Consider the following 47,947-nt stretch of genomic DNA (forward strand, 5'->3'; position numbering starts at 1 on the left):
CGGCCTGCCCGGGATGGCCGCGTGCTGCATCCAGTGCCTCGCGCGCGGCCGCTTCGCTGTGGCCCTGCTGCTGCAGCCAGGCCAGCGCTTCCTCGCGCGGCGGCAGCCTGAATTCCAGGCGCTGGCAGCGGCTGCGCACGGTCTGCGGCAGGCGCGCCGGGTCGCTGCTGATCAACCACAGGTAACGCCCGGGCTGCGGTTCTTCCAGGGTCTTCAGCAGCGCATTGGCGGCCGAACGGTTGATGGCATCGGCCGGGTCGACGATCACCACCTGCGCCACGCCGTACTGCGGGGTCAGCGCCAGCTTGTTGCTGATCTCGCGCACCTGCTCGATCACGATCTCGGTGCGCAGCTTGTCGCCGCTCTTGTTGGGAATGAAGCTGATCAGCTGCAGGTCGGGATGCGTGCCGGCGGCAATCAGCTGCCGGGTGCGGGTGGCATGCGTGGCATCCCCGCGTGCCAGCACGTGGTCGGCCAGCGCCAGGGCCACCTCCCGCTTGCCCAGCCCGGCCGGGCCACAGATCAGCAGGCCATGGCCCAGCCGATCTGCATCCAGTGCAGCCACGGTCTGGTCGAACGCGCGCTGCTGCCAGGGCGAGAACGTACTCATGCGCCCTCCCCTTGCTGCAGCCAGCGCTCGACACGCGCAACCACATCGGCGGCCACGCGCTCCTGCACCTGGCCTGCATCAACCAGCGCGAAACGCTGCGGGTCCTGCTGCGCACGGCTGCGGAACACTTCGCGCACGCGCTGGAAGAAATCGTCCTGCTCGCTTTCGATGCGGTCCGGCCACAGGTCGCGGCCATTGGCACGCGCACGGCCGACGGCCACGTCCACATCCAGCAGCAGGGTCAGGCCGGGCAGCAGGCCCACAGCGCGACGCTCCAGGTCGGCGATCCACTGCGGGTCCAGGCCGCGACCGCCGCCCTGGTAGGCATAGCTGGAATCGGTGAAACGATCGCTGAGCACATAGGCGCCGCGCTGCAGCGCCGGCTGGATCACCTGGCGCACATGCTGCGCGCGTGCGGCAAACACCAGCAGCAGCTCAGCCTCGGCACTGAGCGGCTCGGCGGCGATCTCGGCATCGGGCTTCAGCACCAGGCCGCGGATGCGCTCGGCCAGCGGCGTGCCACCGGGCTCGCGGGTCAACACGACCTCATGGCCGTGGCGGCGCACGCACTCGCGGATGGCGTTGATGGCGGTGGTCTTGCCCGCGCCCTCGCCGCCTTCCAGGCTGACGAAACGGGGATGGCGAAGCAGCGCGGAACTCATTGCGCCGGAGTCTCCTGGGTGCGTTGCTGGCGCAGCTGCTGCAGGTAGCGGGCTACGGCGGCGTTGTGTTTGTCCAGGCTGGGCGAGAACACGTGTGCGCCGCTGCCATCGCCTACGGCGACGAAGTACAGCGCATCGCCCGGTGCCGGTTGTGCAGCAGCCATCAGCGCATCGCGGCTGGGCATGGCGATCGGGGTCGGGGTCAGGCCGGCACGGGTATACGTGTTGTAAGGCGTATCGGTAGTCAGGTCGCGACGGCGGATGTTGCCGTCGTATGCCGCACCAAGGCCGTAGATCACGGTCGGGTCGGTCTGCAGGCGCATGCCGATTTTCAGGCGGCGCATGAACACCCCGGCGATCTGCGGTCGCTCGCTGGCCAGCGCGGTTTCCTTTTCGATGATCGAGGCCAGCGTCAGCAGTTCGTAGGGCGTGTTGATCGGCAGGTCCGGGGCGCGGCTTTCCCAGGCTTCGTCCAGCGCCTTCTCCATCGCGCCGTGGGCACGCTTGAGCACGTCCAGGTCGCTGTCGCCGCGCTGGTAGACGTAGGTCTCCGGCAGGAAGCGGCCTTCCGGATGCTGGCCGGCGAAACCGAGGCGATCCATCAGCGCTGCGTCATCGAGGGTGTCGGTGGTGTGCAGCAGCGGATCGGCGCGTTTAAGCGCGGCGCGCAGCTGGCGGATGTTCCAGCCTTCGATGATGGTGACGCGGTGCTGCAGCACCTTGCCCGCGCGCATGCGCAGCAGCAGCTCGCGCGGGGTCAGGTCCTTGCTCAGTGCGTACTCGCCCACCTTCAGCTTGCCGGCAGCGTCCAGCTGGCGCGCCAGCAGCTGCCACTGGGTGTCCTGCCCTTCATCCACGCCGGCCTCGCGCAGCTTGCGCAGCACGCTGTTCATGCCATCGCCGCGGGCGATGACCACGCTGTCCGCACTGGGGGTCAACGGCACGTCGGCAAACTGGCTCTGCTTGTAGAAGAACCACGCGCCCGCGCCGGCCACGATGGCGGCCAGCACCAGCAGCAGCGTTACCACCAACAGACACCCGCGCTTGGCTCCCGCCATGGACTACCTCTGAACTCGATTCCGTCGTGCAGGATACCGTGCCCGGTGGGGCGGGGTCATGACCGGGGCCACGCGTCCGTGCCGACCAACGGTCGGCACCCACCCGCCATCTCCAGTAGATCCACGCCATGCGTGGATGAACGGCCATGGGGGCATCCGTGCCGACCAACGGTCGGCACCCACAAGCCATGCCCGGCGGCGGCAATCGATCAGCCCTGCTGCCCCAGCGCCCGCAGCAGGCCGCGCGCCTTGGCCCGGGTTTCGTCCAGTTCCTTGTCCGGGTCCGAGTCGACCACGATGCCGGCTCCGGTGCGGAAGCAGACCTCGCTGCCGTCCACTTCGGCGGTGCGGATCAGGATGTTCAGGTCCAGGTCGCCATCGCGGTTCAGCCAGCCGAACGCACCGGTGTACGCGCCGCGTGGCACCTGCTCCAGTTCGCTGATGATCTGCATGCAGCGCACCTTCGGGCAGCCGGTGATGGTGCCGCCGGGGAAGGTCGCGGCGATCACCTCGCCCGGGGTGACGTCCGCGCGCAGCTGGCCGCTGACGTTGCTGACGATGTGGTGCACGTGGGCGTAGCTTTCCACGGTCATCAACTCGTCCACCACGACCGTGCCGGGCAGGCAGATGCGGCCCAGATCGTTGCGCTCCAGGTCGATCAGCATCACGTGCTCGGCGCGCTCCTTGGGATGGCCGACCAGTTCCTGGATGCGCGCGGCATCGTCGTCGCCCTCGAAGCGCGGGCGGGTGCCGGCGATCGGGCGGGTCTGCGCGTGGCCGCCATGCACCGACACCAGCCGTTCCGGCGACGAGCTGACCACATGCCGGCCGTGCGCACTGAACAGGCCGGCAAACGGCGCCGGATTGGCCCGCCGCAGCTGCGCGTAAAGCGCCTGCGGGCTGACCGGTGCTGCAAAGTGCGCGCTCCAGCGCCGCGACAGGTTCACCTGGAACACATCGCCAGCGCGCAGGTACTCGATCACCCGGCGCACGCCCTCGGTGAAGCGTTGTGGCTCGTCTTCGCTGACCGACTGCGGCGGCTGCCAGCCCTGCCCGGCCGGCGGCAGTCCGCCCGCGACCAGCCCGACCAGCGAGTCCAGCAGCGCCTGCTCGCCCGCCTCGGCAACGAGGAAGCTGGTGTCGGCCTGGTGGTCATGCAGCACGGCGGCCGGGCAGCGCAGGGCAAGTGCGGTCGGTCGGCCGTCATCGCGCGCGCGCGCCGGCAGCACCGGTTCGACCTGGCTGGCCACTTCGTAATCGAGCATCAGCGCCCAGCCACCGCGGAACGGTAGCGCGTGGCCGCCGTCGTGCGGCAACCGCTGTGCCTGCCACGCGCGGTCCAGCGCCTGCAGGAAGCTGCCGGGCTGCACCGCGCCGTGCTGGTCGCGCACCTGGCCATCGGCGTCCAGCTGCAGGGTGTCGCCCTGCGCGGCCAGCAGCAGGCTCCAGCGGCCCTGCGCAGTGCCCGAGGCGGTGGACTCCATCAGCAGCGGGAAACGCGCCGGGTCACGCTGCTGCAGGGCCAGCAGGTCGATCGGGTGCGGCAGCGGGTGGATCAACGGGGCGTGAGTCATGGCAGCCAGTTCGGGAGACGGATACACGGAAGCCGCCTTGCGGCGGCCTCGTGGTTGGCCGAGCCGAGCATGGCTCGACCCTACCGGTGCGATCAGACGCGCTTGAAGATCAGCGTGCCGTTGGTGCCGCCGAAGCCAAAACCATTCGACATCACCACGTCGACCTTGGCCTGGCGTGCTTCGTTGGGCACGTAGTCCAGGTCGCAGCCTTCGCCCGGCTGCTGCAGGTTGATGGTCGGCGGAATGACGTTGTCGCGCATTGCCAGCACCGAGAAGATCGCTTCCACGCCGCCGGCAGCGCCGAGCAGGTGGCCGGTCATCGACTTGGTGGAGCTGACCATCATCTTGTAGGCGTGGTCGCCGAAGGCGGTCTTCATCGCCATGGTCTCACCGAGGTCGCCCAGCGGGGTCGAGGTGCCATGTGCGTTGAGGTAGCCGACCTGTTCCGGGCTGACACCGGCGTCCTTCATGGCCATGGTCATGCAGCGCGCAGCGCCTTCGCCGTTCTCGCTCGGCGCGGTCATGTGGTACGCATCGGAGCTGGCGCCGAAACCGGCCAGCTCGCAATAGATCTTCGCGCCACGCGCCTTGGCGTGCTCGTACTCTTCCAGGATCAGGATGCCGGCGCCGTCGCCCAGCACGAAGCCGTCACGGTCCTTGTCCCACGGGCGCGAGGCCTGTTCCGGAGCATCGTTGCGGGTGCTCATCGCCTTCATCGCGCAGAAGCCGCCCAGCGCCGTCGGCGAGGAGCCGCGCTCTGCACCACCGGCCACCATCACGTCCGCATCGCCGTACTGGATCATGCGCATGGCGGTGCCGATGGAATGGTTGGAGGTGGCGCACGCCGAGACCGCCGAGAACGACGGGCCCTTCAGGCCGCTGATGATGCTCAGCTGGCCCGGCAGCATGTTGATGATGGTCTTGGGCACGTAGAAGGGAGAGATCTTCTTCCCCTCGTGGAACTCGATGGTCTGCTCTTCGATGCCGAGCAGGCCGCCGATGCCGGCGCCAACGATTGCGCCGATGCGGTCGGCGTTGGCGTCGGTGATCTCCAGGCCCGAATCATGCAGGGCCATGAAGGCGGCACCGAGGCCGTAATGGATGAAGGGGTCCATCTTCTTGGCATCCTTGCCGCTGACCCGGTACTTGCCGAACAGTTCGTTGTCGGCGGTGATGTCAAAGCCTTTGACCTCACCTGCAATCTTGGTGGTGAACCGGTCCAGGTAGGCATCAGAAACGTTGGTCAGCGGACCGATGCCCGAACGACCGTGGGTGATGCCTTCCCAGCTGCTGGCCAGATCATTGCCCAACGGCGAGACCATACCCAGGCCGGTTACGACGACGCGACGCTTCATTGCTGATTCTCCTGACCCGAACGTTCTTTGCGGGTAACGCGGTTTACTTCGGTGTGGTGCGCAAACACACGGGGCCGCAAACAGCGGCCCCATGGGGTGTCGTGCGCGCCGGACGCAACGCCCGCACGCGCACTGACGTCCTGCATCAGGCCTTGACGTGGGCCGTGATGTAGGTGATCGCAGCCTGCACGGTGCTGATCTTCTCGGCTTCTTCGTCCGGGATCTCGCACTCGAATTCTTCTTCCAGCGCCATCACCAGCTCGACGGTGTCCAGCGAGTCAGCGCCCAGGTCATCGACGAACGATGCGCTGTTGGTGACTTCTTCTTCCTTGACGCCAAGCTGTTCGATGACGATTTTCTTGACGCGTTCTTCGATGGTGCTCATGGGATATCGCTCCAGATGGAGTAGTGGTTCAAAAGTGGTCGCCATCAAAGGCGATGGCCGTGGGATAGTGTAGTGGAAACCGGCGTGACCTTGCATTGCAGCAAAAATCCTCGCAGATCAACCACTTGCGGCGCGATCCCTGCGCCCCTTGCTTACGGCATGTACATGCCGCCGTTCACATGGAGAGTTTCGCCGGTGATGTAGCCGGCAGCCGGGCTGGCCAAGAAGGCCACCGCATGGGCGATGTCCTCCGGCGAACCCAGGCGTTCGAGGGCGATGTCGCCGATCAGCGCGGTACGCGCTTCTTCCGGCAGCGCCTTGGTCATGTCGGTGTCGATGAAGCCCGGCGCGACCACGTTGACGGTGACCCCGCGCGAGCCGATTTCCTTGGCCAGCGACTTGGAGAAACCGATGATGCCGGCCTTGGCGGCGGCATAGTTGGCCTGGCCGGCGTTGCCGGTCACCCCCACCACCGAGGCGATGTTGATGATGCGGCCCTTGCGCGCCTTCATCATGCCGCGCATGACGGCCTTGCTGGTGCGGAACACGCTGGTCAGGTTGGTGTCGATGATCGACGCCCAATCATCTTCCTTCATGCGCATCAGCAGGTTGTCGCGGGTGATGCCGGCGTTGTTGACCAGGATCGAGATCGGGCCGAATTCCTTGGCGATACCGTCAAGCACGGCATCGAGCGCAGCGGCGTCGGTGACGTTCAGCGCGCGGCCGTGACCGCCGTGGGCAGCCAGACGCTCGCCGATCGCGGCGGCGCCGGAATCGGTGGTGGCGGTACCGATGACAGTGGCGCCCTGGGCGGCCAGCAGATCGGCGATGGCGGCACCAATGCCACGGCTGGCACCGGTAACCAGTGCGATTTCACCCTGCAGGGGCTTGCTCATGATGTTTTCCTCAGGCTGGGGCGGCCGCCGCACCCGCGCCGCTTGCAGCGGCCACCGGCACGGTCGGCAGGAACAGGGGCAATCAGGCCGACCACGTCTCGCGGGCGGTTTCGAAGTCGCCCGGGGTGGCCAGGGAACGGCCGTCGATGGCCTTGTCGATGCGCTTGACCAGACCGGTCAGCACCTTGCCCGGGCCGCACTCGGCGATCCGGGTGACGCCACGGGCGGCCAGCGCCTGCACGCAGCCGGTCCACTGCACGGGCTGGTACAGCTGCTGCACCAGCGCGGCGCGGATCGCGTCCACGCCGTCGTGCACCTTGGCGTCGACGTTCTGCACCACCGGCAGCTGCGGCAGCTGCCAGGACAGGCCGGCCATCACTTCGGCCAAGCGGTTGGCGGCTTCGCGCATCAGCGGGGTGTGCGAGGGCACGCTGACGGCCAGCTTGACCGCCTTGCGCACGCCCTTCTCGGCCAGCAGCGCCAGCGCGCGGTCGACCGCAGCGGCGTCGCCGCCGATCACGATCTGGCCTGGCGAATTGAAGTTGGCCGGAACGACCACCTGGCTGCCGGCAGCTTCCGCGCAGACGTCCAGCACCAGCTGGTCTTCAGCGCCGAGCACGGCGGCCATGGCGCCCACACCCGCCGGTGCGGCGTCCTGCATCAGCTGGCCGCGCAGGCGCACCAGGTGCGCACCGTCGTGCAGGCTCAGGGCGCCAGCGGCGACCAGGGCGGTGTACTCACCCAGGCTGTGGCCCGCCAGAACCGACGGACGCGGACCGCCCACGGCGTTCCAGGCGCGCCACGCGCCGATGCTGGCGGCCAGCAGGGCCGGCTGGGTGTATTCGGTACGGTTGAGCATTTCCTCCGGGCCGCCCTGGGACAACGCCCACAGGTCGACGCCGGCACCATCGGATGCCTCGGTGAAGGCCTCACGCACCTGCGGGTACAGTTCGGCCAGCTCGGCCAGCATGCCCACAGACTGCGAGCCCTGACCGGGGAAGACAAAAGCGAGGGTGGATACGGTCACGCGGTCATCCGCTTGTTGCAATCGAAGCGGTCCATGATAAGGGGGAACATGCCGTGTCGTCTGTACGTGCGCGTATGCACGGCGTATGGACAGTGCCGCGATCAGCAGAGCAGCTGCAGGATGTCCAGCTCGCCGTCGGCGAACCAGTCCATGCACAGGCCGACCACCATCAGCAGGCCCAGCGTGGTGGCGCCATGGGTGATGAAGATGGAGTGGGCCAGCGCACGCGCCGAGCGCCCCAGCTTCATGCACACCCGCGCCAGGCGCTGCAGGCGGCCGCTGACGGCGTGCACATGCGCGCGCACCGGTGCCTGCACCCCGTTCATCGCCTCGGCCATCATCGCCTGCAGGCTTTCGGGGCGGTCAGCGTAGTACTTGGCCACGCCGTAGCCGAACATCAGCCAGTCACGCGCCTGCGCTTCGGCCAGGTCCATGACTTCCAGCGGATCTTCTTCGAAGTCGATGAAACCGACGTTCTGGCCATCCCAGGTGAGGTTGCGCGGTAACGGCTGGCCGAAATAGGCGCCACGTGCGTGCGCTTCGGCAATGGCCTGCATTGCCGCAGCCACGAGGCGATCGCGGCCGGCATCATCGGCTTCGCGCAGGCAGGTATTGAACGAGCTGCCGTTGTCGCCGATCACCAGCGCGGCATGGCCGCTGCCGATCACCGGGGGCACGTTCACGCCCTGCGCCTGCAGTTCCGCCAGCCGGCGGGCCTCGGTTTCGCGCGCGGCGTCGCCACCGCGGTGCGGCGGCGGGCGCAGGGCATCGAGATGGAACCGGCGGGCAACAAAATTGAGCAGGCCCAGGGCCACTGCTCGGCTTCCTTCGCCGTACTGCTTCAGCCAGGCGCGCTGCCCTTCGATGACGATGGGCTCAACCATGACAGTCTCCTTTAACGCATTACGGCCCCAGAGGGGCCGTAACGACGGTTTCACGTTGTCGTAACTGGCACTATCAATAGCGCAGCAGTGCCGAACCCCACGTGAAGCCACCGCCGAACGCTTCCAGCAGCAACAGCTGGCCGCGCTCGACCCTGCCGGAACGAACGGCAGCATCCAGTGCCAGCGGCACCGAGCCGGACGAGGTATTGCCGTGCTTGTCGACAGTGACCACGACCTGGTCCATCGACATCTCCAGCCGCTTGGCGGTGGCTTCGATGATGCGCAGGTTGGCCTGGTGCGGGATCAGCCAGTCCAGGTCGGACTTGGTCAGGCCGTTGGCATCCAGGGTTTCGTCCACGACCGAGTCCAGCGCCTTGACGGCGTACTTGAACACGTCGTTGCCCTTCATGTTGATGGTGCCGCCCCCGTTGTTGCCTTCACCGAAACCGACCGAAACGCCGACCGGATTCCACAGCAGCTCTTTCTTGCTGCCATCCGAATGCAGGTGGGTGCTGAGGATGCCGGTTTCTTCGTCGGCCTTGAGCACGACGGCGCCCGCACCATCACCGAACAGCACGCAGGTGGTGCGGTCTTCCCAGTCGACGATGCGGGTCAGGGTCTCCGCGCCGATCACCAGCACATGGCGGGCATCACCGGAACGGATGAATTTGTCAGCCACGCTGAGCGCGAACACGAAGCCCGAACAGGCCGCGTTGACGTCGAAAGCGGGACAGCCGCTCACACCGAGCTTGGCCTGGATCAGGCACGCGGTGGAGGGAAAGATCAGATCAGGAGTGGTCGTACCCACCACGATCATGTCGAGCTGCGACGCGTCGATACCAGCGGCTTCGATCGCACGCAGCGCGGCCTGGTAGCCGAGATCGCTGGTGGTTTCGCCTTCGGCAGCGATGTGCCGTTCACGGATACCGGTGCGCGTCTGGATCCACTCGTCCGAGGTCTCGACCATTTTTTCCAGGTCGGCGTTGGTCAGGACTTTTTCCGGCAAATAACTACCGGTGCCCGCGATCCTCGAGTAGATCCGCTTGCTCATCATGTTTCCTGTTGCACGAGCCGCCGTTCACCGGCGTGCCCGGGAAAGAAGGCGAAGGCCGCTGCCCAGCGGGCAGCGACCTTCCGGCACATCAGTCTTCCTGGACAGCCGAAGACTTGGTCTGGATGACCTTCTTGCCGCGGTAGAAACCGTCAGCAGTGATGTGGTGACGCAGATGCACTTCGCCGGTGGTCGGGTCGGTCGACAGCTGCTTGGCGCTCAGGGCGTCATGCGAACGACGCTGGCCACGACGGGACGGGGTAACACGGGATTTCTGGACAGCCATGGGATTGCTCCAAACTCGGTTCGTTTTGCTTCGTCGTTTCGTCGCACAGGACGCCAGCGCCCGGCACACTTTTCGCTTTCGCCGCAGCCGCCGACGACAACCGGCTGCTATTGTTTCTTCAATGCCGCCAACGCCGCGAACGGATTGGCCTTTTCAGTTTCTTCTTCGGTCGGCGCCCAGTCCTTGTCGACTGCCTCGCCGTCCGGCGACAGCGGTACCACAGGCACCGCCAGCACCAGTTCGTCTTCGACCAGGTCCAACGGACGCAGCTGGCCATCTTCCGGCACCAGCAACGCCTCGTATTCCTCCGGCAAGGACGATTCCTCGTCCTCGTCGCGGATCAGGCCAAGCCTCTGGGTCATCTTCACCGGCAACAGGAAACGCTGCATGCTGCGCTGACAGGTCAGCGGCAACGCGGTATCGATGGTCAGTTCCACATAGGATACCCGCAAGATCTCGTCGCGACCGAATTCGAGCGAGTAATTACACTCACCCTCGGTATCGGCGACAAGCCCCTGCAGGCGAGTCAATTCAGCCAGGGCTACCTGACCGTCGAAGCGCCTTCGCGCTACGACCATCCGCCAGGCATCCAGCGTTTCGGGCACGTTCGCGGACATAAGCCGCCGAATATTAAGGATCGGCCGGTCGCGTGTCAAATCACTGCCACGAAAGGCTTGCCGTGGCTGGCGGTAGCGGGCCAGACTGCCGCGCCCCGCCCCCGGAATTCCCGCATGCCTGCCCTGGTCCTGGCTTCCACTTCCCGCTACCGCCGCGATCTGCTGGAACGGCTGGGCCTGCCCTTCGACTGCGCACGCCCGCAGGTGGATGAGACTGCGGAGACCGACGAGGCGCCGTTGGCGCTGGCGGTACGCCTGGCCGGGGCCAAGGCGGCCGACGTGGCCGCGCGCCATCCCGGCTGCTGGGTGATCGGCTCGGACCAGGTAGCCGACCTGAACGGCCAACCGCTGGGCAAACCGGGCACGGTGCAGGCCGCCTGCGCGCAGCTGGCGGCGATGTCCGGGCAGACAGTGCGCTTCCACACGGCCATCAGTCTCATCCGAGACGGAGAATCACTTTCGGCAATGGATACGACCGAGGTGCGCTTCCGCGCGCTGCAGGCGCCGGAGATCGCCCGCTACGTGGCCATCGAACAGCCGCTGGACTGCGCCGGCAGCTTCAAGTGCGAAGGCCTGGGCATCAGCCTGTTCGAGGCCATCGACAACCGTGACCCGACCGCGCTGATCGGGTTGCCGCTGATCGCGCTGTGCGGCTTGCTGCGCCGGGCCGGATTCGCGGTGCCATAACCCCGGCACGAGGCACGCTGCCTCAGCGCTTGCCAACCACGAAGGGCTGCTCCTGCCACAGCTCCACGCTGCCATCGCGACCGTGCAGGCGCAGGCCCAGCCAGTGCTTTCCCGGTGCCAGCGTCGTGGTATCGAGCGTTGCATCGAAGCCGACAGCCGGATGTTGCGGATCGGTGCTGCCCGGCCAGGCGTGGCGGATATCGAACACCCGCCCATAGCTGGCGTCGCCGATCGAACGACCATCCACCAGCACTTCAACCCGCGACAGGCCAACGCCCTCCTTGAACGCCCAGCCCTTGATCGCCAGCGCGCCGCTCACCACATCTCCGTTGGAAGGGGTGTCCAGCCAGGCCAGAGCGGGTGCTACGCATGGCCCCTGCGCGCGCTCCACGGGCAGGCGGAACAGCAGGAAGCGCTGGAATCCGTGATCGCTGCTGACCACACGCGGTGGCGGCAGCGGCCCGACCTGTTCGCAGATGGCGTGATAGCGGGTGAGCAGATCGCGGAAACGCTGATCGCTGGGCGACAGCACCAGCAGCATCGGCACGTCGCGCTCGCCCTCATGTACCAGGTTCCATTGCGCCAACTGCGCGGTACGGCCGTGCTTGTCGTTGAGCGGATGCGGCAGCACGTCGATGTCGCCGCGGCCCAACTGGAAGCCCAGTTCGGCGCCCACCTTGAAGTTGCCGGCCAGCACGCGGCTGCCTTCAGGCATCTGCTGCAGTTCTTCGCGGACCGCAGCCGCCAGCGGCTGCCAGCCGGCGAAGTTGCGCGGGTAGTACTTGTCGCCGGCCAACTGCTCGCGCAGCGATGACGAGGACGCCATCAGGTAATAGCCGAAGGCCAGCACCATGCCCAGCCCGGCCAGCCACCAGCCGGTACGCCGCAACCAGCGCGGCCAGCCGTTGAGGATCACCGGCACCGCCACCAGCAGGGCCAGGTAACCCGGCAGCGGCCAATGGAAGCTGATGCGTTCGACATCGGTGAAGAAGCCCAGGGCGAAGATGCCCAGCGTCGATACGCCACCGACCAGGCCGAAATAGCGCCACTGCGCGCGCGCACCGCCGCCGTTGCGGGTGCCGGCCAGCGCAACTTTCCACATCGCGATGCACAGGACGGGTGTCACCAGCATCGGCTGGATCACCAGGAACCACAGGCCGCGCCACTCGAACGCCCACGGGTGGCGCTCGACCACCTGGAACTTCAGACCGGCATCGTGATTGTCGGCATTCCATGCCAACAGCGGCAGCCATGCCAGTACACCAACGGCCAGGGCCACCCAGACGCGTGGATCGGCCAGCATGCGCCGGCCCTGCGGCAGCGCCAGCAAGGCGATGAAGCCGACCCCGATCACACCGATGAAGCGATAGTGGCTGAGCGCGCCGATCAGCAGGCCCAGCGCCAGCTTCACCGCCGAGGAGGCGTCGACGTTGCGCAGCAGGCGTGCGCCGGCGTCCAGGCACAGCACGGCCGCCAGCGCCATCGGCACATCGGGTACAGCCAGCAGGCCCAGCGTGGCCGACAAGGGCATCAGCAGCGTCAAGCTGCCGGCCTGCCAGCCGGCAACGTTGCCGAACCAGCGCGCCGCAATGCGCGATACCAGCAGCGGCAGCAGTGCGCCGATGGCCAGGAACGGCAGGCGCAGCGCCAGCACATGCTGGCCGCCAAGCTCCACACCCAGCCGGGTCAACCAGGCCGTCAGCCCCGGCAGATCCGAATAGGCAGCAGCCAGATGCTGGCCTTCCTGCCAGTAGAACGCCTCATCGACGAACAACGGCAGGCGTGCGGCCACGACCAGCTTGGCCGCTGTGACGAGCGTCCATAACCAGAGAAAAATCGTACGTGCGCGCTGTTCGCCCTGCATTGATGTATGGATAGAATCGACCGGTTACCGAACTTGAGACGATCATGACAGCTTCGTCCCCCATGCCCAGCATGCTAACCGATCAACTGCGCCAGTCCCTGCGCAATGCGCAGGACCAGGTCAACACGCTGGTGCTGGGCAAGGTGCATGAGGTGCGGCTGGCCTTCGTCGCCCTGCTCTCTGGTGGCCATCTGCTGATCGAGGACCTGCCTGGTCTCGGCAAGACCACATTGGCCCACGCACTGGCCAGCAGCCTGGGGCTGAGCTTCCAGCGCGTGCAGTTCACTTCCGACCTGCTGCCTGCCGACGTGCTCGGCGTATCGGTGTACGACGCCGGCAGCCGCCAGTTCCAGTTCCATCCCGGGCCGGTGTTCACCCACGTGCTGCTGGCCGACGAGATCAACCGGGCGCCGCCGCGCACGCAGAGCGCCCTGCTGGAAGCGATGGCCGAACAGCAGGTCACCCTCGACGGTCAGACACACGCCCTGCCCGATCCGTTCTTCGTGATCGCCACGCAGAATCCGGTGGATCTGTCGGGCACCTTCCCTTTGCCCGACTCGCAACTGGATCGGTTCCTGCTGCGGCTGGCGATGGGCTATCCCAGCGCGCAGGCCGAGCGTGAACTGCTGCGCGGCAGTGACCGTCGCGACCTGATCGCCCGCGCGCTGCCGCAGCTGGACGACAACCAGGTACGCGCCCTGCGCGAAGCGGTCGGCCAGGTGCATGTCAGCGATGCGCTGGTGGACTACGTGCAGGCCCTGCTGACCCGCAGCCGCCAGCATGCCGGCGTACGCGTGGGCTTGTCGCCGCGCGCCGGCCTGGCCCTGCTGCGTGCCGCCAGGGCACATGCGCTGCTGCTCGGCCGTGGCCACGTCGTGCCCGAAGACGTGCAGACCCTGTTCGTAGCGGTGGCGGGCCACCGCCTGGTGGGCGAAGCCGAATCCAGCACGGGGCCGGCGCTGGCACGGGCGATCCTGCAGACCGTCGCGGTCGATTGACGATGGCATCGCATGCCCGGCGACTGCTGCAGCTGGCACGCCCGCGTACGCCGGAGTCGTTGCCGCAGCGGCTGGACCGCCGGCGCATCTATGTGCTGCCCACCCGCTTCGGCCTGTTTGTGGCCTGCCTGCTGGTCGCGATGCTGCTGGGCGCACTGAACTACAACAACAACCCGGCCCTGTTGCTGGCATTGCTGCTGGCTGCAGCCGCGATCGCCAGCACCATCGCCGCACACCTGCAGCTGTCTGGCGTGCAGATCGATGCGATCTCCGCCGAGCCGGTGCCGGCCGGGCAACCGCTGCGCCTGCGCGTGGACCTGTCGCTGCGCGACCCACGGGCGCGCCACGGCCTGCACCTGCAACTGGGGAACAGCGAAGCGTGGCTCGACCTGCCCGCGCACGGCCGCGGTGAAGCCGAGCTGGAAGTGCCCAGCGAACGCCGTGGCTGGCTGGAACTGCCACGAATCCGCCTGTCCAGCACCCAACCGCTTGGCCTGGTCAGGGCGTGGTCATGGGTGTGGCCCGAAGAACCCCTGCTGGTCTACCCGCTGGCCGAAGCGAAGGCGCCGCCGTTGCCGCAGCAGGGCAGCGATCCACTGCACACCCGCGCCCACGCCAACGGCGAGGAACTGCACCAGCTGCGCCCGTATCGCGCCGGAGACCCACCACGCAGCATTGCCTGGAAACATTCGGCACGCCGCGACACGCTGCTGGTACGCGAGTATGAAAAGCCGATAGGCATCGAGGTCGTGCTGGACTGGCGCGCACTGGCCCCCTTGGACCGGGAAGCACGCATTGCGCGACTGGCACGCTGGGTGGACAGCGCCGAGCGCGAAGGCCGACGCTACACGCTGCTGCTGCCAATGCAGCCACCACTCGGCCCCGGCCAGGGCGCCGGCCACCACCATCTGTGCCTGCGCGCGCTGGCATTGCTTCCCCATGACTGAGCCTGCCCTGCTGCTGGACCGCAACACCCGCAAGTGGACGCTGGCCAGCGCCGCACTGGCCTTGTTGCCGCTGCTGCTGCAGCTGCCCACCGCATTGGCCGCGTTGATCGCCGTGGCGGCGCTCGCCACCGCGGCGCTGTCGCAGCGCGGCATGCTGCCGATGCCGGTGCGGGTACTGCTGGTGCTGGGCATGCTTGCTGCCATCGTCTGGCAGATGGGGGCGGTGCGCCCCGGCCGTGATACCGGTTGCGCGCTGCTGGCGGCGATGCTGGCGATCAAGTCCAGCGAGCTGCGTACCCTGCGCGATGCACGCAGCCTGCTCGGCTTTGCCCTGTTTTCACCGTTTGCTGCCTTCCTGCTCGACCAGGGGCCGCTGACCACCGTGCTCGCGGTGCTGGCGGGCGTCAGCGCCCTGATTGCGCTGCAGCGCCTGGCGCAGGGTGAAGGCCGCAGTGCGCCGCCGCTGACCACGCAGCTGCGTGGTGTCGGTCGCCTGCTGCTGATCGGCCTGCCGCTGGCGCTGGCCTGCTTCTGGCTGTTCCCGCGGTTGGCCACGCCGCTGTGGGGCATTCCCGAACGCGCCGTCGGCACACCGGGGCTGTCGGACACGATGGAGCCGGACAAGTGGCTGGACCTGATGGCCGACGACACCCCGGCCCTGCGGGCGCAGTTCTTCGGCGCGGCTCCAGCGCCGGCACAACGCTACTGGCGCGGGCCGGTACTGACCCAGTTCGATGGGCATGTCTGGCGACGCGACCGCCGTACCGAAGGTTTGCCGCCGGCTGTAGTGGAACACGGCACGGAGGGCTGGGACTATCAGATCGATTACGAACCCACCGACCGTCGCCAGCTGGTCGCGCTGGATCTCCCTACTGCCGCACCAGAGGGCAGCCGGCTGGATGCAGCCCTGAGCCTGAGCAGCGACCGCGCATTGTCCGCACTGAGCCGGTGGCGCCTGCACTCGGCTCCGCCGCAGCGCTTCGATGCCACGCTGTCGTCGTACCAGCGTCGCGCCGCGCTGCAGTTGCCGGAAGGCTTCAACCCCCGCACGGCAACCCTCGCCCGACAGTGGCGACAGGACGCCGGAAGCGATGATGCCGCCGTGGTCCGTCGTGCCATGGCATGGATCACCGCGGATTTTTCGTACACGCTGGCAACACCGGCCGCCGGGCGCGATCCGGTCGATGCGTTCCTGTTCGACTACAAGGCCGGCTACTGCCAGCATTTCAGCTCCGCCTTCGTGGTGCTGATGCGCAATGCCGGCATTCCGGCGCGGGTGGTCACCGGTTTCGCCGGCGGCACCCACAACCGGATCGGCGACTACTGGGTACTGCGGCGGATGGACGCCCACGCCTGGGCTGAGGTGTGGCTGCCCCAACGCGGCTGGGTGCGCGTCGACCCGACAGCGGCAGTAGCACCCGAGCGCATCCTGGACACGCTCGACGATCGCCTGCAGGCCGGTGCCGATACCGGACTGCAGCAGCGTTGGCTGCAGCTGGGCCAGGTCGGCGACTGGATGCGCAGGGGCTGGAACGAACTGGTGCTGTCCTTTGACGCGCGCCGCCAGCAGCAGTTGCTGCAACCGTTCGGGCTGGACGACCTCGGCCCCGGACAGCTGCTGGCCGGCTTCGTGATGGCCGCGTTGCTGGCACTGGCGTGGATGGCGTGGCTGCTGGCCCGTGGCGAACGCGAGCGTGACCCGCTGCTGCGCGCCTGGCACCGGCTGGGGCAGCGCTATGTGCGTTTGGGGCTGGGCCGCGAACCGCACGAACCGGCCCTGCACTGGGCCCGCAGGGTCCACGCAGAGCGTCCCGATCCGGCCCTCATCACACTCAGCCAGCGTTTCGCTGATGCACGCTACGCTGGCACTTGTACCGAGCTCGCCCCATTATTGCGGGACCTGCGCAGGCATCGCCCGACTTCCGGAGCCTCCCCATGAATACCAAGTTCCTCCTCACCGCCGTGGCCGCCCTGGCCCTGTCGGCCTGCGCCACGGCCCCCAAGCCGCTGCAGGGACAGTTCAGCCTGGTTTCCCCGCGCGACTCGGTAGCCACCCAGCAGGTCGGCACGCCGGTGCGCTGGGGCGGCCGGATCATCGAAACCAAGCCTGGCCAGGGCGAGACCTGTTTCCAGATCATCTCGCGCCCGCTCAACGGCAGTGGCCGCCCGAACACGACCTCTTCCGATGCCAGCGACGGCCGCTTCATCGCCTGCCGCGCCGGCTTCTACGATCCGGCCGTGTTCGAAGCCGGCCGCGACGTGACCTTCATCGGCAAGATCGATGGCTACGCCAACACCCGTATCGGCGATTACGACTACCGGCTGCCGAAGCTGTCTGCCGACGTGATCTACCTGTGGCCGGAGCAGCGCCAGGTCGATGTGGTGCCCTACCCCTACGGACCGTGGGGCCCGGGCCCGTATGGCCCGTACTGGGGCGGCTACCGCGGCTGGGGCTGGTGGTAGTCCAGGCCCGGTACGCATGATGCAAAAGGCCGCCCATCGGGCGGCCTTTTTTCATCCACGCATGGCGTGGATCGACAGCGCACCAACAACAGTAGATCCACGCCATGCGTGGATGGCCGCCTCAACGCCCTGGCGTACCGAAGTGGCCCAGCGGCGCGCCAGCCAGCAGATGCATGTGGATATGGAACACGGTCTGCCCGGCGTCTTCGCGGCAGTTCATCACGATGCGGTAGCCGTCCTGCGCGAAGCCTTCCCGACGCGCGTACTCGGCGGCGGCCAGGGCCAGCTTGCCGATCAGGTGCGCCTGCGACGGCTGCAGGTCATCCAGGGTCGGAATGATCTCGTTCTTCGGAATGAACAGCACGTGCACCGGCGCCTGCGGTGCGATGTCCTTGAACGCCAGCACGTCGTCGTCTTCATAGACGATGGTGGCCGGGATCTCGCGACGGATGATCTTGCTGAAGAGGGTTTCGCTGCTCATGGTCGGCCTCGGCGGGGTGTCACCGCATTGTAGGCCGGTAACGCCGGGGCATGCCCGGCATCGACTCAATCGCGCACTTCGCTGCGGGTGCCGAACGCGTGCGACAGCGTGCCACGATCGACATACTCCAGCTCACCGCCGAGGGGCAGACCCTGGGCCAGTCGACTCGGCCGCACCTGGCGGGCACGCGCCAGCTGCGCGAGATAGTGCGCGGTGGCTTCGCCTTCGACGGTGGCGCTGGTGGCAATGATCAGCTCCTGCACTTCCGCCTCGGCCAAGCGCTGTTCCAGCTGCTCCAGGCCCAGCTCGCGCGGGCCGATGCCATCCAGCGGCGACAGGCGCCCCTGCAGCACGAAGTAAACGCCGCGATAGCCGGTGGCGTTCTCGATCGCCAGGCGGTCAGCCGGCGATTCCACCACGCACAGCTGGCTGCGCTCGCGGCTGCCATTGGCGCAGGTCGGGCACAGCTCGGTTTCGCTGAAGTCGCGACACTGCGCGCAGTGACCGATGCGTTCAACCGCCTGCGCCAGCGTCTCGGCAAGGCGCTTGCCACCTTCGCGCTCGCGTTCGAGCAGGTGGTAAGCCATGCGCTGCGCCGTCTTCTGGCCTACGCCAGGCAACACCCGCAGTGCATCGATCAGTTGTTCAAGCAGGGGTGCGGACACGGCGGCGTGTTCTGTAGAGCCGAGCGTGCTCGACTGGAAATTGCGGGCAATCGAGCACGCTCGACGCTACACAGTGCATGGCACCCGGCAGTGCAGGTGCCACGCAGGACATCATCAGAACGGCATCTTCATGCCCGGCGGCAGCTGCATGCCGGCGGTGGCCGAACCCATCTTCGACTTCGACTCGGCGTCGATCTTGTTGGACGCGTCGTTGAAGGCGGCGGCGATCAGGTCTTCCAGCATTTCCGGGTCACTGGCCAGCGACGGATCGATGCGTACCTTGCGGCACTCCTTGGCGCCGGTCAGGGTGACGCTGACCATGCCGCCACCGGCGCTGCCGGTCACTTCGATCCTGGCGATTTCTTCCTGGGCCTTCTGCAGGTTTTCCTGCATCTTCTGGGCCTGCTGCATCAGTTGGGCGATATTGCCGCGCATGTCGTCTTACTCGTCAAAAGAACGGATGGAATCGGAAACAACCCGGGCGCCGTGCTGCTGGATCAGCAGCTGGACTTCCGGATCGTCCATGAAAATGGCCTCGGCAGCCTGCTGCCGCTCGCCACGCTGGCGGTCGGCGCGCTGGTGCAGGGTCTCAGCCGGGACCTGCTCGGTTTCCACGGTTTCGACCACGATCTTCAGCGCGTGGCCAAGGGACTTTTCCAGCACCTCGCCCAACGCTGCCAGCGCGCGCTCGGAGCGCAGGTATTCAAATCCGGGCGAAAGGCCCAGTTTCAAGACCCCATGCTGGCAACTGATGAAGGCCGCATTGGCCGCAAGCTGTCGCGACGGACCGCTCAGGCCACTGTTGGCGACCAGATCCAGCCAGTCCTCGGCACAGGCCAGCTCGCTGACGCTGCCTGCCGGCGAGGCCTTTTCCTTTGCCGCAACCGGTGCCGGGGCGATGTCGATACCTTCGGCACGGAACGAACGCTCCGGCGCGGCAACCGCCTCTGCAACCGGCCGCGAAGCCGGCGCCGGCGGCTCGTGCCACGGCGCGACCATGGCCGCGTCGGGCGTTGCCATCTCGGCCGCCAGCGCTTCATCGCGCGCGCCAGCCTCATCGGTCGCCCACGGCGGCAGGTCGTCTGCCTCGGCAGGTACCTTGGACGTGGCCGCCTCGGGAGCCAACTGTGCCTTCATCGGCGGCGGCGAGCCGGGCTCCTCGATCGGAACCGGTTCAGGTTCAGGGGTCGGATCCGGTTCCGGGATCGGCTCGGGCTCCGGCTCGGGTTCGCGCTGTGGCGCCGGGTTCGGCGTCTGCGCGGTTGCCTCCGCCAACACGGGTGCCGCAATTGCCTGGGTGACAGCTGCGGCTTCTGGCGCCGCAGCAGCGGCCGGTGCAGCTCCTTCGTGGCTGCCAGCAAGGCCGCCCCCGGTCTGGCCCGTACCGGCCGGTGCGCTGCCACCGGAGGATTCCGGAGTACGCGGCACCGACGGCACGGCAGCCGCAGGGCGGAACGCCAGCATGCGCAGCACGGCCATTTCAAAGCCGGCGCGCGGGCTGGGCGCCAATGGCAGATCGCGACGACCATTCAGGGCCATCTGATACCAGAGCTGGACCACTTCCGGGCGCAGGCGTTCAGCAAACACGCTGGCATCCAGTCCCTCGGCAGCGGCGGACGCGCCCGGCACCAGTTGCTGCACCTGGATGCGGTGCAGGCCCTCGGCCAGCGCATCGAGCACCCCGCTCCAGTCCGGCGAGAACTCAGCCAGCGCCGCCACCACCTGCAGCAGGCGCGGGCCATCGCCCTCGGCCAGGGCATCGAGCATGGCCGCCACCTGGGTGCGGTCGACCGTGCCCAGCATGGTGCGCACCACATCCTCACGCAGCGCACCGCCGGCATAGGCAATGGCCTGGTCGAGCAGCGACAGGCCGTCACGCAGGCTGCCGTCGGCGGCCTTGGCCAACTGCACGATGGCGGTCGGGTCCGACTCGATCTCCTCGGCGGTGAGGATGCGGGTCATCTGCCCCTGGATCTGATCTTCATCCAGGCGCTTGAGGTTGAACTGCAGGCAGCGGCTGAGCACGGTGACCGGCAGCTTCTGCGGGTCGGTGGTGGCCAGCAGGAACTTCACATGTTCCGGCGGTTCTTCCAGCGTCTTCAGCAGCGCATTGAACGCGGCCTTGGACAGCATGTGCACTTCGTCGATCAGGTACACCTTGTACTTGCCACGCGAGGGCATGTACTGGGCGTTCTCGATCACCTCGCGCACATCGTCCACGCCGGTATTGGACGCAGCATCGATTTCCAGCAGGTCGATGTAGCGACCGGCGTCGATGTCCAGGCAGGCCGCACACTGGCCGCAGGGGTCGGCACTGGTGCCCTGCTCGCAGTTCAGCGACTTGGCGAAGATGCGCGCGATCGTGGTCTTGCCCACGCCGCGGGTACCGGTGAACAGGAACGCATGGTGGACCCGGCCGCTGTCGAGCGCATTGCTGAGCGCACGGACCACGTGTTCCTGGCCCACCAGCTCGGCAAAACGCTTCGGACGCCACTTGCGGGCAAGGACGAGATAGGACATCAGGCCACCGTCTTCCATCGGATGTTCCATTGTGCCACGCCTGTCCAGCCCTCTCGCCCTGCAAACCAGTGCTTGTGTCCTGCCGCTGCGCCCGCTAGAATCTGCGCCCCTGCTGAGGCGTTTGCCGATGGCAGGGATCCGGAGAGGTGTCCGAGTGGTTGAAGGAGCACGCCTGGAAAGTGTGTAAGCGTCTAAACCGCGCTTCGGGGGTTCGAATCCCCCNCTCTCCGCCAGATAAATAAAAAAGGCTGCCCGTTGGGCGGCCTTTTTTATTNATCTGGCTGGGGACCGCGAAGTGCGCTGCGCGCGCTTCGCCCCAAACGTTGCTGCGCAACGTTCGGGCCCCTCCCTTCGCCGGCCTCTCCCCGCCCCTGTCGGGGCAGCCCCTCAACAGAGGGGCTTGTTCCTCCAGATACGGCAGTAGATCCANGNCANGCGTGGATGCCTCGCCCGGTCACATCGACTACCCGCCCGTGGTCGAGCCTGTCGGCGCGCCCCGCCTTGCGCCCTCACCTTTCGCTGAACAGCTGGTTCAAGGCCGCATAGCCCGGTGCGCCCTCGGGCATCGCCATCACACCGCCGAGAAAATCCGTGGTCGCCGCAGCCATCGCTGTCCATGCGTGCATGAACAAGGCCGGGCCAGCGCTGAGCCGCCGCACACCGGCCTGCGACAGCGCAGCAAACGGCGCCATCCCTGGCAGCCACATCAGGTTGAGAGGCAGCGGCACGGCGCCGGCAACCGCAGCAACCTCGTCCAGCGCGCGAAGCCCGGGCACGAAGCCGCCGTCGGCACCGGCACGTGCATAGGCCTGCAGCCGATCGATGCTCATTCCCACCGCCTCATTCCCTTCGGCCAGGCCGCGCAGATACACGTCGGTGCGCGCATTGATGAACAGCGGTCGTCCGCCCAGCGCCGAACGGATGGCGGTGATCTTGTCCACCAGCGCCGCGGGGCTGCCGGCACCGTCTTCGATGTTGATCCCTACTGCACCCGCCTCCACCAGGCGCAGCACCCGCTCAGCGACCGCATCGGGGACATCGCTGTAACCGTCCTCGATATCGACCGTGACCGGCAGCGAGGTCACACCAACCATTTCTGAAACCCGCTGCAGCAGCGCGGTATCCGGCAGCGCACCGCCATCGGCATAGCCGCAGGACCACGCCATGGCAGCACTCGATGTTCCCACCGCGAGAGCCCCCTGCTGCTGGACCAGGCGGGCGCCACCGGCATCCCATACGTTGGGCAGCACATAGAGACCGCCGCGTTGATGGAGTTGAACGAAGTTCTGGTGAACGTTGGACATGGCTCCTCCTGATGACGGGCACCCGCAGTCTGCGCCCGAACCGGTTTCCGGGCTCGCCATATCCGGACATCAATGGTCCGGACCTCGCGCACAATGTGCCCGCCACCACGATGACAGTCATTCATGACACCCCGCCCCTATCGCTGCGCCGACCTCACCGCCTGCATGTCGATCTTCGACAGCAACGTGCCCACCTACTTCGCACCGGCAGAGCGGGGTGACTTCGAGCGCTTCCTGCACGAACATGCCGTGCAGCGCACCTTCCAGGTGATCGAGGTCGAGAGCCAGGTGGCGGCCTGCGGCGGCCTCTGGCACTGCGGCGATGGCAGCGCCAGCTTGTGCTGGGGCATGGTCGAACGAAGTCGCCACAGACAGGGGCTGGGACGCGCGCTGGCAGTGGCCCGGCTTCACTTGGCCGAAGCAGACCCATCGGTCCAGCGCATTACGCTCAGCACCAGCCAGCACACGCAGGGCTTCTATGCCGGCCTCGGCTTCCAGGTGGTACGCGTGGTAGCCGATGGCCACGGCGCCGGGATCGACGCCGTGGAGATGCAGCGGGTGCTGTAACCCGGCTCCCGACGGATCCACGCATGGCGTGGATCCGTCGAAGACACGCGCTGGCTCAGAACCCGACGCGCAGGTTCAACTGGCCACCAATATCGTTGCGACCGTCGCCATGCTGGCCCTGCACGAACAGCGACAGCTGGCTGCTGCGTCCCAGGCCGACGGCCACACCGACCTGGCTGACCAGCGCGTTGCGCGCCATCACTGCACTGTAGGCATCGAACGCCGTGCCACCGACGGCGAAGCTCTGCCGGCTGGCCACGTCGGTGTCACCGGACGCATGCTGCCAGCCCAGGCCGACCGTCAGCTGGGCCGGATAGCGCTCGCCGCTGCCCACATCCCAGCGGCCGCGTACGCCGACGGTGCTGACATTGAGCGTGTCCTTGCCGCCCTCCAGTACCAGCGCCGCGCTGCCGCCCTGCTCCACCGCGCGATCGCTGTCCACCCAGTGTTTGGTGAACTGCACATACGGTTGCAGTTGCGTCCTGCCATGGGTCCAGGTCCAGCTGCCTTCCATCTGGGCGATGGTGACATCCGAATCCTGGCGGCTGTGGAGCGTCTGTGCCAGCAGCGGCACTTCACGCGTGGTGCGCGTGCGATAATCGCCGCGCGACACACTGCCACCGACCGCAAATCCGTTGTTCCACTCGCCCTGCGCATACAGTCCATAGGTGTTGCCACGCAGGCGTGCACGCGACTGGCGATCGTACAGCCGCGTATCCAGCCGCTCGCTGCCCGCCGCGGCACCCAGCACCACATGCTCGCCGAGCTTCCAATCGACGCCGGCCATCAGTGCATTGCGGTTGGCACGGATCTGGTCACCGTTGCCATCGCCGTCCTGCTTGAACACCTTGCCGCTACCGGCCAGCCATGCCGAAGCACGCTCGCCACGCACCGTCGGCAACTCGCTGCCAAGACGCTGGCGGATGCCCTCTTCCAGGTAGTTGTCGTACAGCAGCACTGCACGGCTGGCTGCATGCACTTCACCGGAGAGCTGGTTGAACGCGTTGCGCGCGGTGGCGGTGTCGTAGGCCAGCAGCGTGTTGTACAGGCCCAGCGCCGCGCCGGTCTGCGGCAGGCTGTCCAGCGCCGATGCCACGCCCAGCTGGTTGCGGGTCTGCGCAGCGGTGACGAAGGCCGCTGTCTGCTTCACATCGATCTTCAGCTGCGCGGCATTCGCGGTGTAGACCGGGCTCAGTGAGAGGAACGCCGAAGTGGTGGTGGGCGGTACGAACTGCCCGCTGACGCCGCCGCCTGCGTTGATGATCGTGTACTGCTGGCCCTGCTGGTAGCTGGTGTTCGGGTCGATGGCATTGACCACCACCGATGCTCCGCCGATGTTCGCGCTGCCGCCTACCTGCACCACGTCACTGCCGGTGGCGCCCAGATCGACCGACAGCGTGCTGCCCGGTGCCAGGGTCAGGTTGCCGCCCACGGTGATCGCGCCCGTACCGTTGCCGCCACTGCTGCCATTGCCCGGGCCGTTGCCCGGCGACAGCACACCGCCGCTGCTCACGGTGACGCCGCCAGCGCTGCCGCCGATGGTGCCGGTACCCGACAACGTAGTGCCGCTGCCGATGGTCCATTGGCCACCGACGGTGCCGGTGACATTCAGGCCACCACCGGTGACCTGGCCGGTACCGGTGAAACCGCCACTGTTGCCGCCCAGGTTGAGCAGGCCGGGGCCGGCCTGCACGATGCTGCCCGTGCCACTGATGCTGCCCCCCAGCGTGGTGGTGCCGCCGGTGTTGACCACCAGGCCACCGTTGTTGGTGATGTTGCCGGTGACCGCGCCGCTGGCGCCGCCGTTGCCGATCTGCACGGTAGCGCCGGTGTTGATCGTGGTGCCACCGGTATAGGTGTTGTTGCCGGTCAGAACCAGCGTTCCGCTGCCGGCCTGGGTCAACCCGCCACTGCCACTGACCACGCCGCCAACCGTAGTGTTGCCGCTGACATTGAACACCAGGCTGCCGTTGTTGCTGACGTTGCCGGCGATCGCACCCGTGGCCCCGCCATTGCCCACCTGCAGCGTGCCGCCGGTGTTGATCGTGGTACCGCCGGTATAGGTGTTGTTGCCGGTCAAGGTCAGCGTACCGGCACCGGCCTGGGTCAGACCGCCGCTGCCACTGACCACGCCACCGAGCGCAGTGTTGCCGCCCACGTTGAACACCAGGCTGCCGTTGTTGCCGACGTCGCCGATGATCGACCCCGTTGCACCACCATTCCCCACCTGCAGGGTGCCACCGGTATTGATGGTGGTGCCGCCGGTATAGGTATTGTTGCCGGTCAGCGTCAGCGTGCCGCTGCCTGCCTGGGTCAGGCCACCGCTGCCGCTGACGGTGCCACCGAGTGTCGTGTTGCCCGACAGATTGACCACCAGTGCGCCGTTGTTGGTCACGTCGCCGATGATCGCACCGGTCGCGCCGCCATTGCCGATCTGCAACGTGCTGCCACCGTTGATGGTGGTGCCGCCGGTGTAGGTGTTGTTGCCGGTCAGGGTCAACGTGCCGGTGCCGGTCTGCACCAGGCCACCGCTGCCACCGATGGTGCCACCGAAGGTGGTGCTGGCATTGCTGCCGCCGGTGGTCAGGGTGGAACCGCCGAGCACCACGTTGCCGCTGGCAACACCGGCCAGGCCACCAATGGCCTGATTGCCGGCCGCACTGATGTCCAGCGTTCCGGCGCCGGCCAGGTTCACTGTGCTGGCCGAGGACAGGCTGCCACCGGCGGCGACCGCCAGGGTGCCGCTGTTGATCGTCGTGGTGCCGGCGTAGCTGCTGGCACCGCCCAGGGTCACCGTCGCCGCACCATCCTTGAGCAGGCTGCCACTGCCGGCGATATCGCCGTCCAGCGTCAGCGGCGTGCCCCCCAGCAGGGTCAACGTGCCGCTTGCCAGCTGCACGTTGTTGGCCAGGGTCAGCGGCACACTGCCGTCCAGCGTGGCGTCACCGCCTACGGTCAGCGTGCCGGTGCCCAGGGCACCACTGCTGCCCAGCGACAGACCACCGGCATTGAGGGCCACTCCGCCACCGAAGGTGTTGTTGCCGGTGAGGCCGAGCACGCCGGCACCGTTCTTGACCAGGCCACCGGCGCCACTGATGTCCCCGGCAAAGGTGCTGTTGCCCGCTGCGTTGGTGGTCAGTGTGTTGCCGCCAAGGCTGATCGTGCTGCCGGCAACGCCGGACAAGGTACCGATGGCCTGGTTGCCACCGCTGGAGATGTCAAAACCGGTACCGGCGTTGGCCAGGTTCACTGCACCGGTTGCGGCCAGGCTGCCACCGGCGCCGATCGCCAGCGTGCCGGCGTTGATGGTGGTGCCGCCCGTGAAGGTGTTGGTGCCGGTCAATGTTTCGGTACCGGTGCCCTCCTTGATCAGTCCACCGGTGCCGCCGATCGAACCACTGAACACACCATTGGTGGCATCGCCGATGGTCAACGTGTTCGCGCCGAGGTTGACCGTGCCATTGCCGATCAGCGTGCCGAATACCTGCGTGCCGCTGCCGGCCGAAAGATCGAAGGTGGCGCCCGTGGCCAGATTGACGATGCCGCCTGCGCTGAGGCTGGCACCGGCACCGAGCGCGAGCGTGCCCGCGTTGATGAAGGTGCCGCCGGTATAGGTGTTGGTGCCGTTGAGCGTGAGGATGGCAACGCCGTCCTTGGTCAGGCTGCCGGCGCCCGACAGGTTGCCGTTGAGCGTGAGATCGCTGCTGCCAAGCACGGTCAGGCCGGCGTTGAGCACCATGTCGTTGGCCAAGGTCACCGCACTGCTGGAATCGAGCGTGGAAATGCCCCCCACGGTCAGCGTGCCGGTTCCCAGCGCAGCGTTGTTGCCCACCACCAGGCCGCCGGCATTGAGGGTGACGCCGCCACCAAACGTGCTGGCACCGCTGAGGGTCTGCACGCCGCTGCCATTCTTGACCAGCCCACCGCTGCCGGTCAGGGCACCGTTGAAGGTCGCGTCGGTGGTACCTCCCAGCGTCAGGCTGTTGCCCCCCAACGACACCGTGCTGCCGGCCACGCCCGCCAGCGAACCGATGCTCTGGTTGCCGCCGGCGGAGAGGTCGAAGGTTCCGGTCCCGGCCAGGTTTACCTCGCCGATCGGCGACAGGCTGCCGCCCGCCCCGATCGCCAGCGTGCCGCTGTTGACGACCGTGCCGCCGGTGAAGGTGTTGCTGCCGGTCAGGATGACCGTCGCCGCCCCGTTCTTGATCAGGCCACCATCGCCGGTGACCGCCCCGCCCAGCGTCAATGCATTGCTGCCAAGCAGGTTGAGCGTGGCACCGGCCAGCAGGCCGATGTTGTTGCCGAGGTCCGCAGCGATGCTGCTGTCCAGTGATGCGTTGGCGCCCACGGTCAGCGCGCCGGTACCCAGCGCGGCATTGTTGCCCACCACCAGGCCGCCACCGTTGAGTGCCACCCCGCCACCGAAGACGTTGGCGCCGTCCAACGTCTGGATGCCCGTACCGTTCTTGACCAGCCCGCCGGTCCCACCGATCACGCCATCGAAGGTCCCGTTGCCAACGCCGCCGAAGGTCAGCGTGTTTCCGCCCAGCGCCACGGTGCTGCCGGCGACGCCGTTGAGCGCGCCGATGGTCTGGTTGCCAGCTGCGGAGATGTCGAAGCCGGTGCCCGGCGCGGAAAGCGTGACTGCACCGGTTGCCGCCAGGCTGCCACCGGCACCGATCGCCAGCGTTCCCGCATTGATCAGGGTGCCACCGGTGAAGGTGTTGGTACCGGTCAGCGTTTCAGTGCCGGCCCCCTCCTTGATCAGGCCACCGGTGCCGGCGATCGAGCCGCTGAAGACACCGTTGGTCGGCCCGCCGACAGTGATCGAGTTTGCGCCCAGGTTGACCGTGCCACTGCCGGTCAGGGTGCCGAAGGTCTGGGCACCGCTGCCCGCGGAGAGATCCAGCGTAGCGCCGGTTGCCAGGTTGACGATGCCACTGGCAGCCAGGCTTGCACCTGCTCCCAGGGCCAGCGTGCCGGCGTTGACGTTGGTGCCGCCGGTATAAGTGTTCACGCCGTTCAAGGTCAGCGTGGCAGCACCATTCTTGGTCAGGCTGCCGGTGCCGGAGATCACCCCGTTGAGCGTCAGCGCATTGCTGCCGAGCACGGTCAGGCCGGCGTTGAGGGCGATATTGTTGACCAGTGTTGCCGCCAGGCTGGTGTCGAGGGTCGCCGCGCCACCCACGGTCAGCGCACCACTGCCCAGTGCCCCGTCATTGCCGAGCAGCAGGCCACCGGCATTGAGGCTGACGCCGCCGCCGAAGGTGTTGGCAGCCGACAGCGTCTGCACGCCCGTCCCTACCTTGACCAGGCCGCCGCCTCCGCTGATCACGCCATCGAACACCGCATCGGCTGCCGTACCAAAGGTCAGCGAGTTCCCTCCCAGCGCGACCGTCGAACCGGCCACGCCATTCAGCGCGCCGATGGTCTGGTTGCCGGTTGCCGCCGATATATCGAAGCCCGCGCCGGCGCCGCCGAGGGTGACGTCACCCCCGACAGCGAGGCTGCCGCCTGCGCCAAGCGCCAGGGTTCCGGCGTTGATCGTGGTGCTGCCGGCGTAGGTGTTCGCATTGGCCAGCGTCAGTGTGGCTGCACCGTTCTTGACCAGTGCACCATTGCCGGACACCACACCGCCAAGCGTCAGCGCATTGCTGCCCTGCAGGGCAAGCGTCGTGCCCGAGGCCAGGTTGATCGCGTTGCCCAAGGTGTAGGCGGCGGCAGTATCCAGCGTTGCATTGCCGCCGACGTTGAGCGCACCCGTTCCCAGAGCGCCGACGTTGCCCAACTGCAGGTTGCCGCCGTTCAACGCCAGGCCGCCGCTGAAGCCGTTTGCGTTGCCGAGGGTCAACGTACCGGGGCCGTTCTTGACCAGACTGCCGGTGCCGGAAATCACGCCATCGAGCGTGAGTGCATTGCTGCCCATCAGCGTCAGTGCCGAGCCTGCGCCAAGGTTGACCGCATTGGTCAGGTCTAGCGCAATGCTGTTATCCAGGCTGGCGTTCGCAGCAACGTTCAGCACACCGGTTCCCAGCGCTCCACTGTTGCCCAGCAACAGGCCGCCGCCTGCCAGGTTCAGGCCGCCACCGAAGGTATTGGCACCGTTGAGCGTCAACACCGTGGCGCCGCTCTTCGCCAGGCCACCGTCGCCGGACACCACGCCGCCCAGCGTGATGTTCTGGCTGCCGGGGAGCGTAAGAATCGCACCGGTACCCAAGGCCACGTTGTTGCTCAGGTTCAGCGCAACCGCTGCGTCCAGCGACACGTTGCCGCCGATGTTCAGCGCGCCGGTACCGGCCGCCGCACTGCTGCCCAGCAGCACGCTGCCGGCATTGAGGTTGAGGCCACCGCTGAAGCCATTGGTGCCGTTCAAGGTCAACAGCGAGGCGCCGTTCTTGGTCAGGCTGCCGACGCCGGAGATGTCGCCGGTCAGGGTGATGTTGTTGCTGCCGCCCAGGGTCAGCGCGGCACCGAGGTTGACCGCGTTGCCCAGGGTCAGCGCAGAGCTGCCGTCCAGCGTCGCGGCACCGTTGACGCTGAGCGCGCCGGTGCCCAGTGCACCGCTGTTGCCCAGCAGCAGACCGCCAGCATTGAGCGCGACGCCGCCGGTGAAGGTGTTTGCGCCGGTCAACGTCTGTACACCACTTCCGTTCTTTACCAGGCCTGCGCCGACGCCACTGATCACTCCAGTGAAGGTCTGGTCGGTCGCACTACCAAAGGTGAGCGTATTGCCGCCCAATGCCACGGTGGAGCCTGCCACGCCGGACAGTGCACCGATGGTCTGGTTGCCAGCCAGGGAAAGATCCAGCGCCGCCCCAGCCCCCGACAGGCTGACCGCGCCGGTCGCGGCCAGGCTGCCACCACTGCCCAGCGCCACGGTGCCGGCCGCAATGTTCAGGCCACCAGTGAAGGTATTGGCGCCGTTGAGCGTCAACGTGGACGCACCGCTCTTGAGCAGGCCGCCTCCACCGGAAATCGCCCCGTCGAGAGTCAGCGCGTTGCCACCCAGCACGTTCAACGAACCTGCCGCGCCGATGATCACGTCATTGCCCAGGGTCAGGGCTGCGGAGGTATCCAGCGTCGCGGCGTTGTTGATGTCCAGCAGGCCGGTACCGAGCGCACTGCCGTTGCCCAACAGCAGGCCGCCACCGTTGACGACGAGGCCGCCATTGAACGTGTTGGCGCCGTTCAAGGTGAGCAGCGATGCGCCGTTCTTGCCAATGCTGCCGGCACCGGAGATCACCCCGTTCAACACCACGGGCTGGCCGCCCTGCAGCGCAAGCGAGCCGCCGACGCCGAGCGCGATGTCGTTGGCCAGGGTGAGCGCTGCGGTGGTGCCATCCAGCGTGACCTCGCCGCCCACGCTCAGCACACCCGTTCCCAATGCACTGTTGTTGCCGAGCAGCAGGCCGCCACCATTCAGGGCAAAACCACCGCTCAAGCTGTTGCTGCCGGACAGTGTCTGTACTCCGGTACCGACCTTGACCAGGCCACCGGTAGTGCCGATGAAGTTGCCGGCGAAGGCAGTATTGCCGAGGCCGCCTAGAGTAAGTGTACGAGTGCCCAGGTTGACCGTTCCACCGAGCCCGGCCAGCGAGCCGACGGTCTGGTTGGCTGCGGCAGTGAGGTCCAGCGACGTGCCTGCCGTGAGCGAGATCGCAGCGGACGGTGACAGGCTGCCACCTGCACCGAGCGCCAGCGCGCCGCCTGCGATAGACACATTGCCGGTAAGCGTGTTTGCACCGCCCAAGGTGAGCGTGCTGGCGCCGTTCTTGATCAGGTTGCCTGCACCGGACAGCGAGCCATTGAGGGTGACCGCATTACCGCCGAGCAGATTGAGGTTGCCACCGCCGTTGACGACGATGTTGTTGGCCAGGTTGAAGGCCCCGCTGGTATCCAGTGATGCGTTGCCGCCCACGGTCAGCGCACCGCTGCCCAGCGCACCTGCGTTGCCCAGCAGCAGGCCGCCTGCGTTGAGGTTCACGCCGCCACCGAACAGGTTCGCGCCGCCCAGCGTGACCACACCGGTGTTGTTGACAGTGAGCCCGCCGGCACCGGACAGCACGCCGCTCAAGCCGAAGGCGTTGGTGCCGCCCAGCGTCAGTCTGCCAGTGTTGAGCGCAACGGGATTTGCTAGCGTGAGCCCGCCCACCGATGCCGCGATGGCGCCGCCATTGACGTTGAAGGTACCGGTACCGAATGACGCCGCGTTGTTGAAGGTGACCAAGCCATCGTTGATCGTGGCACCGGTTCCGGTCCAGGCACCTTGCAGGTTCCAGGTACCACTGTTGACGGTCAGGGTCTCGAATCCACTGTAATTGCCCCAAACGAGGTTGGTCACCGTCCCGCCGGTACCCGCGCCGGGGCCCGAAGCGCTGTTCTGCAGCAGCAGGCGATCGCTGGCACCGGTACCGCCATCGACAATACCGGCAGCGGCCAGATCTACGCCTACGGTGCCCAGAACGCCCGCAACGCCCGTTGCCAGCGCGCCGCGGTTGACGCTTGAACCGGACACGGCGGTGAACGTGTTTCCCGTCGTCGTGGAGTTGCCCAGGTGCACGCTGCCGGTGATGCTGCCAGCGTTGATCACATTATTGCCCGCTGTTGATCCGCCCAGACCTATGCGGCCGGTGATGCTGCCGCTGTTGGTGAGGTTGGTCTGCGCACCGCCGTAGCTGACGATGGCAGCGGCGTCGGCAGTGGTGAACAGCCCCGCCCCGAGGATGGACATGTCCACGGTGCCGTCGTTGGTGATGTTGGTGACACCACCGGCAGTGTTCTGCGTGACCAGTGCCTGTCCACCAAACCCAAGAATCGAACCGATGTTGACCAGGCCCTTGATGCTGCCGCCCGCCTGGTTGTTGACGTTGATGGTATTGCCACCGGCGGTGTTGTTGCCCAGCACCATGCCCGCCGCCGCAAGGCTCAAGCCGCCGTTGATGGTGGGATCGATCGTGCCCTGGTTGTTCACCGTGATGCCGTTGCCGGACAGCGTCACCGCAGTGCCCCCCAGCACCGGAGGCACGCTCAGCACCGCGCCGGTGGCGATGTTCAGGGTCACGCCGTTGGCGGTACTGGAAAGATTGTTCTGGTCCGTCGTGCCATCGCAGGTAATCACCGAGCCGACCGTGCTGCAGGCTGCAAACGCCGAACCGCTGGTGAGTGTCACCGCCAGTGCCACGGCCAATCGCTGTAGTTTCATCCCGCGCCGTGTTGCCGTGATACCGCCTCCCGTCGGTTTCCGGGTGATTTCCGAGGCCACCTGCATCACACCCAGGGCACGGTTGAAAACCAGACGGTAAATGCGGTTCATCGGTAAATCTCCATGAAATGACCGGTGGCACAGCAGGCAGGTTTTTTGCAGGTGATGTTTTTTCGGAGGTGATTTCGTCCCGCCCTGCTCCACCCGGGAACAAGACCTGCGGCATCAACCTTGAAAAACAGTCACACTTTCACGTGCAAGCGCTGCAGGAACTGCGCGCCCCTGCATGCTCGTCAGCACGAAAACTCCCCGGTTTCGCTTGACGAATGGGCGCACTGTGCGGCCGTCAACGCCAGCACCACGTGAATCCGGCACGTTATTTTCATGATGGCCGTCAAATAATCACGGCAGTCGTCACGACTTTGCCGAAAATGCATATTCTCTTGTTTCTGCAGAACGGGAATATCCATATTCCCGCCGCATTCGTAACCGGCCTCAGCTGCTGGAGAGTTTCATCAGCACCAGGCCGGCGACGATCAGTACCGCCGCGCCAATCCGCATCGGGCTGACCTGCTCGCCCAGGAACACGATGCCGACCACGAAAGCACCGACCGCGCCGATACCGGTCCAGATCGTATAGGCGGTGCCCAGCGGCAGGCTGCGCATGGCGACGGCCAGCAGCCAGAAGCTGGCGATCATGCCGACGATGGTGATGACGGTGGGGGTGAGTTTGGTGAAGCCTTCAGACTGCTTCATCGACACGGCCCAGACGATTTCCAGCAGGCCGGCAAACATCAGATGGATCCAGGCCATGACAGCCCTCCTTTGGTAGGGCCAGGCCGTCCTGGTCATTGAATCCCGATGTGGGGGAGGTCGTTCCTCCTGGGACCGGATTCTAGCAACGGCGGCAGCCACCGACCGACGCTGGGGGCACAGGGTTACATCGGATTCAGTGCATGAAGCTGGCATCAACGCACCTGCCTGCGCTAGAATGCGCGTCTGCCATCGGTAAGCCGATGTGCAGTCCGGCTGTGGTCTCCGGCGCACAACGCGCTGCTTCCCCTGATCCGTGAATCGGCCGCCTCCGGGGGGCCAACGTCTCTATGGTGGCCCCGTCGGCCCCTCGCGACGCTAGGTCGAAAACTCCGCCAGGGCCGGAAGGCAGCAACGGTATCGATCGACGCGGGCGCCGAGGTCAGCCGGCGGGGCCACCGCCTTTTCGGCGAAGCCCCGCTCCGGTAGATGCCAGCCTTGGTTGGCGCCCTTCGCCGGGCATGCCCCGGCGCTACCGCGCCTCAGGCGTACCTTGGTGGAACACCATCCGCCAGCCCCGTTGAATGCTGACGCCACAGTGAGCTGCGCAACACCCAGCGCTGCGGTTGGTCATCGACGTGATAGCGACTGCGGTAACGCACTTGGGCCAGGCCCTCTGCCAGCATCCCCACGGCGTACTGGTCCGACTCGATCACCACCTGCGCACGCTCCAGCGGGATCTCTTCCAGCGCGGCCTCACGGCCGTAGCACTGGCCGGAGCTGCCGATCTCACTGAAATCTTCATCCAGCAATGCCGCCAGACGCTCATGATCTGCGCGCACCTGCGGGCAATGCAGTGCGCGTTCCAGCCCCTCCAGTTCGGCGGCCAGCGCCGGCGTTGCGGCGTGGCCGGCGCTGCTCACGGCGGATCCTGCGCCAGCACGTGCGGCGCCGTCGGGGTCGCCAGCGCCACGCACTGCCCCGGCTGTGCCACCCGGTGCCCACGCGCGGCCAAGGCCTGGCCATCGGCCACGCTGGCATAGTGGTACAGCATCATCCGTGCCTGCAGCTCGGCGCTGTACTCGCGCTCCAGGTCATCCACCCCGGTATGCGAAGGATTTCCGTGCAACCCGCAGTCGTGGGCGATCAGTTCGTTGTCACTGGCATAGCGCGCCAGCATTTCCGGAATTGGCCGGGTGTCGCCGCTCCAGGTCAGCGCGCCCTGCAGGCGCAAGCCATAGGCCGTCTCCGGCCAGTGGTGGCGCACGGGGAACACCTCCAGCCGCACACCCTCGTGCCAGAACGCATCGCCCACCACGATCAGCTGGAAGGCATCCCAGAAGTTGGCGCCGCCCTCGGCCAGCACGTTCGGGTAATCGCCGATGCGCTTGTGCAGCAGCGGCACCACCGTGGCCGGCACGTACAGGCGCACCTTGCCGCGCCGCTGCGCGCTGAAGAAGGTATCCACGAACAGCCGTTCGAAACCGGCCACATGGTCCAGGTGCACATGGGTAACAAACAGCGCCTGCGGCATGTGCCCGTAATGGGCCTTGAAGGCAGTCAGGCCTTCGCCGCCGCAGTCGATGGTCAGCCACGGCCGGCCATCGCGCTCGATCACCGACATCGGCGAACCCAGCTCGACCGCCGACGCATTGCCGACGCCGAGGAAACGCAACGACCAGTCCATCAGGTGCCCCGGTTCCAGGCCATGTCATAGGCGCGGCGCAGGCGCGCGTAGTCTTTTTCCACGTCTTCCACGCTGCGCTCACCGCGCAGCTTGATCAGCGAGCGCAGCAGGCGCTTGAGATTGCGCTCGCGCCAGGCGGTGGCCGGGATGCGGATCACCCCGCGATCGAAGTCGATCAGCCAGCCATGGCCGTTGCCATCGAACAGGATGTTGTGCGCATTGAGATCGGCATGGTCCAGCCCGGCACGGTGGAAGCGCGCGATCATCCGCCCGGTTTCCTCCCACGGCGCCCCGCGCCCGGCCACCAGTGCGCGGTCGGCCAGCGAGCGCACCCCTTCGATCCGCTCCATCAGGATCGCGGCGCGGTAGCGCAGGCCTTCACGCATATAGAAGGCGGCAATCGGCCGGGGCACCGGCAGCTTCTTCTCGCGCAGCGCGCGCATCAGCCGGAATTCGGCAAAGCTGCGGGTCCGGTCCGCCCCCCGCCAGATGTACTGGTCGTGGCTGATCCGGGCCGCCAGCCCCCCGCGCAGGTAGTGCCGCAGCACGCTGGCGCCGAACGGCGCATCGACGAACCAGGCGCTGCCACGGCCGCCCTCACCCACCGGCCGGGCCTTGCCGGCCCAGTGCTGTGGCGAGAACAGACCGATGTCGGCTTGCCGCAGCCGCTCGCGGTCGAACAGAATGGCCCCGATGCCGCGACCCTCGCGGCATGGCGTCAGCGCTTCATTGGCGTCGAATGCGACCATTCCTTTGAGTCTAACAACACATGGCATCAGCGTCCTCCTCCTTGTGTCTTCTGCGCCTGTCCGCTCTTGGCGATGTGACCCACGTAGTGCCGCTGGTGCGCACCCTGCAGGCCGCGCGCCCGGACACGCCGATCCACTGGATCATCGACAAGGTCGGACAGAAGCTGCTCGATGGCCTGCCGGGCGTCACCTTCCACGCCTACGACAAGAAGACCGGCATGGCCGGAGTGAAGGAGCTGCGCAAGCAGTTGCCGCCCGGGCGTTTCGAGGCCCTGCTGCAGATGCAGGTGGCCTTCCGCGCCAACGTGCTGTCGGCCTTCATTCCTGCCGAGCGCCGCATCGGGTACGACCGCAGCCGCTCCAAGGACCTGCACGGCCTCTTCATCAACGAACGCATCCCTGATCGCCCGGGCATCCATGTGCTCGATGCCATCGGCAGCTTCTGCGAGCCGCTGGGCCTGCGCCAGACCGACGTCAGCTGGGACCTGGCCGTGCCGCAGGCAGCCTATGACTGGGCCGCTGCGCAATGGCAGGACGATGGCCGGCCGGTGCTGATGATCTCGCCCTGCTCCAGCCACGTGCGCCGCAACTGGTACGCCGACCGCTATGCCGAGGTCGCCAACCATGCCGTTTCGCGCGGATGGCGGGTCGTGCTGTGCGGCGGCCGCAGCGAACTGGAGCGCAGCATGGCCGACGCCATCCAGGCCCAGCTGGATGTTCCGGCGCTGGACCTGGTCGGCAAGGACACACTCAAGCAGTTGCCGGCCCTGCTGGCCCGCGCCAACCTGGTGATGACCCCGGACTCTGGCCCGATGCACATCGCCAACGCAATGGGTACCAAGGTGCTGGGCCTGCATGCGGCCAGCAACCCGAACCGCAGCGGCCCGTATTCGGACCGCCGCTACTGCGCCGACCGCTACGACGACGCGGCGCGCAAGTATCTGGGCAAGCAGGCAGCCGACCTCAAGTGGGGCACCAAGATCGAATTCGACGACGTGATGGAACTGATCACCGTCGAGGACGTGATTGCCGCGTTCGAGCGTTACGTCGCCGACCATCTGGGGTGAGTGGCACGCCGGGCAGCTGGGCGCTGTCTACTGGGTGCGGACCCTGGTCCGCACCGTCCCGCAACCCGGGAGATCCATCCACGCATGGCGTGAGTCTCCTGCGTCGGGCCGCCTGGGATTACGCGCGCTGCGTGTAGTCCTGGTAGGACTTCTCTTCCACGTACGCCGAACCCAGCGCCAGGTTGATCGCCTTCTTGATCCGTGCGCGTTCGTCGTTGCGCAGGTACACGCTGCGCGCCAGGTCGATGAACCCCTGATCGAAGGCCTGCGCCTTGTCCTTCAGGCGGATGTCGTCCTCGATCTCCCACAGCTGCTCGTTGACCGTCTTCAGCTCGGCGCGCAGCTTGGCGATGTCCTTCACTGCCGCCGGGTGCGCCATCCACGTGGTTTCCAGCGCGGACAGCTCCTTGCGTACGTTGGCCAGCTTGCCTTCGTCACTGATGCGCTCGGACTTGATCTGCAGGATCGAGATCTTGTCCAGCAGCTCGCCGAATGAAACGGGGACGAGGATTTCAGCAGTCATCGTGGGAGCTCCAGCAGGTGATGGCATACATGGTAACCCGCCGCACGCGAACAGCATCCACGCATGGCGTGGATCTACTCAAGCATCCGGGGGAAGGTCGGCAAAGGGAGGGGCCCGAACGTTGCATCGCAACGTTTGGGGCGACGCGCGAAGCGTCGTCGCATCCCCGCGCCNGATTAAAAAAGCAGGTACATTCAACCGCTCTGCCACCTCTCCAGATGTTCCCCGGCGAACCGGGGACGCGCATCATACGAGGAAGCGCGGCTGACGACAAGTCATTGCGCCCAATGAAGTGAAATTTTCCTGACTGCATGGCTTGCCGGATGTCCGCTTGGCCGTGATGATGCCGTTCTCCCCGGCATTACCCCGTCCCCAGCAGCCACCATGATCGAATTCGGACACCTCACCCACCCCGGCCTGCGCCGCGAGCTCAACGAGGACACCTATTATGGTGACGGCGAGCTGGCCCTGTGGCTGGTAGCCGACGGCATGGGCGGGCACGCCTGCGGCGAGGTGGCCAGCGCACTGGCGCGCGAGACCATCGTCCGTGAGATCCGCCGTGGCGCGCCGTTGGCGCAGGCGATCCGTACCGCCGACGAAGAGATCATCCGCGCCTCGCGCCGGCGCAACGACAGCCTGCCGATGGGCACCACCGTGGTCGCTGCACGAGTGCAGGGCAACCGTTACGAAGTGGCCTGGGTCGGCGACAGCCGCGCCTATCTGTGGCGCGATGGCCAGCTCGCCCAGCTCAGCCAGGACCACAGCGTGGTGCAGGAACTGGTCGCGCAGGGCAACCTGACCGCCGAGCAGGCGCGCGCCCATCCCCACCGCAACGTGGTCACCCAGGCACTGGGCGTCACCGACCCGGCACACCTGAACGTGGCGACCACCAGCGGCGAGCTGCGCCCGGGCATGCAGTTGCTGCTGTGCAGTGATGGACTGACCGAGGAAGTGGATGACCGCGGCATCGCCCGCACCCTCGCCTTCGACGATGCCAGCGCACAGGAATGCGTAGACAGCCTGGTCGCCTCCGCCCTCGACGGCGGCGGCTCGGACAACATCACCGTGATCCTGGTGCGCTGCCACTGAAGCCGGCTGGAGGCAAGCCCCCTGAGTCAGGGGGCGGCCGCGAAGCGGTGGGGGTATGGATGCTGGTGAGACGGGGCCCACGATTTGCAAGGCAAATTGTGGGGCGCCAGCGCGATTGCGCTGGCGCGTCATCGGACAACATCACCGTGATCCTGGTGCGCTGCCACTGATCCACGCCATCCACGCATTGCGTGGATCTACAGTAGAGCCACGCCATGCGTGGCTGCATTTCACGCGCATCACCACCCCGTGCGTGGCTGCATTTCGCACGTCACCGCTGCGCCTACGCGCTCGCGGCCTCTTCCACCTTCGGGCCGTCCCACAAAGCGTGGCCAGCCTTCTTGCGCAGCCGTTCCAGACGCGCCGCATGCGCTTCCTGCTCTGACGGTGTGGCCACCACGCGCGGCCGCGGCAGCAGCTTGGACACATCGAACGCCTGCAACGCCGCAGCGCCACCGGCATCGTCATCGCCCAGCCCGAAGCCGATCTCCTCCTGGCCCGAGGTCAGCGCGATGTACACATCACCCAGGATCTGCGCATCCAGCAGACCGCCATGCAGGGCGCGGTGCGAGTTGTCCACGCCCAGCCGCTTGCACAGGGCATCGAGGGAATTGCGCTGGCCCGGGAAGCGCTCGCGCGCCAGCGCCAGGGTATCGATCACCGTGCAGCGGTCGGTGATCTTCCCGTACTGCTCTCCCAACAGGGAAAGCTCATTGTCGAGGAAACCCAGGTCGAACGCGGCGTTGTGGATGATCAGCTCGGCGCCATCGATGAAGGCCAGGAACTCCTCCACGACCTGCGCGAACTCCGGCTTGTCGGCCAGAAATTCCAGGGTCAGGCCGGTTACTTCCTGCGCACCCTGTTCGAATTCGCAGTCCGGCTTCAGGTACTGGTGATAGGTATTGCCGGTCGGGCGGCGCTTGAACAACTCGACGCAGCCGATTTCGACGACGCGGTTGCCCTTCTTCCACTCCAGGCCGGTGGTTTCGGTATCAAGGATGATCTGACGCATGGGCTCAGTTTACCGGGCTGCCGTCGCGGATCTGGATCGCCGCGTTGCGGGCCAGGGTATCCACGCGTTCATTGTCCGGGTCGCCGGAATGGCCTTTCACCCAGCGCCAGTCGATCTGGTGCCGCAGCGTGGCAGCCTGCAGGCGCTCCCACAGTTCACGGTTCTTCACCGGGTCACCGCCGGCGGTCTTCCAGTTCTTGCGGATCCAGCCCGGCAGCCACTGGGTCAGGCCCTGCCGTACGTACTGCGAATCGGTATAGAGGACGATCTGGCAGGGCTCGGTCAGCGACTCCAGGCCGGAAATGGCCGCCATCAGCTCCATCCGATTGTTGGTGGTATGCGCCTCTCCACCGCTCAGTTCGCGCTCGTGCCCCTTGTAGCGCAGCAGCGCCGCCCAGCCACCGGGGCCGGGATTGCCGAGGCAGGAACCGTCGGTGTGGATTTCGATGGTTTTCAATACAACTCCAGATCAGGTAGCAACGGTGCCGTGCCAGCGCACGGGCAACGGGGTCGGCCCGGGCAGGGCCAGCGTGCGTTTTTCGGCGTGGAACAGGCAGGCCGCGCGCAAGGGGGCCCAGCCGCCGCGACGGCGGCTGCCGGCACCCTGCCACATCGGCCCCAGGTAACGCATGTCCTCGCATTCCAGGCCATGGCGCTCAAGCAGTTGGCGGATCCGCTGCGGCGTGCGCACCACCAGCCCGTGCTGGCGCCAGCGCGTGCGGAACGGGCTGAACGGGTTGAGGCTGGTCAGCCACAGATGGCCGCCAGGCATCAGCACGCGCTCGCATTCGTCCAGCAGATGGTCAGCATCACCGACGGTCACATGCTGCAGCACGATGGCGTTGACGCTCTCGTTGGGCAGCGGCAAGGGCAGTGCGCAGCGCGCATCACCGGCGTAACCACTGCCCTGGCGATGCAGGCGCAGGCCACGCCCGCCCAGTCGCGCATCCGCCAGCCAGGCGGCGCTGGGGGCGATCCATAGCCAGGGTTGGATCGGCAGCAGCGCCAGCTGCGGCAGCAGCAGCTGCCGTTCGAGCACGCGCAGAGCCTCCGCCGGTTCGCTGTCGAACCACGGAGCCTGGCTCGCTTGACGGGTGCTCTGCAGCGCGGGCATGGTCCAATTCTATGCGACTGACTGCCCTGCCCGCATTTGCGGACAATTACATCTGGATGCTGATCGCCGACGATGGTGCTGCCGTGGTCGTCGATCCCGGCGACGCTGCGCCGGTACTGGCGCTGGCCGCCCAAGGCGTGCGCGTGGACACCATCCTGCTCACCCACCACCACGACGATCACATCGGCGGGGTACCGGCGCTGCAGGCGCGTTTTCCCGGCGTGCGCGTGGTCGCACCGGTCGAAGAGCGCATCCCGATGGCCACCGAGCGGGTCGGTGAAGGTGAACGTGTTCAGGCACTGGGCCGGATGTTCCACGTACTATCCGTCCCCGGGCACACCCGCAGCCACATCGCGTTTCACACCGCTGAACAGCTTTTCAGCGGAGATTCGTTGTTCAGCCTGGGCTGTGGACGCCTGTTCGAAGGTACGCCGTCCCAGCTGCTGGCATCGATGCGCAAGCTGGGTGCCCTGCCCGCGCAACTGCTGCTGTGTTGCGCTCACGAGTACACCGTGTCAAATGCCGTCTTCGCGCGGCATGTCGACCCCGCCAACGCTGCCTTGTTGCAGCGCCAAGAGGAGGCTTTGGCCATGCGCCGCGATGACCGTTCCACCCTGCCAGTATCCCTGGCCGATGAAATTGCCTGCAATCCGTTCCTGCGTACCCACACTGCGCCCATCCGCGCGGCCGTGTCGGCACACCTGGGGCGCGAAGTCGTGGACGACGTCGACGTCATGGCCGGTCTCCGGCACTGGAAAGACGGCTTCCGCGCATGAGTCGCCGAAGTCTGCCGCTGGCCCTGGGTCTCGTCCTGGGGTTGGCCGGAACTGCCGGCGCACAATCGCTGGGCGCCGGCATCAGCCAGAACCTGACCGCCGCCTCGGCCCTGCCGCTGGATCCGTCAACGCTGCCGGCCGCATCGGTACGTAACGGCCAGGAGATTTTCTCCAGCTTCCGCGACGGCCTTGCAGAACCTACCTGTGACGCCGAAGCCACCAGCCCGCGCTGGCAGAAGCAGTTCGCCCACGCGCCTTCGCGGTTGGCCAACCAGGATGACGACGCGCTGGTGCTGTTCGGCTATGTGGTCGAAGAGCTGCGCAAAGCCAACCTGCCCACCGAATTCGCCCTGATTCCTTTCGTCGAAAGTGGCTACCGGCCCAATGCCCGCAACGGCAGCGGCCCGACCGGCCTGTGGCAGTTCATCGCCACCACGGCACGCAACCATCGCGTACCGATGAGCAACAACTACGACGGCCGACTGTCGGCAGTGGAGTCCACCCAGGCCGCCGTGCGCTATCTGAAGACCCTGCATGGCATGTTCGGCGGTGACTGGCGCCTGGCCACCATGGCCTACAACGCCGGCGAGTACCGCGTGCTGCAGTCCATGCGCAAGGCGGGCATGAATGCGCAGAACGCCAAGCCGGCGGGCCTGCCCGGGCTGTCGCCGGTCACCCATGCCTACGTCGAGAAGCTGCATGCCCTGGCTTGCGTGCTGGAAGACGTGGAAGACCAGCCGGGCGTGATGGCCTCGCTGGACCGCACCGTACCGGTGCTGAAGGACCACACCCTGCCGGCGGGCACCAGCGTCCAGCAATGGGCCGCCCAGCGCGCGCTGGACCCGGCGAAGATCGCCCGCTTGAATCCGGCACTGGCCGCCGGCAACCGCCCGTCGGGCACGGCCCGCGTACTGGCCCCGGTTTCGGCGTCCAACGCGAACGTTGCCGACAGCGCCAGCACAGCCGTTGCCACTGCACTTGCCAGCACCGCCAGCGCCGCGCCGAGCCCGCAGGTGGCCAAGGTGGTCGCGTCAGCTGCCGATCGCCCGCGCAACCGTCGCCACACCGTGCGCAACGGCGAATCGGCATGGACCATCGCCCGCCGCTACGGCATGCCGGTGAAGGCGCTGTTGTCGCTGAACGGCTTGAGCGGCAGCAGCGTGCTGAAGCCAGGCGCGGTACTGCGCGTCGAGGACTGAGGTTGGCGCGGCGCTGCCGCGCGGTTTCCGGCCAACGGCGGAGCCCTTCGCGGGTGGCCCTGATCGCTCGTGTGCGGCCGGGCAGATGGGCTGCGCAGGGGCCGCTGCAAGTCCCCCCCCTCCGGGGACCGGCCCAGCCGCTGGCGGCTGTGCGTTCGGGCGCTTGCGAAGCAGTGCTTCGCAAGCAAAGCGTCCTCACCCCTGTAAGCCCGGTCGCCGCCTGCTCGCGTGCGCTGTCCTGCGCACACGGCAAGACCGGGGTTGGGCGTCCTGCCCAACCCGCCCGAGGCATGCCTCGGGCCCATGCGGCTCACGCCCCTGCACAGCCCACCTGCCCGGCCGCGGACAGATTCCGGTGGCACCCACGGACCAGAAGATGAAGTGCAGGAGCAGGTCGCTCCGCGCCTGCTAGCGGCCGACCTTGGTCGTCACTCATCGCGCAGGTCACCGATCGATCAGGGTTGCGACAACAAAAAAGGCCCGGCAATGCCGGGCCTTTTCATTCCTGCTCGCCAGAGGGCTTACAGGTTCGCTTCGGTGGTCTGGATCAAGAACTTCTTGCGCATCGCCTCGATGTAAGCCTTGGCAGCAGCCATGCCGTCGATCTGGCTCAGCTGGTCCTTCAGCTGCTTCTGCTGTTCGGCGGTCACTTCCTTGATGTCGCCCGGGTTGACCTTGTTCACCGCGAAGACCAGCGCATGGCCGTTGACATCGACCTTGCCGTAGCTCGGCTTGCCCTCGGCAGGCAGCGGCGCACTGAAGATCGCGCGGTTGATTTCCGGGGTCGGCACCGGCTGGCTGCGCGGCAGGCCCGGCATCGGGCTCAGCTGCAGCTTCTCGCTGGCAGCCAGCGACTGCAGGGTCGCGCCGGCCTTCAGCTTGGCCAGCAGGGCATCGGCGGCCTTGTCACCAGCCTGGCGCTGACGGTCGGCACGGATCGCGGCGATCACCTGCTCACGCGCCTTGTCCAGCGGCAGCGCCTGCTCCGGGGTATGCGCGGCAACGCGGATCACCACGCTGTGGTTGCTGCTGCCGCCCAGGGCGATCGGATCGCTGGCGGTACCGTCCTGCACCAGGACGTCGGAGAAGGCGGCACGCAGCACGGCCGGATCAGCAGCAATACCGGTGGCGGTCGTGCGCGTGATCGGGCCCAGCGTCTGCATCGACAGGCCGACCGCCTTGGCGGCCGCGGCCAGGTCGCTCGGGCTCTTGTTGATGGCATCGACCAAGCGGCCCGCCAGATCGTTGAAGCCGCGCTCGCCGTCGGCCTTCAACTGCTCGGCAGCCAAGGTGTCGCGTACTTCTTCGAAGGACTTGCCCTGGCCGCCACGAACCGCTGCGACCTTGATGATGTGGTAACCGAAGTCGGTCTTGACCGGGCCGATCACCTCACCCGCCTTGGCAGCAAACAGTGCGTCTTCGAACGGCTTGACCATCGCGCCCCGCTCCACCCAGCCCAGGTCACCGCCCTGCGCCTTGGAGCCGGGATCTTCCGAGTTCGCCTTGGCCAGCGCGGCAAAGTCGGCACCTGCCGCCTTTGCTTCGACAGCCAGCTTGGCGGCCTTGGCTTCAGCACCGTCGCCGGTGATCAGGATGTGCGCCGCCTGGCGCTGTTCCGGCGTGGTGAACTTGGCTTTCTCGTCTTCATAGCGCTTGCGCAGGGTCGCTTCGTCGGCCGCAGTCGGCGCCGGCAGGTTGGCACCATTGAGCTCGACATATTCCAGCGACACCGATTCGGCCTGGCGGAAATCCTTGCCATGGCTGTCGTACCACTGCTTGATCTGCGCGTCGGTGACCGGCGCGGTATCCACCGGAACTTCCGGCAGCGCGGCCAGTTCCACATCGCGGGTCTCGCCCAGCAGCTTCAACAGACGCTCGGTCTCGGCCTGGGTGACAAAACCGGAATTCTGCAGGCCCGATGGGATCACCGACTGCTGCAGGCTTTCACGCACCAGTTCCTGGAACTGGGTCGGCGTGCGCGGCGGATTGCCACCGGCCAGGGCAAGACGGTAATTGCTTTCGCTGAACTTGCCATCGGCGCCCAGGAAGCCCGGAATGGTGGCGATGTATTCGCGCACAGCGCCGTCGCCAATCACGACACCGGCCTGCTCACCGACCAGGCGCACGACCTGCTCGTCGATCAACTGGTCGAGCACGGCCAGCTTGTTCTCGGTGCTTTCGAACGCGCGCGGATCGAAGTTCTCTCCCTGCTGCTGGCGTTCGCGCATGCGTTCCTGCTCGAAACGGGTGCGGAAGTCCTGTGCACTGATCTCATGGTGCTGCCACATCATGCGCACCGGCCACCAGGACGGCGCCGAGCGCCACCAGGTCGGCGGTGCCGAAACCTTGGCGACGTTCTGCGCGCCGACGCCACCGAGGTAGCTGTTGTCGATCACGAACAGGAACGGAATCATCAGCAGCCCCAGGATCACGGTAACGATCCAGCCTGAGGTCTTGTCGCGGAGTTTCTGCAGCATGGTGAGAAATCACAAGGCTTGATTGGCGAGCCGGGCAGTGTAACCCGCTTCGCGGCGTGGACCAAAAGCAGTGGCAGCAGGGCCTGGCGCCATCCTGCCCAGGCGATCTGCACGTTCGCGCGCATCGAATGATGGAAATGGCGCAAAGAAAAAGCCCCCGACTTGCGTCGAGGGCTCTTAGAGTTGGCGGAGCGGACGGGACTCGAACCCGCGACCTCCGGCGTGACAGGCCAGCATTCTAACCAGCTGAACTACCGCTCCACATTTCAAACTTACCGCGGTGCTGTGGTGGGTGCTGAGGGTTTCGAACCCCCGACCCTCTCCGTGTAAAGGAGACGCTCTACCGCTGAGCTAAGCACCCCAGCGAGCCGCTTAGTTTACAGCATCCTTCAGGGCCTTACCAGCCTTGAACGACGGATTCTTCGAAGCAGCGATCTTGATGGTGTCGCCGGTCTTCGGGTTGCGGCCGGTGCGGGCAGCACGGTCGCGGACCTGGAAGGTACCGAAGCCAACCAGGGTGACCGCATCGCCGTCCTTCAGCGCCTTGGTGACGGCAGCAACGACGGCATCGACAGCGCGGCTGGACTCGGCCTTGGTCAGGTCGGCAGCTTCAGCAACGGCATCGATCAATTCGGTCTTGTTCATTCTGTACAACTCCTTTGGCGGTGGGTTCCGCGTATTCGACAGGGAAGCAACCGCACGACGTCTGCATGCGGTTGCCATGTGGAAACGGTTCGCCGAATTCAGTGAGCGCTGACTGCGATCACTCATTCGCGAGTGCTGCTTTTATACCAGCGGCCCTACCCCCACGCAAGCTGGAAAGCCAGCAACGACGCGGGTTTCAAGCATTTCGACAGGACGCATCAATGCTTGACGCGCGCGTTTCCACTTGGTTTGGCCTTGCTGCGCACCGTGACGCGCTGCGCACTCTTGCGCGTCTTCTTCGGTGCCAGCGGACGTTCCAGGGCCAGATCGAGCACTTCCTCGATGTACTTCACCGGCACGATCTCCAGGTCGCGGGTGACGTTGGCCGGAATGTCGGCAAGATCCTTGCGGTTCTCATCGGGGATGATCACCGTGCGGATTCCGCCGCGCAGAGCCGCCAGCAGCTTCTCCTTGAGGCCGCCGATCGCGGTGACGCGACCACGCAGGGTGATTTCGCCGGTCATCGCCACATCGGCGCGCACGGCGACCTTGGTCAGCATCGACACCAGCGAGGTCACCATTGCCGCACCGGCACTGGGGCCATCCTTCGGCGTCGCACCATCGGGTACATGCAGATGCACGTCGTGCTTCTGCAGGAAGTCCGCATCGATGCCGAAGCGCTCGGCGCGTGAACGCACCACCGACAACGCCGCCGACGCCGATTCCTTCATCACGTTGCCGAGCTGGCCGGTCAGGATCAGCTGTCCCTTGCCCGGTACCAGCGTCGATTCGATCTGCAGCAGGTCGCCACCGACTTCGGTCCAGGCCAGGCCCGTGACCAGGCCGATCTCGTTCTCTTCTTCGGCACGGCCGAAGTCGAAGCGACGCACGCCCAGGTACTTGTCCAGGTTCTTGCTCGACACGCTCACCAGCGCCTTGGACCTGCGCGCGCCCTTCTTCGCCTTCGCCACCGGCTGCGGCCCACCCAGCGCGATTTCCTTCACCACCTTGCGGCAGATCTTGGCGATCTCGCGTTCCAGGTTGCGCACGCCCGATTCGCGCGTGTAGTAGCGCACGATGTCCTGGATCGCATCACTGCCGATCTCCAGCTCTTCCGGCTTCAGGCCGTTGGCCTTGATCTGCTTGGGCGACAGGTAACGGGTGGCGATGTTGAGCTTCTCATCCTCGGTGTAACCGGGGATGCGGATCACTTCCATGCGGTCCAGCAGCGGGCCCGGAATGTTGAGTGAGTTCGAGGTCGCCACGAACATCACTTCGGACAGGTCCAGGTCCACTTCCAGGTAGTGGTCGTTGAACGCGTTGTTCTGCTCGGGGTCGAGCACTTCCAGCAGCGCCGAAGACGGATCGCCGCGGAAGTCCATCGACATCTTGTCGATCTCGTCCAGCACGAACAGCGGGTTCTTGCTGCCCACCTTGTTGAGGTTCTGCACGATGCGGCCCGGCATCGAACCGACATAGGTACGACGGTGACCACGGATCTCGGCTTCATCGCGCACGCCGCCGAGCGACATGCGCACGAACTTGCGGTTGGTGGCCTTGGCGATGGACTGGCCCAGCGAGGTCTTGCCCACGCCCGGCGGCCCGACCAGGCACAGGATCGGGCCCTTCATCTGCTTCACCCGTGACTGCACCGCCAGGTATTCAAGGATGCGTTCCTTGACCTTCTCCAGGCCGTAGTGATCGGCATCGAGGGTGTCCTGCGCGGCCTTCAGGTCCTTGCGAACCTTGCTGCGCTTCTTCCACGGCACGCCCAGCAGCCACTCCAGGTAGTTGCGCACGACCGCTGCTTCGGCAGACATCGGCGACATCTGCTTGAGCTTGTTGAGCTCGTTGCGCGCCTTGGCTTCCACCGGCTTGGGCATGCCCGCTTCGGCGATCTTGCGCGCCAGCTCTTCCAGTTCGCCCGGCGCATCGTCCAGGTCACCCAGCTCCTTCTGGATGGCCTTCATCTGTTCGTTGAGGTAGTACTCGCGCTGGCTCTTTTCCATCTGCGACTTCACGCGGCCGCGGATGCGCTTTTCCATCTGCTGCACGTCGATCTCGCCGTCGACCAGGCCGACCAGCATCTCCAGGCGTTCGCCCACCGCCAGCGTTTCCAGCAGGCGCTGCTTGTCCGACAACCGCACGCTGATATGGGCGGCGATGGTGTCGGCCAGGCGTGTCGGCTCATCGATGCCGGCCAGGGTCTGCAGCAGTTCCGGCGGCAGCTTGCGGTTGGTCTTGACGTACTGCTCGAACAGCGACATCAGCGAGCGGGCGATGGCCTCGATCTCGCGCGGCTCGCGCGCATCGGCGGCCTCGATTTCCACGGCCTGGCCGTGCAGTGATCCATCGCGTTCGCTGACGCTGGTCACCTGCACGCGCGACAGGCCTTCGACCAGCACCTTGATGGTGCCGTCGGGCAGCTTCAGCAGCTGCAGCACCTGCGCCAGCGTGCCGACCTGGTAGAGGTCGGCGGCCTGCGGATCATCTGTCTCGGCCGACTTCTGCGCCAGCAGCAGGATGCGCTTGTCTGCTTCCATCGCCTGTTCCAGCGCGTGCATGGACTTGTCGCGGCCGACGAACAGCGGGATGACCATGTGCGGGAATACCACTACGTCGCGCAGCGGCAGGACCGGCAGGTCGAGGGTCTCACTTGGGGAACGGGCCATGGGGGCTCCAGGGAAGGGGAAAACCGTCTCCGGGAGGGCATCTTCCGGAGACAAAAAAAGCCGATGGCCCCGTTATGGGGC

39 protein-coding genes, 3 tRNA genes, 1 other RNA gene and 1 pseudogene (1 of these 44 cut by a window edge) are annotated in these 47,947 nt (G+C 66.6%); 12 read left to right on the forward strand and 32 right to left on the reverse strand.

The features are described from left to right. The 12 genes from TEP_RS14805 to TEP_RS14860 form a co-directional block, all read right to left on the reverse strand. Positions 1–610: the 5' portion of a DNA polymerase III subunit delta' gene (locus TEP_RS14805; protein WP_132825784.1), read on the reverse strand. The gene continues 347 nt to the left of window position 1, outside the view; only the first 610 of its 957 coding nucleotides appear in the window; it begins with the start codon at positions 608–610; its stop codon lies beyond the left edge, outside the window. Beyond that, complete coding sequence (gene tmk, locus TEP_RS14810) at positions 607–1,272, reverse strand: dTMP kinase (protein ID WP_132825785.1); 666 nt, start codon at positions 1,270–1,272, stop codon at positions 607–609. Before tmk ends, TEP_RS14805 begins: the two co-directional genes overlap by 4 nt. Then, entirely contained in the window at positions 1,269–2,330 is a 1,062-nt protein-coding gene (gene mltG / locus TEP_RS14815) for an endolytic transglycosylase MltG (RefSeq protein ID WP_132825786.1), read from the reverse strand. Before mltG ends, tmk begins: the two co-directional genes overlap by 4 nt. Positions 2,331–2,539: 209 nt before the next feature. Beyond that, positions 2,540–3,904, reverse strand: coding sequence for an aminodeoxychorismate synthase component I (locus TEP_RS14820; RefSeq protein WP_132825787.1), 1,365 nt, complete (start codon positions 3,902–3,904; stop codon positions 2,540–2,542). Between the two features lie 92 nt (positions 3,905–3,996). Then, positions 3,997–5,259 carry a beta-ketoacyl-ACP synthase II gene (fabF, locus tag TEP_RS14825; RefSeq protein WP_132825788.1) on the reverse strand — a complete coding sequence of 421 codons (1,263 nt, stop codon included), beginning with the start codon at positions 5,257–5,259 and terminating at the stop codon, positions 3,997–3,999. A gap of 145 nt (positions 5,260–5,404) precedes the next feature. Further along, positions 5,405–5,644, reverse strand: coding sequence for an acyl carrier protein (gene acpP / locus TEP_RS14830; protein WP_025874077.1), 240 nt, complete (start codon positions 5,642–5,644; stop codon positions 5,405–5,407). Between the two features lie 152 nt (positions 5,645–5,796). Beyond that, the gene (gene fabG, locus TEP_RS14835; protein ID WP_025874078.1) at positions 5,797–6,540 is read right to left on the reverse strand and encodes a 3-oxoacyl-ACP reductase FabG; all 744 of its coding nucleotides are present in this window, start codon (positions 6,538–6,540) and stop codon (positions 5,797–5,799) included. Positions 6,541–6,622: 82 nt separating this feature from the next. Continuing rightward, positions 6,623–7,567: an ACP S-malonyltransferase gene (fabD, locus tag TEP_RS14840; protein ID WP_132825789.1), complete on the reverse strand. Its 945-nt coding sequence runs from the start codon at positions 7,565–7,567 to the stop codon at positions 6,623–6,625. Between the two features lie 101 nt (positions 7,568–7,668). Further along, positions 7,669–8,451: a serine/threonine protein phosphatase gene (locus TEP_RS14845; protein WP_132825790.1), complete on the reverse strand. Its 783-nt coding sequence runs from the start codon at positions 8,449–8,451 to the stop codon at positions 7,669–7,671. 73 nt (positions 8,452–8,524) lie between these two features. Further along, on the reverse strand, positions 8,525–9,502 hold the full coding sequence (locus tag TEP_RS14850; RefSeq protein ID WP_049465181.1) for a beta-ketoacyl-ACP synthase III: 978 nt from the start codon (positions 9,500–9,502) through the stop codon (positions 8,525–8,527). A 91-nt stretch (positions 9,503–9,593) separates the two neighbouring features. Beyond that, positions 9,594–9,788: a 50S ribosomal protein L32 gene (rpmF, locus tag TEP_RS14855; protein ID WP_025879386.1), complete on the reverse strand. Its 195-nt coding sequence runs from the start codon at positions 9,786–9,788 to the stop codon at positions 9,594–9,596. Positions 9,789–9,895: 107 nt separating this feature from the next. After that, complete coding sequence (locus TEP_RS14860; RefSeq protein WP_049465184.1) at positions 9,896–10,405, reverse strand: YceD family protein; 510 nt, start codon at positions 10,403–10,405, stop codon at positions 9,896–9,898. A gap of 114 nt (positions 10,406–10,519) precedes the next feature. Between TEP_RS14860 and TEP_RS14865 the strand changes: the two genes are divergently transcribed. Then, positions 10,520–11,092, forward strand: coding sequence for a Maf family nucleotide pyrophosphatase (locus TEP_RS14865; RefSeq protein ID WP_132825791.1), 573 nt, complete (start codon positions 10,520–10,522; stop codon positions 11,090–11,092). A 22-nt stretch (positions 11,093–11,114) separates the two neighbouring features. On the opposite strand, the gene TEP_RS14870 is transcribed toward TEP_RS14865, so the two are convergent. Further along, entirely contained in the window at positions 11,115–12,956 is a 1,842-nt protein-coding gene (locus TEP_RS14870) for a glycosyltransferase family 39 protein (protein ID WP_132825792.1), read from the reverse strand. A gap of 44 nt (positions 12,957–13,000) precedes the next feature. Here TEP_RS14870 and TEP_RS14875 point away from each other — a divergent pair, with 44 nt between their 5' ends. The 4 genes from TEP_RS14875 to TEP_RS14890 are packed head-to-tail and all read left to right on the forward strand — an operon-like array spanning position 13,001 to position 17,364. Further along, complete coding sequence (locus TEP_RS14875; RefSeq protein WP_132825793.1) at positions 13,001–13,954, forward strand: AAA family ATPase; 954 nt, start codon at positions 13,001–13,003, stop codon at positions 13,952–13,954. Between the two features lie 2 nt (positions 13,955–13,956). Continuing rightward, positions 13,957–14,901, forward strand: coding sequence for a DUF58 domain-containing protein (locus tag TEP_RS14880; RefSeq protein ID WP_132825794.1), 945 nt, complete (start codon positions 13,957–13,959; stop codon positions 14,899–14,901). Continuing rightward, entirely contained in the window at positions 14,894–16,840 is a 1,947-nt protein-coding gene (locus TEP_RS14885; protein ID WP_132825795.1) for a DUF3488 and transglutaminase-like domain-containing protein, read from the forward strand. The genes TEP_RS14880 and TEP_RS14885 overlap by 8 nt, the downstream gene beginning before the upstream one ends. Continuing rightward, complete coding sequence (locus TEP_RS14890; RefSeq protein WP_025879379.1) at positions 16,837–17,364, forward strand: Slp family lipoprotein; 528 nt, start codon at positions 16,837–16,839, stop codon at positions 17,362–17,364. Before TEP_RS14885 ends, TEP_RS14890 begins: the two co-directional genes overlap by 4 nt. Before the next feature lie 121 nt (positions 17,365–17,485). On the opposite strand, the gene TEP_RS14895 is transcribed toward TEP_RS14890, so the two are convergent. The 4 genes from TEP_RS14895 to dnaX all read right to left on the reverse strand — a co-directional run bounded on the left by TEP_RS14895 (position 17,486) and on the right by dnaX (position 21,030). Then, on the reverse strand, positions 17,486–17,845 hold the full coding sequence (locus TEP_RS14895) for a histidine triad nucleotide-binding protein (RefSeq protein WP_032977365.1): 360 nt from the start codon (positions 17,843–17,845) through the stop codon (positions 17,486–17,488). Positions 17,846–17,910: 65 nt separating this feature from the next. Continuing rightward, entirely contained in the window at positions 17,911–18,510 is a 600-nt protein-coding gene (gene recR, locus TEP_RS14900) for a recombination mediator RecR (RefSeq protein WP_025879377.1), read from the reverse strand. Between the two features lie 114 nt (positions 18,511–18,624). Beyond that, a complete protein-coding gene (locus tag TEP_RS14905) occupies positions 18,625–18,945 on the reverse strand; it encodes a YbaB/EbfC family nucleoid-associated protein (protein ID WP_049465195.1) in 321 nt (106 codons plus the stop codon). A 6-nt stretch (positions 18,946–18,951) separates the two neighbouring features. Then, positions 18,952–21,030, reverse strand: coding sequence for a DNA polymerase III subunit gamma/tau (gene dnaX / locus TEP_RS14910; RefSeq protein WP_132825796.1), 2,079 nt, complete (start codon positions 21,028–21,030; stop codon positions 18,952–18,954). A gap of 140 nt (positions 21,031–21,170) precedes the next feature. Between dnaX and TEP_RS14915 the strand changes: the two genes are divergently transcribed. After that, positions 21,171–21,263 (forward strand) — tRNA-Ser (locus TEP_RS14915). Positions 21,264–21,539: 276 nt separating this feature from the next. On the opposite strand, the gene TEP_RS14920 is transcribed toward TEP_RS14915, so the two are convergent. Then, entirely contained in the window at positions 21,540–22,334 is a 795-nt protein-coding gene (locus TEP_RS14920; RefSeq protein WP_132825797.1) for an isocitrate lyase/phosphoenolpyruvate mutase family protein, read from the reverse strand. 123 nt (positions 22,335–22,457) lie between these two features. On the opposite strand from TEP_RS14920, the gene TEP_RS14925 reads away from it, so the two are divergent. Further along, on the forward strand, positions 22,458–22,901 hold the full coding sequence (locus TEP_RS14925; RefSeq protein WP_132825798.1) for a GNAT family N-acetyltransferase: 444 nt from the start codon (positions 22,458–22,460) through the stop codon (positions 22,899–22,901). Positions 22,902–22,956: 55 nt separating this feature from the next. On the opposite strand, the gene TEP_RS14930 is transcribed toward TEP_RS14925, so the two are convergent. Further along, positions 22,957–32,214, reverse strand: coding sequence for an autotransporter-associated beta strand repeat-containing protein (locus TEP_RS14930; protein WP_132825799.1), 9,258 nt, complete (start codon positions 32,212–32,214; stop codon positions 22,957–22,959). A 384-nt stretch (positions 32,215–32,598) separates the two neighbouring features. After that, positions 32,599–32,916, reverse strand: a complete 318-nt coding sequence (gene sugE, locus TEP_RS14935; protein ID WP_132825800.1) for a quaternary ammonium compound efflux SMR transporter SugE — start codon at positions 32,914–32,916, stop codon at positions 32,599–32,601. Between the two features lie 299 nt (positions 32,917–33,215). On the opposite strand from sugE, the gene ffs reads away from it, so the two are divergent. Continuing rightward, an RNA gene (gene ffs, locus TEP_RS14940) (signal recognition particle sRNA small type) lies at positions 33,216–33,312 on the forward strand. 76 nt (positions 33,313–33,388) lie between these two features. Here ffs and TEP_RS14945 read toward each other — a convergent pair. The 3 genes and pseudogenes from TEP_RS14945 to TEP_RS14955 all read right to left on the reverse strand — a co-directional run bounded on the left by TEP_RS14945 (position 33,389) and on the right by TEP_RS14955 (position 35,292). Then, positions 33,389–33,779, reverse strand: a pseudogene (locus TEP_RS14945) (DUF4440 domain-containing protein). Then, positions 33,776–34,543, reverse strand: coding sequence for an MBL fold metallo-hydrolase (locus TEP_RS14950; protein ID WP_132825801.1), 768 nt, complete (start codon positions 34,541–34,543; stop codon positions 33,776–33,778). The pseudogene TEP_RS14945 and the gene TEP_RS14950 overlap by 4 nt, the downstream one beginning before the upstream one ends. Further along, positions 34,543–35,292, reverse strand: a complete 750-nt coding sequence (locus TEP_RS14955) for a 3-deoxy-D-manno-octulosonic acid kinase (protein WP_025878162.1) — start codon at positions 35,290–35,292, stop codon at positions 34,543–34,545. Before TEP_RS14955 ends, TEP_RS14950 begins: the two co-directional genes overlap by 1 nt. Before the next feature lie 20 nt (positions 35,293–35,312). Between TEP_RS14955 and TEP_RS14960 the strand changes: the two genes are divergently transcribed. Next, the gene (locus tag TEP_RS14960) at positions 35,313–36,359 is read left to right on the forward strand and encodes a glycosyltransferase family 9 protein (RefSeq protein ID WP_132825802.1); all 1,047 of its coding nucleotides are present in this window, start codon (positions 35,313–35,315) and stop codon (positions 36,357–36,359) included. Between the two features lie 118 nt (positions 36,360–36,477). Here the strand turns inward: TEP_RS14960 and TEP_RS14965 are convergent, their stop codons facing one another. Next, positions 36,478–36,882, reverse strand: a complete 405-nt coding sequence (locus TEP_RS14965) for a DUF6165 family protein (RefSeq protein ID WP_049468383.1) — start codon at positions 36,880–36,882, stop codon at positions 36,478–36,480. Positions 36,883–37,266: 384 nt separating this feature from the next. On the opposite strand from TEP_RS14965, the gene TEP_RS14970 reads away from it, so the two are divergent. After that, the gene (locus tag TEP_RS14970) at positions 37,267–37,971 is read left to right on the forward strand and encodes a protein phosphatase 2C domain-containing protein (protein WP_025878157.1); all 705 of its coding nucleotides are present in this window, start codon (positions 37,267–37,269) and stop codon (positions 37,969–37,971) included. 283 nt (positions 37,972–38,254) lie between these two features. Here TEP_RS14970 and dnaQ read toward each other — a convergent pair whose 3' ends face one another. From dnaQ to TEP_RS14985, 3 genes are read right to left on the reverse strand one after another with little or no spacing between them, the layout of a single operon-like run. Continuing rightward, entirely contained in the window at positions 38,255–38,983 is a 729-nt protein-coding gene (gene dnaQ / locus TEP_RS14975; RefSeq protein ID WP_132825803.1) for a DNA polymerase III subunit epsilon, read from the reverse strand. A gap of 4 nt (positions 38,984–38,987) precedes the next feature. Then, positions 38,988–39,440, reverse strand: coding sequence for a ribonuclease HI (rnhA, locus tag TEP_RS14980; RefSeq protein ID WP_049468386.1), 453 nt, complete (start codon positions 39,438–39,440; stop codon positions 38,988–38,990). A 12-nt stretch (positions 39,441–39,452) separates the two neighbouring features. After that, positions 39,453–40,097, reverse strand: a complete 645-nt coding sequence (locus TEP_RS14985) for a methyltransferase domain-containing protein (protein WP_132825804.1) — start codon at positions 40,095–40,097, stop codon at positions 39,453–39,455. A gap of 11 nt (positions 40,098–40,108) precedes the next feature. On the opposite strand from TEP_RS14985, the gene gloB reads away from it, so the two are divergent. Beyond that, complete coding sequence (gloB, locus tag TEP_RS14990; RefSeq protein ID WP_132825805.1) at positions 40,109–40,873, forward strand: hydroxyacylglutathione hydrolase; 765 nt, start codon at positions 40,109–40,111, stop codon at positions 40,871–40,873. Further along, on the forward strand, positions 40,870–42,072 hold the full coding sequence (locus tag TEP_RS14995) for a lytic transglycosylase domain-containing protein (protein ID WP_132825806.1): 1,203 nt from the start codon (positions 40,870–40,872) through the stop codon (positions 42,070–42,072). The genes gloB and TEP_RS14995 overlap by 4 nt, the downstream gene beginning before the upstream one ends. A 521-nt stretch (positions 42,073–42,593) precedes the next feature. Here TEP_RS14995 and TEP_RS15000 read toward each other — a convergent pair. The 5 genes from TEP_RS15000 to lon form a co-directional block, all read right to left on the reverse strand. After that, on the reverse strand, positions 42,594–44,549 hold the full coding sequence (locus tag TEP_RS15000) for a peptidyl-prolyl cis-trans isomerase (RefSeq protein WP_132825807.1): 1,956 nt from the start codon (positions 44,547–44,549) through the stop codon (positions 42,594–42,596). Positions 44,550–44,733: 184 nt separating this feature from the next. Next, positions 44,734–44,810 (reverse strand) — tRNA-Asp (locus TEP_RS15005). 25 nt (positions 44,811–44,835) lie between these two features. Continuing rightward, a tRNA-Val gene (locus TEP_RS15010) sits at positions 44,836–44,910 on the reverse strand. Positions 44,911–44,921: 11 nt separating this feature from the next. Next, positions 44,922–45,194 (reverse strand): HU family DNA-binding protein, encoded by a 273-nt coding sequence (locus tag TEP_RS15015; RefSeq protein WP_004146343.1) that lies wholly within the window; start codon positions 45,192–45,194, stop codon positions 44,922–44,924. 218 nt (positions 45,195–45,412) lie between these two features. Beyond that, on the reverse strand, positions 45,413–47,866 hold the full coding sequence (gene lon / locus TEP_RS15020) for an endopeptidase La (protein WP_132825808.1): 2,454 nt from the start codon (positions 47,864–47,866) through the stop codon (positions 45,413–45,415). Between the last annotated feature and the right edge of the window lie 81 nt (positions 47,867–47,947).

Source organism: Stenotrophomonas sp. TEPEL (genome assembly GCF_004348785.1).
In the GTDB taxonomy this organism is placed as follows: domain Bacteria; phylum Pseudomonadota; class Gammaproteobacteria; order Xanthomonadales; family Xanthomonadaceae; genus Stenotrophomonas; species Stenotrophomonas indicatrix.

Excerpts from the sequence above, each read along its gene's own strand:
- tmk (WP_132825785.1), bottom strand. The coding sequence starts at position 1,272 with ATGAGTTCCGCGCTGCTTCGCCATCCCCGTTTCGTCAGCCTGGAAGGC.
- mltG (WP_132825786.1), bottom strand. The coding sequence starts at position 2,330 with ATGGCGGGAGCCAAGCGCGGGTGTCTGTTGGTGGTAACGCTGCTGCTG.
- TEP_RS14820 (WP_132825787.1), bottom strand. The coding sequence starts at position 3,904 with ATGACTCACGCCCCGTTGATCCACCCGCTGCCGCACCCGATCGACCTG.
- fabF (WP_132825788.1), bottom strand. The coding sequence starts at position 5,259 with ATGAAGCGTCGCGTCGTCGTAACCGGCCTGGGTATGGTCTCGCCGTTG.
- acpP (WP_025874077.1), bottom strand. The coding sequence starts at position 5,644 with ATGAGCACCATCGAAGAACGCGTCAAGAAAATCGTCATCGAACAGCTT.
- fabG (WP_025874078.1), bottom strand. The coding sequence starts at position 6,540 with ATGAGCAAGCCCCTGCAGGGTGAAATCGCACTGGTTACCGGTGCCAGC.
- TEP_RS14845 (WP_132825790.1), bottom strand. The coding sequence starts at position 8,451 with ATGGTTGAGCCCATCGTCATCGAAGGGCAGCGCGCCTGGCTGAAGCAG.
- TEP_RS14850 (WP_049465181.1), bottom strand. The coding sequence starts at position 9,502 with ATGAGCAAGCGGATCTACTCGAGGATCGCGGGCACCGGTAGTTATTTG.
- rpmF (WP_025879386.1), bottom strand. The coding sequence starts at position 9,788 with ATGGCTGTCCAGAAATCCCGTGTTACCCCGTCCCGTCGTGGCCAGCGT.
- TEP_RS14860 (WP_049465184.1), bottom strand. The coding sequence starts at position 10,405 with ATGTCCGCGAACGTGCCCGAAACGCTGGATGCCTGGCGGATGGTCGTA.
- TEP_RS14865 (WP_132825791.1), top strand. The coding sequence starts at position 10,520 with ATGCCTGCCCTGGTCCTGGCTTCCACTTCCCGCTACCGCCGCGATCTG.
- TEP_RS14870 (WP_132825792.1), bottom strand. The coding sequence starts at position 12,956 with ATGCAGGGCGAACAGCGCGCACGTACGATTTTTCTCTGGTTATGGACG.
- TEP_RS14875 (WP_132825793.1), top strand. The coding sequence starts at position 13,001 with ATGACAGCTTCGTCCCCCATGCCCAGCATGCTAACCGATCAACTGCGC.
- TEP_RS14880 (WP_132825794.1), top strand. The coding sequence starts at position 13,957 with ATGGCATCGCATGCCCGGCGACTGCTGCAGCTGGCACGCCCGCGTACG.
- TEP_RS14885 (WP_132825795.1), top strand. The coding sequence starts at position 14,894 with ATGACTGAGCCTGCCCTGCTGCTGGACCGCAACACCCGCAAGTGGACG.
- TEP_RS14890 (WP_025879379.1), top strand. The coding sequence starts at position 16,837 with ATGAATACCAAGTTCCTCCTCACCGCCGTGGCCGCCCTGGCCCTGTCG.
- TEP_RS14895 (WP_032977365.1), bottom strand. The coding sequence starts at position 17,845 with ATGAGCAGCGAAACCCTCTTCAGCAAGATCATCCGTCGCGAGATCCCG.
- TEP_RS14905 (WP_049465195.1), bottom strand. The coding sequence starts at position 18,945 with ATGCGCGGCAATATCGCCCAACTGATGCAGCAGGCCCAGAAGATGCAG.
- dnaX (WP_132825796.1), bottom strand. The coding sequence starts at position 21,030 with ATGTCCTATCTCGTCCTTGCCCGCAAGTGGCGTCCGAAGCGTTTTGCC.
- TEP_RS14920 (WP_132825797.1), bottom strand. The coding sequence starts at position 22,334 with ATGTCCAACGTTCACCAGAACTTCGTTCAACTCCATCAACGCGGCGGT.
- TEP_RS14925 (WP_132825798.1), top strand. The coding sequence starts at position 22,458 with ATGACACCCCGCCCCTATCGCTGCGCCGACCTCACCGCCTGCATGTCG.
- TEP_RS14930 (WP_132825799.1), bottom strand. The coding sequence starts at position 32,214 with ATGAACCGCATTTACCGTCTGGTTTTCAACCGTGCCCTGGGTGTGATG.
- sugE (WP_132825800.1), bottom strand. The coding sequence starts at position 32,916 with ATGGCCTGGATCCATCTGATGTTTGCCGGCCTGCTGGAAATCGTCTGG.
- TEP_RS14950 (WP_132825801.1), bottom strand. The coding sequence starts at position 34,543 with ATGGACTGGTCGTTGCGTTTCCTCGGCGTCGGCAATGCGTCGGCGGTC.
- TEP_RS14955 (WP_025878162.1), bottom strand. The coding sequence starts at position 35,292 with ATGGTCGCATTCGACGCCAATGAAGCGCTGACGCCATGCCGCGAGGGT.
- TEP_RS14960 (WP_132825802.1), top strand. The coding sequence starts at position 35,313 with ATGGCATCAGCGTCCTCCTCCTTGTGTCTTCTGCGCCTGTCCGCTCTT.
- TEP_RS14965 (WP_049468383.1), bottom strand. The coding sequence starts at position 36,882 with ATGACTGCTGAAATCCTCGTCCCCGTTTCATTCGGCGAGCTGCTGGAC.
- TEP_RS14970 (WP_025878157.1), top strand. The coding sequence starts at position 37,267 with ATGATCGAATTCGGACACCTCACCCACCCCGGCCTGCGCCGCGAGCTC.
- dnaQ (WP_132825803.1), bottom strand. The coding sequence starts at position 38,983 with ATGCGTCAGATCATCCTTGATACCGAAACCACCGGCCTGGAGTGGAAG.
- TEP_RS14985 (WP_132825804.1), bottom strand. The coding sequence starts at position 40,097 with ATGCCCGCGCTGCAGAGCACCCGTCAAGCGAGCCAGGCTCCGTGGTTC.
- gloB (WP_132825805.1), top strand. The coding sequence starts at position 40,109 with ATGCGACTGACTGCCCTGCCCGCATTTGCGGACAATTACATCTGGATG.
- TEP_RS14995 (WP_132825806.1), top strand. The coding sequence starts at position 40,870 with ATGAGTCGCCGAAGTCTGCCGCTGGCCCTGGGTCTCGTCCTGGGGTTG.
- TEP_RS15000 (WP_132825807.1), bottom strand. The coding sequence starts at position 44,549 with ATGCTGCAGAAACTCCGCGACAAGACCTCAGGCTGGATCGTTACCGTG.
- TEP_RS15015 (WP_004146343.1), bottom strand. The coding sequence starts at position 45,194 with ATGAACAAGACCGAATTGATCGATGCCGTTGCTGAAGCTGCCGACCTG.
- lon (WP_132825808.1), bottom strand. The coding sequence starts at position 47,866 with ATGGCCCGTTCCCCAAGTGAGACCCTCGACCTGCCGGTCCTGCCGCTG.